Annotated in this window: 55 protein-coding genes (2 of these 55 running past the window's edge); 31 read left to right on the top strand and 24 right to left on the bottom strand. The window is 69.4% G+C overall.

Going from position 1 to position 56,179, the window contains the following annotated elements:
* Both AC069I_RS32000 and AC069I_RS32005 read right to left on the bottom strand, forming a co-directional pair.
* Positions 1-133, bottom strand: partial view of a cytochrome P450 family protein gene (locus tag AC069I_RS32000; protein WP_478267082.1) — the 5' portion only. Its footprint begins 1,076 nt before the window's first position; the window shows 133 of its 1,209 coding nt (coding positions 1-133); its start codon is at positions 131-133; its stop codon lies off the left edge, out of view.
* 24 nt (positions 134-157) lie between these two features.
* On the bottom strand, positions 158-511 hold the full coding sequence (locus tag AC069I_RS32005; protein ID WP_478227237.1) for an SRPBCC domain-containing protein: 354 nt from the start codon (positions 509-511) through the stop codon (positions 158-160).
* A 124-nt stretch (positions 512-635) separates the two neighbouring features.
* On the opposite strand from AC069I_RS32005, the gene AC069I_RS32010 reads away from it, so the two are divergent.
* A complete protein-coding gene (locus tag AC069I_RS32010; RefSeq protein ID WP_478267083.1) occupies positions 636-1,259 on the top strand; it encodes a nucleoside/nucleotide kinase family protein in 624 nt (207 codons plus the stop codon).
* A 4-nt stretch (positions 1,260-1,263) separates the two neighbouring features.
* Here the strand turns inward: AC069I_RS32010 and AC069I_RS32015 are convergent, their stop codons facing one another.
* The 3 genes from AC069I_RS32015 to AC069I_RS32025 form a co-directional block, all read right to left on the bottom strand.
* Positions 1,264-2,421: a glycosyltransferase family 4 protein gene (locus AC069I_RS32015; RefSeq protein ID WP_478234700.1), complete on the bottom strand. Its 1,158-nt coding sequence runs from the start codon at positions 2,419-2,421 to the stop codon at positions 1,264-1,266.
* Positions 2,422-2,499: 78 nt separating this feature from the next.
* Positions 2,500-3,552 carry a C40 family peptidase gene (locus AC069I_RS32020; protein ID WP_478227240.1) on the bottom strand — a complete coding sequence of 351 codons (1,053 nt, stop codon included), beginning with the start codon at positions 3,550-3,552 and terminating at the stop codon, positions 2,500-2,502.
* Between the two features lie 445 nt (positions 3,553-3,997).
* The gene (locus tag AC069I_RS32025; protein WP_340687502.1) at positions 3,998-4,240 is read right to left on the bottom strand and encodes a hypothetical protein; all 243 of its coding nucleotides are present in this window, start codon (positions 4,238-4,240) and stop codon (positions 3,998-4,000) included.
* Between the two features lie 194 nt (positions 4,241-4,434).
* Here AC069I_RS32025 and AC069I_RS32030 point away from each other — a divergent pair, with 194 nt between their 5' ends.
* Positions 4,435-5,427, top strand: a complete 993-nt coding sequence (locus AC069I_RS32030) for a hypothetical protein (protein ID WP_478227241.1) — start codon at positions 4,435-4,437, stop codon at positions 5,425-5,427.
* Positions 5,428-5,690: 263 nt separating this feature from the next.
* Here AC069I_RS32030 and AC069I_RS32035 read toward each other — a convergent pair whose 3' ends face one another.
* Complete coding sequence (locus tag AC069I_RS32035; protein ID WP_478227242.1) at positions 5,691-7,079, bottom strand: NYN domain-containing protein; 1,389 nt, start codon at positions 7,077-7,079, stop codon at positions 5,691-5,693.
* 85 nt (positions 7,080-7,164) lie between these two features.
* Here AC069I_RS32035 and AC069I_RS32040 point away from each other — a divergent pair, with 85 nt between their 5' ends.
* The 8 genes from AC069I_RS32040 to AC069I_RS32075 all read left to right on the top strand — a co-directional run bounded on the left by AC069I_RS32040 (position 7,165) and on the right by AC069I_RS32075 (position 21,198).
* Positions 7,165-8,883 carry a DEDD exonuclease domain-containing protein gene (locus AC069I_RS32040; RefSeq protein ID WP_478227243.1) on the top strand — a complete coding sequence of 573 codons (1,719 nt, stop codon included), beginning with the start codon at positions 7,165-7,167 and terminating at the stop codon, positions 8,881-8,883.
* Between the two features lie 39 nt (positions 8,884-8,922).
* Complete coding sequence (locus AC069I_RS32045) at positions 8,923-9,207, top strand: Lrp/AsnC family transcriptional regulator (RefSeq protein ID WP_340687499.1); 285 nt, start codon at positions 8,923-8,925, stop codon at positions 9,205-9,207.
* 140 nt (positions 9,208-9,347) lie between these two features.
* The gene (locus tag AC069I_RS32050; protein WP_478267084.1) at positions 9,348-11,387 is read left to right on the top strand and encodes an AbfB domain-containing protein; all 2,040 of its coding nucleotides are present in this window, start codon (positions 9,348-9,350) and stop codon (positions 11,385-11,387) included.
* A 54-nt stretch (positions 11,388-11,441) separates the two neighbouring features.
* The gene (locus AC069I_RS32055; RefSeq protein WP_478267085.1) at positions 11,442-12,521 is read left to right on the top strand and encodes a hypothetical protein; all 1,080 of its coding nucleotides are present in this window, start codon (positions 11,442-11,444) and stop codon (positions 12,519-12,521) included.
* A 36-nt stretch (positions 12,522-12,557) separates the two neighbouring features.
* Positions 12,558-14,642, top strand: a complete 2,085-nt coding sequence (locus tag AC069I_RS32060) for an AbfB domain-containing protein (protein ID WP_478267086.1) — start codon at positions 12,558-12,560, stop codon at positions 14,640-14,642.
* Positions 14,643-14,722: 80 nt separating this feature from the next.
* Positions 14,723-16,831, top strand: coding sequence for an AbfB domain-containing protein (locus AC069I_RS32065; RefSeq protein WP_478267087.1), 2,109 nt, complete (start codon positions 14,723-14,725; stop codon positions 16,829-16,831).
* 81 nt (positions 16,832-16,912) lie between these two features.
* The gene (locus tag AC069I_RS32070; protein WP_478227248.1) at positions 16,913-20,809 is read left to right on the top strand and encodes a nucleic acid/nucleotide deaminase domain-containing protein; all 3,897 of its coding nucleotides are present in this window, start codon (positions 16,913-16,915) and stop codon (positions 20,807-20,809) included.
* The gene (locus tag AC069I_RS32075) at positions 20,806-21,198 is read left to right on the top strand and encodes a hypothetical protein (RefSeq protein WP_478267088.1); all 393 of its coding nucleotides are present in this window, start codon (positions 20,806-20,808) and stop codon (positions 21,196-21,198) included. Before AC069I_RS32070 ends, AC069I_RS32075 begins: the two co-directional genes overlap by 4 nt.
* 77 nt (positions 21,199-21,275) lie before the next feature.
* On the opposite strand, the gene qcrB is transcribed toward AC069I_RS32075, so the two are convergent.
* Genes qcrB through ctaE form a run of 4 tightly spaced genes read right to left on the bottom strand, consistent with a single transcriptional unit; the run spans position 21,276 to position 25,567 of the window.
* Positions 21,276-22,943, bottom strand: coding sequence for a cytochrome bc1 complex cytochrome b subunit (gene qcrB / locus AC069I_RS32080; protein ID WP_478267089.1), 1,668 nt, complete (start codon positions 22,941-22,943; stop codon positions 21,276-21,278).
* Positions 22,940-24,073, bottom strand: a complete 1,134-nt coding sequence (gene qcrA / locus AC069I_RS32085; protein WP_340687497.1) for a cytochrome bc1 complex Rieske iron-sulfur subunit — start codon at positions 24,071-24,073, stop codon at positions 22,940-22,942. The genes qcrB and qcrA overlap by 4 nt, the downstream gene beginning before the upstream one ends.
* Positions 24,070-24,888 carry a cytochrome bc1 complex diheme cytochrome c subunit gene (gene qcrC / locus AC069I_RS32090; RefSeq protein ID WP_192741101.1) on the bottom strand — a complete coding sequence of 273 codons (819 nt, stop codon included), beginning with the start codon at positions 24,886-24,888 and terminating at the stop codon, positions 24,070-24,072. Before qcrC ends, qcrA begins: the two co-directional genes overlap by 4 nt.
* A gap of 55 nt (positions 24,889-24,943) precedes the next feature.
* Positions 24,944-25,567, bottom strand: coding sequence for an aa3-type cytochrome oxidase subunit III (ctaE, locus tag AC069I_RS32095; RefSeq protein ID WP_478227250.1), 624 nt, complete (start codon positions 25,565-25,567; stop codon positions 24,944-24,946).
* A 95-nt stretch (positions 25,568-25,662) separates the two neighbouring features.
* Between ctaE and AC069I_RS32100 the strand changes: the two genes are divergently transcribed.
* From AC069I_RS32100 to trpD, 3 genes are all read left to right on the top strand, one after another.
* On the top strand, positions 25,663-26,079 hold the full coding sequence (locus AC069I_RS32100) for a hypothetical protein (protein WP_478227251.1): 417 nt from the start codon (positions 25,663-25,665) through the stop codon (positions 26,077-26,079).
* A gap of 61 nt (positions 26,080-26,140) precedes the next feature.
* Positions 26,141-26,551: a hypothetical protein gene (locus AC069I_RS32105; RefSeq protein ID WP_016336048.1), complete on the top strand. Its 411-nt coding sequence runs from the start codon at positions 26,141-26,143 to the stop codon at positions 26,549-26,551.
* 4 nt (positions 26,552-26,555) lie between these two features.
* The gene (gene trpD, locus AC069I_RS32110; protein WP_478234712.1) at positions 26,556-27,587 is read left to right on the top strand and encodes an anthranilate phosphoribosyltransferase; all 1,032 of its coding nucleotides are present in this window, start codon (positions 26,556-26,558) and stop codon (positions 27,585-27,587) included.
* Between the two features lie 223 nt (positions 27,588-27,810).
* On the opposite strand, the gene AC069I_RS32115 is transcribed toward trpD, so the two are convergent.
* Positions 27,811-28,776, bottom strand: coding sequence for a helix-turn-helix domain-containing protein (locus AC069I_RS32115; RefSeq protein ID WP_478227253.1), 966 nt, complete (start codon positions 28,774-28,776; stop codon positions 27,811-27,813).
* Between the two features lie 52 nt (positions 28,777-28,828).
* Between AC069I_RS32115 and AC069I_RS32120 the strand changes: the two genes are divergently transcribed.
* Positions 28,829-29,224: a cupin domain-containing protein gene (locus AC069I_RS32120; RefSeq protein ID WP_478227254.1), complete on the top strand. Its 396-nt coding sequence runs from the start codon at positions 28,829-28,831 to the stop codon at positions 29,222-29,224.
* Here AC069I_RS32120 and AC069I_RS32125 read toward each other — a convergent pair.
* Entirely contained in the window at positions 29,221-30,183 is a 963-nt protein-coding gene (locus tag AC069I_RS32125; RefSeq protein WP_478227255.1) for a GlxA family transcriptional regulator, read from the bottom strand. The two genes, AC069I_RS32120 and AC069I_RS32125, sit on opposite strands and share 4 nt — an antisense overlap.
* Before the next feature lie 82 nt (positions 30,184-30,265).
* Here AC069I_RS32125 and AC069I_RS32130 point away from each other — a divergent pair, with 82 nt between their 5' ends.
* Positions 30,266-31,153, top strand: a complete 888-nt coding sequence (locus AC069I_RS32130) for a DMT family transporter (RefSeq protein ID WP_478267090.1) — start codon at positions 30,266-30,268, stop codon at positions 31,151-31,153.
* A 66-nt stretch (positions 31,154-31,219) separates the two neighbouring features.
* Here the strand turns inward: AC069I_RS32130 and AC069I_RS32135 are convergent, their stop codons facing one another.
* Both AC069I_RS32135 and ctaC read right to left on the bottom strand, forming a co-directional pair.
* A complete protein-coding gene (locus tag AC069I_RS32135) occupies positions 31,220-31,639 on the bottom strand; it encodes a cytochrome c oxidase subunit 4 (protein ID WP_034321396.1) in 420 nt (139 codons plus the stop codon).
* Between the two features lie 40 nt (positions 31,640-31,679).
* The gene (gene ctaC / locus AC069I_RS32140) at positions 31,680-32,618 is read right to left on the bottom strand and encodes an aa3-type cytochrome oxidase subunit II (protein WP_478267091.1); all 939 of its coding nucleotides are present in this window, start codon (positions 32,616-32,618) and stop codon (positions 31,680-31,682) included.
* Positions 32,619-32,811: 193 nt separating this feature from the next.
* Between ctaC and asnB the strand changes: the two genes are divergently transcribed.
* Both asnB and AC069I_RS32150 read left to right on the top strand, forming a co-directional pair.
* A complete protein-coding gene (asnB, locus tag AC069I_RS32145) occupies positions 32,812-34,746 on the top strand; it encodes an asparagine synthase (glutamine-hydrolyzing) (RefSeq protein ID WP_340687490.1) in 1,935 nt (644 codons plus the stop codon).
* A 54-nt stretch (positions 34,747-34,800) separates the two neighbouring features.
* Positions 34,801-35,454 (top strand): alpha/beta fold hydrolase, encoded by a 654-nt coding sequence (locus tag AC069I_RS32150; protein WP_478227259.1) that lies wholly within the window; start codon positions 34,801-34,803, stop codon positions 35,452-35,454.
* 60 nt (positions 35,455-35,514) lie between these two features.
* Here the strand turns inward: AC069I_RS32150 and AC069I_RS32155 are convergent, their stop codons facing one another.
* Complete coding sequence (locus tag AC069I_RS32155) at positions 35,515-36,504, bottom strand: carbohydrate kinase family protein (protein WP_478267092.1); 990 nt, start codon at positions 36,502-36,504, stop codon at positions 35,515-35,517.
* A 141-nt stretch (positions 36,505-36,645) separates the two neighbouring features.
* Here AC069I_RS32155 and AC069I_RS32160 point away from each other — a divergent pair, with 141 nt between their 5' ends.
* Entirely contained in the window at positions 36,646-36,834 is a 189-nt protein-coding gene (locus tag AC069I_RS32160; RefSeq protein WP_101609500.1) for a hypothetical protein, read from the top strand.
* Between the two features lie 72 nt (positions 36,835-36,906).
* On the opposite strand, the gene AC069I_RS32165 is transcribed toward AC069I_RS32160, so the two are convergent.
* Entirely contained in the window at positions 36,907-37,284 is a 378-nt protein-coding gene (locus AC069I_RS32165; protein ID WP_007029861.1) for a HesB/IscA family protein, read from the bottom strand.
* Positions 37,285-37,427: 143 nt separating this feature from the next.
* Here AC069I_RS32165 and AC069I_RS32170 point away from each other — a divergent pair, with 143 nt between their 5' ends.
* Both AC069I_RS32170 and AC069I_RS32175 read left to right on the top strand, forming a co-directional pair.
* Complete coding sequence (locus tag AC069I_RS32170; protein ID WP_340687487.1) at positions 37,428-38,084, top strand: DUF3043 domain-containing protein; 657 nt, start codon at positions 37,428-37,430, stop codon at positions 38,082-38,084.
* Between the two features lie 55 nt (positions 38,085-38,139).
* Positions 38,140-39,129 (top strand): aldo/keto reductase family protein, encoded by a 990-nt coding sequence (locus AC069I_RS32175; RefSeq protein WP_340687486.1) that lies wholly within the window; start codon positions 38,140-38,142, stop codon positions 39,127-39,129.
* A 78-nt stretch (positions 39,130-39,207) separates the two neighbouring features.
* On the opposite strand, the gene AC069I_RS32180 is transcribed toward AC069I_RS32175, so the two are convergent.
* The 3 genes from AC069I_RS32180 to AC069I_RS32190 are packed head-to-tail and all read right to left on the bottom strand — an operon-like array spanning position 39,208 to position 41,025.
* Positions 39,208-39,435: a hypothetical protein gene (locus tag AC069I_RS32180; RefSeq protein ID WP_219150104.1), complete on the bottom strand. Its 228-nt coding sequence runs from the start codon at positions 39,433-39,435 to the stop codon at positions 39,208-39,210.
* Entirely contained in the window at positions 39,428-40,279 is an 852-nt protein-coding gene (locus AC069I_RS32185; RefSeq protein ID WP_340687485.1) for a phosphoribosylaminoimidazolesuccinocarboxamide synthase, read from the bottom strand. Before AC069I_RS32185 ends, AC069I_RS32180 begins: the two co-directional genes overlap by 8 nt.
* The gene (locus AC069I_RS32190) at positions 40,276-41,025 is read right to left on the bottom strand and encodes a GntR family transcriptional regulator (RefSeq protein WP_478227261.1); all 750 of its coding nucleotides are present in this window, start codon (positions 41,023-41,025) and stop codon (positions 40,276-40,278) included. Before AC069I_RS32190 ends, AC069I_RS32185 begins: the two co-directional genes overlap by 4 nt.
* 170 nt (positions 41,026-41,195) lie before the next feature.
* On the opposite strand from AC069I_RS32190, the gene AC069I_RS32195 reads away from it, so the two are divergent.
* A complete protein-coding gene (locus AC069I_RS32195; RefSeq protein WP_478227262.1) occupies positions 41,196-41,600 on the top strand; it encodes a hypothetical protein in 405 nt (134 codons plus the stop codon).
* Here AC069I_RS32195 and AC069I_RS32200 read toward each other — a convergent pair.
* Positions 41,597-42,265 carry an IspD/TarI family cytidylyltransferase gene (locus AC069I_RS32200; protein WP_478227292.1) on the bottom strand — a complete coding sequence of 223 codons (669 nt, stop codon included), beginning with the start codon at positions 42,263-42,265 and terminating at the stop codon, positions 41,597-41,599. The genes AC069I_RS32195 and AC069I_RS32200 overlap by 4 nt on opposite strands.
* A 93-nt stretch (positions 42,266-42,358) precedes the next feature.
* Between AC069I_RS32200 and cobT the strand changes: the two genes are divergently transcribed.
* Complete coding sequence (cobT, locus tag AC069I_RS32205) at positions 42,359-43,435, top strand: nicotinate-nucleotide--dimethylbenzimidazole phosphoribosyltransferase (protein ID WP_478267093.1); 1,077 nt, start codon at positions 42,359-42,361, stop codon at positions 43,433-43,435.
* 175 nt (positions 43,436-43,610) lie between these two features.
* Here the strand turns inward: cobT and AC069I_RS32210 are convergent, their stop codons facing one another.
* A complete protein-coding gene (locus AC069I_RS32210; protein ID WP_378443085.1) occupies positions 43,611-44,714 on the bottom strand; it encodes a branched-chain amino acid aminotransferase in 1,104 nt (367 codons plus the stop codon).
* Positions 44,715-44,830: 116 nt separating this feature from the next.
* Between AC069I_RS32210 and AC069I_RS32215 the strand changes: the two genes are divergently transcribed.
* Positions 44,831-45,142, top strand: coding sequence for a hypothetical protein (locus AC069I_RS32215; RefSeq protein ID WP_478227263.1), 312 nt, complete (start codon positions 44,831-44,833; stop codon positions 45,140-45,142).
* Here the strand turns inward: AC069I_RS32215 and AC069I_RS32220 are convergent.
* Positions 45,139-45,765 (bottom strand): DUF402 domain-containing protein, encoded by a 627-nt coding sequence (locus tag AC069I_RS32220; protein ID WP_478227264.1) that lies wholly within the window; start codon positions 45,763-45,765, stop codon positions 45,139-45,141. The genes AC069I_RS32215 and AC069I_RS32220 overlap by 4 nt on opposite strands.
* Positions 45,758-46,633, bottom strand: a complete 876-nt coding sequence (locus AC069I_RS32225) for a hypothetical protein (RefSeq protein ID WP_478227265.1) — start codon at positions 46,631-46,633, stop codon at positions 45,758-45,760. The genes AC069I_RS32220 and AC069I_RS32225 overlap by 8 nt, the downstream gene beginning before the upstream one ends.
* Positions 46,634-46,744: 111 nt before the next feature.
* Between AC069I_RS32225 and AC069I_RS32230 the strand changes: the two genes are divergently transcribed.
* Both AC069I_RS32230 and AC069I_RS32235 read left to right on the top strand, forming a co-directional pair.
* On the top strand, positions 46,745-48,247 hold the full coding sequence (locus AC069I_RS32230; RefSeq protein ID WP_478267094.1) for a leucyl aminopeptidase: 1,503 nt from the start codon (positions 46,745-46,747) through the stop codon (positions 48,245-48,247).
* Positions 48,248-48,351: 104 nt separating this feature from the next.
* Positions 48,352-49,335, top strand: coding sequence for an SMI1/KNR4 family protein (locus AC069I_RS32235; RefSeq protein WP_478267095.1), 984 nt, complete (start codon positions 48,352-48,354; stop codon positions 49,333-49,335).
* Between the two features lie 17 nt (positions 49,336-49,352).
* On the opposite strand, the gene AC069I_RS32240 is transcribed toward AC069I_RS32235, so the two are convergent.
* Positions 49,353-49,697: a hypothetical protein gene (locus AC069I_RS32240; RefSeq protein WP_020630431.1), complete on the bottom strand. Its 345-nt coding sequence runs from the start codon at positions 49,695-49,697 to the stop codon at positions 49,353-49,355.
* Between the two features lie 214 nt (positions 49,698-49,911).
* Here AC069I_RS32240 and lpdA point away from each other — a divergent pair, with 214 nt between their 5' ends.
* From lpdA to AC069I_RS32270, 6 genes are all read left to right on the top strand, one after another.
* Positions 49,912-51,285 (top strand): dihydrolipoyl dehydrogenase, encoded by a 1,374-nt coding sequence (gene lpdA / locus AC069I_RS32245; protein ID WP_478227268.1) that lies wholly within the window; start codon positions 49,912-49,914, stop codon positions 51,283-51,285.
* Positions 51,286-51,341: 56 nt separating this feature from the next.
* A complete protein-coding gene (gene sucB, locus AC069I_RS32250) occupies positions 51,342-53,111 on the top strand; it encodes a 2-oxoglutarate dehydrogenase, E2 component, dihydrolipoamide succinyltransferase (RefSeq protein ID WP_478227269.1) in 1,770 nt (589 codons plus the stop codon).
* Between the two features lie 198 nt (positions 53,112-53,309).
* Positions 53,310-54,392, top strand: a complete 1,083-nt coding sequence (locus tag AC069I_RS32255) for a serine hydrolase (RefSeq protein WP_478267096.1) — start codon at positions 53,310-53,312, stop codon at positions 54,390-54,392.
* A 21-nt stretch (positions 54,393-54,413) separates the two neighbouring features.
* Positions 54,414-54,905: an ArsR/SmtB family transcription factor gene (locus AC069I_RS32260; RefSeq protein WP_478234723.1), complete on the top strand. Its 492-nt coding sequence runs from the start codon at positions 54,414-54,416 to the stop codon at positions 54,903-54,905.
* Positions 54,906-54,919: 14 nt separating this feature from the next.
* Positions 54,920-55,804, top strand: coding sequence for a TIGR01777 family oxidoreductase (locus AC069I_RS32265; protein ID WP_478267097.1), 885 nt, complete (start codon positions 54,920-54,922; stop codon positions 55,802-55,804).
* On the top strand, positions 55,801-56,179 hold the 5' portion of the coding sequence (locus AC069I_RS32270) for a phosphatase PAP2 family protein (RefSeq protein WP_478227273.1). It continues 236 nt past the right edge of the window; 379 of the gene's 615 nt are visible here — the first part of the coding sequence; it begins with the start codon at positions 55,801-55,803; the stop codon falls past the right edge of the window. The genes AC069I_RS32265 and AC069I_RS32270 overlap by 4 nt, the downstream gene beginning before the upstream one ends.

Genomic DNA, 56,179 nt, shown 5'->3' on the forward strand with positions numbered 1-56,179 from the left:
CGATCCAGACGTCCAGACCGCGCGGCATCCGCACCTTGCGGGCCGGGCCTTCCGCTCGCAACAGCTCGGAGACCCGGTGTGGTTCCTGGACGAGATCGTCGGCCAGGTTCCGCACGCTTTCGGCTGCCCCCATCGGTACGCCTCCCCGGCGCGCGGGTCAGCGTTCGGCCAGCGCGGCCACCACTCGCTCGGTCACTTCCGTCCAGTATGCCCGCTGTTCCTCGCGCTCGTCGGCGCCCGCGAGCCATTCCTGGTGGAACCGGAGCGTGGTCTTCTGCTCGGTGCCGCTCACCGTGATCTGCAGGGTCGAGTCGTGGTCCCAGTCCTTCGGTCGCCAGGTCAGCCGGAGCTTGTCGCCCTCGGACCGGCCGCGGATCTCGCCGGTCGTCCCGTTCGCCGTCTCGTACGCCGCGCCCAGCTCGGTGCCGAGCTCGGCGCCCGGGCCGAGCCAGATCCCCACGCCCTCGCGTCCGACCAGGAAGTCCCAGACCTGGGTGCTGGTGAACGGCACCGTCTGGGAAACGCCTACCTGCCAACCACTTCCGGCTGTTTTGGCCGTTGCTTTTGCCACCGGGCCATCATCCCATCGGGTGTACCGTGCGACAGTCACCGGTCCGGGTGGAGGATCTCTGTCTGTGCGCTACCGTCCGATTTCTCCCACTCTGCTGGTCTCCGAATTGACCCAGCGCATCACGGCGATCACGGGCCGCCGCCGGATCGCGGTCGCGATCGACGGCGCGGCCGGTGCGACCAACACCACAGAACTCGCCGACGCCCTGGTCGATCCCCTGCGGATCGCCGGTCACGCGGCGTTGCGGGTCTCGGCGAACGACTTCCTCAGGCCGGCCTCGCTGCGCTTCGAACGCGGCAAGGAGGACCCGGATTCTCGCTACAGCGACTGGCTCGACCTCGGCGCCCTGCGTCGCGAGGTGCTGGACCCGCTCGCCGAAGACGGCAGCGGCCTGGTTCTCCCGTCGCTGTGGGACCCGGTCCGTGATCGTGCCACGCGTGCCGAACGCGTCACACTGCCCGAGGGCGGCGTCGTCCTGCTGGACGGTGAGTTTCTCTTCGGCGCCGGGCTCCCTTTCGACCTGAGCGTGCACCTGTGGCTCTCGCCCGCGGCACTCAAGCGGCGGGTGCCCGAGGAATGGGCGCTCCCCGCCTACGAACGCTACGAACGGGAAGTCGGCCCGTCAGCGTTGTCCGACGTGGTGATCCGCGTCGACGATCCGAAGCATCCGGCGCGCTACGAACCTTGACTCCTCAGCGCACCGCCGCGACGGGGTCGCCGTCGAGCAGCCCGGAAAGCCTGCCCGCCATGGTGTCCCAGCGCCAGTTCTCGCCGACCCATTCGCGGCCCGCGGCACCCATCCGCCGCGCCCGCACCGGATCCGCCAGCAACGCGGCCAGCGTCTCCCGCAGCTGCTGCCCGTCACGCCCGTCGACCACGTGCCCTGTGACCTCGTCAAGCACCGTTTCCGGCGCGCCACCGGAATTCCCGGCGACGACCGGCAGCCCGGTCGCCGAGGCCTCCAGGTACACGATGCCCAGGCCTTCGACGTCGAGCCCCTTCCCGCGCGTCCGCGCCGGCATCGCGAAGACGTCACCCGCGTTGTAGTGCGCGGGCAGCTCCTTCCACGGCACCGAGCCGGTGATGACGACGCTGTCTTCGACGCCCAGCGCCTCGACGAGCCCGGTGAGCGTCTTGCGGTACGGGCCGCCGCCGACGAGCAGCAGCGCCACGTCCGGGATCCGTTTGCGGAGTTCGGGCAGGATCTTGATCAGCATGTCCTGGCCCTTGCGCGGGACCAGCCGCGAAACGCATACGATCGTCGGACGGTCGCCGAGCCCGTGCCGCTCGCGGATCTCCTTGCCCGCGGCCGGATCCGGGCGGTAGAGCGCGGTGTCGACACCGCACGGGAGCATCTCCAGCCCCGCCATCGGGCCGAAGGCGGCCGAGAACCGGGAGCGCGTGTACTTGCTGACGTAGGTGATCACGTCGACGGTGTCGCCGATCCGCCGCAACGCCTGCCGGGAGCCCGGCAGCATCGACCAGCCGACCTCGTGGCCGTGCGTCGACGCCAGCACCCGGCGGGCGCCCGCCGACCGCAGCGGATGCCCCAGCAGCGCCAGCGGCGCCGCGGCGCCGAACCAGACGGCCTCGCAGTCGCGGGCACGCATGATCTCCTTGGCCCGTTTGAGGACGTCCGGGGTCGGCAGCATCAGTGACGTCGGATGGCGCACCACCTCGAAGGGGGCGGCGGCGTCGAACTCACCGTGCGAGCCGGTGCTCGATTCCCAGGACGGCGCGTAGACGACCAGGTCGTCCGCGGGCAGGCGGGTGGCCAGCGAGTTCAGGTAGTTCTGGATACCGCCTGGCCGGGGCGGGAAGTCGTTGGTCACCAGCAGGGTCCTCAGCACCCCTGCAGGCTACTTGGCCCCTGGCACGCGAAAGGGGCGGCACCGCCTGCGCGGTACCGCCCCGTTTTCGGTCGTTCGTCAGGCCGTCGGGCGACGGGCGCCGACGTAGTTGTTCTGCAGCGGCGACACCTTGACGACGTCACCGGTGGTCGGCGCGTGCACCATCATGCCGTTGCCGACGTACATGCCGACGTGCGAAACCGGCGAGTTGTAGAACACCAGGTCGCCCGGCTGGAGCTGCGAACGCTGCACCGCGGCGCCGAAGGTCGACTGCTGGCGGCTGGACCGCGGAAGGGTGAGCCCAGCCTGCTTGTACGCCCAGAGCATCAGGCCGGAGCAGTCGAAGGACGACGGGCCGGTGTCGCCCCAGCCGTACGGGCTGCCGAGCTTGCTCTTCGCGGCCGAGAGGGCGGTCGCCGCGGCGGGACCCGGAGCGGGCACGTTGGGGAACGCGCCGCCCTTGTCCTTCTGGGCGTTGCGGTCCGAAGCGCTGAGGTTGTTGCTGGCCCGCTGGATCTCCGCGAGCTGGTCGTTCAGCGTCTTCTGCCGCGCCTCGATGTCCGTGGTCAGCTTGGCGGCCGTGTCACGGGCGGCGGTGGCCGCGTTCTGCGCGTCCGCCGCCTGCTTGGCCGCGGCCGCGGCCTGGGCGACGGCACCGCTCAGGTTGTTCAGGGCGGTGTTCTTGTTCGCGGCGAGGACCTCGAGCGCCGAGGAGCGCTCCAGGAAGTCCTGGGTCGAGGCGCCCGACAGCAGCGACGACAGCTTGTTCAGCTGCACACCGCTGGTGAAGGACGCACCGGCGAACCGGTTCACCTCGGCCTGGAACGTCTTCTCGTCACCGGCCGCCTTGACGCCGAGTTCCTTGGCGGCGGCGGCGTCGGCGGTCGCCTTGTCGAGCTCGCTCTGCTTCGCGGCGAGGTCGTCCTTCGCCTTGAGGAGGTCTTCGTTCGCCTTCTCCGCCTGTGCCGCGAGGTCGCGGTACTTGGCGAGCGCGTCCGAGCCGGACGGGGGTTGTTGGAGGGCGGGGCCTGGGGCGGCAGTGGCGGGGGCCTGGACGACGGTCACCGCGGTGATCACCGCGGCCGCGGCCAAAGCTCCTGACACCACGCGCTTCACTGGATGCGACTGCACGGTCGCGCGTGTCTCCTTTGCTGTCGGCCACCGACTCGGAACCCGGAACGAAGAGGTCGGGGGCCCTCTTCCGCGGAGCCGCGACGCCGGCCGTGAGGCCCGCGCGGTTCCCCGCGTTCCCGCCTTGCGCCTGGCCGAGAGCTATCGCAACAGGTTTGACGCACGGCTGGTTCTGCTGCAACTCCCCGACAAAGCTGCCTCGGTGGCGATCCCGTGTCGTCGTCTGGCGACGACTTCCGGCCACGAGATCTCGGACAGGTTACGAAACCGCGGGCACGACGTCCACCATGGCGGGCGCAAAAACTCTCCGTGATGCGCCGAAACACCTTCGGACCAGCATGAGCGGAAAGATGTGACGGGCGTTACATCCTGGGACCTGTCGCGACTACCTACCGTTCACCCGATCGGATCGACCACTCGTCGAATGTCCCGGTAGTGGCGTGTCTCAGGCCGACTTCCGGCGCTCCTGCTCCACGATCGCGACCATCCGGAGGCGCGGGATCATCCCCGCCTCCGCGAGCGCGTCGACCGCTTTCCGTTCGTCGGCGTCCCATTCGAGCGCCGGCGGCGCGCCGAGGAGGACGCTGACGACACAGTCATGACATGCGTCACCGCGGACCGCGCACCGGTCGCAATCGATGACGAGCGTCTCTATGTCCGCTATGTCGGCGATGGCCTTGTCATGCATCTCGGACTCCTCACTTTCAGTGGTGAGGTGCACATTAAGAGCGACCACCGACAGTTTCGGGCCTCGTGAGTGGTAAAGACGGTTAGAACCGTCTTTACCACTCACGAGGCCCGAGTTGTCCACAACCTCTCCCACCATCCACAACTTTCGCCCGTACCTCCTTTTCGGCCTCCCTCCCCAGCCACCGTGGACGTGTGCCCCTACACAAACGCTGGTCGGAAGAAGCCATCCCGGCCGAACAACGACCGAGCTGGCCGGTCCTCCTGCAGGAACAGCACGGCATCGTGACCAGGGCCCAGCTTCTGGCCTATGGACACAGCAAGGCCGACATCGTCGCGAACTTGCAGGCAGGGCGCTGGCAGCGTGTTCTGCCGCGGGTCTACGCGACTTTCACAGGCCTTCTCCTGAGGTCGGCCAGGATTCATGCCGCGCTCCGCTACGGAGGCGGGCACGCGGTGCTGAGCCATCGCACCGCGGCTGAGGAATGGCGCCTCCTGCCGGTCCAGGAGGGGCCGATCGAGATCACCGTGCCCTATTCCAGTTCCGCGATTTCCCAGCCTTCACTGGTGAAAGTGCACCGGTCGCGAGCGCTCCCGTACTCCGCCGCCGAGGCATGGCCGCCGCGTACCAAACCCACGGACACGATCGTCGATCTGGCGGCCTCCCAGGCCAACGCACGAGACGCGGTGAACGTCGTCGTCGACCTTGTCAGCCGGAGCAAAGTCCCGGTCTCCGCGATGCGGGACTGCGTCTCGATGCGTCCGCCTTTCCGCTTCCGCGCCGAGATCCAGCGAGGTCTCGAACTGGTGGCCGGAGGTCTCATGTCAGCACTCGAAGTGGAGTTCAAGGAGCAGGTCGAGGAAAGACACGGCCTGCCGCCGGGGGACCGGCAGACAGCGGTCGAAGTCGACGGAAAGACGTTGTGGGAGGACGTCACCTACGACTCGCGAGGCGCGGCGCTGACCGTCCGTCTGGACGGGCGAGCCACCCACGCGATGGCCGCCGTCGCGTTCCGGGACCGTCGGCGGGACAACGCGGCCGAACTCGCCGGCCGGGCACGCCTGGTCTACGGCTGGCAGGACGTCCGGAATTCGCCGTGCCAGGTCGCGGCCGAGGTGCGGATGGTCCTCATGCGGGAGGGGTGGCGACCGACGGCCGAACGCGTCACCTGCCCGACCTGCTCGTGAGTGGTAAGGACGGTTCTAACCGTCCTTACCACTCACGAGGGGACCTGGGCCAGCCTTAACGTGCCGTTGCCGGCGTTCTGGGGTCCGTGAAGGCCTCCTTCCCTACCTTGAGCGTAGGGAAGGAGGCCTTCACGGACCCGCGACCGACCGGCAGCCACCTCCGGTAGGTACGCAAGACACCGTTGGCTCTAACCGTCATTACCACTCACGAGACGCGCCCCAACGCCCACTCGACGCGCGATCGCTCAAGTGGCGATCACACCTCACACTCGGCTGAGCCGCGACACCAGCACCGCGGAAGGCACCGGGTGCGCGCCCTTGCGCCGCACCGAGTCCGCCACCGCCCGGTCCGTGCTCGCGACCACCATCGGCCGCCCGGGCGGCTCCGCCGCGACCAGGGACCGGATGACGTCGTCCGCGAGGACACCGCGTTCGGAGAACAGCACCCGCACCCCTCGCGGCACCGCCGCGGGCACGGAGAGCACACCGGCGCCGTCGAACACCACGGTGACCTCGGCCGAAGTCCGCGCGGCGAGCGCGGAGAGCTGGTGGATCAGCCGGTCGCGCTGGTCGGACAGCGCCAGCTCCGGATATCCGGTCTTCGTGACGTTGTAGCCGTCGACGATCAGGTGCACGTTGGGCAGCGCGAGATGCCGGTCGAGCCCGGTGACGTCCTGGATCTTGCCGCCCGCCCCGATACCCGACGTCGCGCCGCGGACCATGTCCGCCGGTCGCTGCCCCCGCGCGCTCACCGAAAGTTCCCGGCGCAGCCCGCCGACCGCGCCTTCGATCGTGTCCAGCAGCAGCCCGAGCCTGACCTCGTCGGCCTGACGCGCCTCGCGGGCGGACTGCCGGGCGATCTCGGCGTCCGTGACGGCCTTCTCGGCCCGCGCCCGCTCCGCCGCGACACGCTGCCTCTCACGGTCCAGCTGGGCCTTCAGCGCCTTGATCTCCTCCGCGCTCTCAGCGCCTCCGCTCTCCATCCGAGCGTGAGCCTCGGCGACGGCGTCCTTCGCCTGGCGCAGCTGGACACCTTGTTCCCGCAAACGCTTCAGCAGCTTCTCGACCTCGGCGTCGCGTTCTCCCCGCGCACCACTGGCGATTTCCTTGGCCTCGCGCAACTCTTCGCGCAGCTGGGCCAGTTCGGTCTCCAGCCGCTGGTTGCGGGCCAGCGCGGCGTCGCGTTCGGCGCGCAACGCCGTCTCCTCGGCGTTCTTCGCCACCAGCCGGACCCGTCCGGCCGCGCCGGCCTCGCCGAGGAGCACGGCGGCGGCCGCGGCGGCGACGGAATCGGGGGCGTTCGGGTCGAGGGCGTCCTTGCGGTGGTCGCGCAGCCATTCGGTGACCGCGACCCGGAACTGCGACGACTCCCCCAACGCGGCGAGCAACGCCGTCCCGCCGAGTTTCGCGCGTTTCGCCGGGGCGAACTTCGCGACCGGGCGCAGTTGCCTCGGCACGTCGGCGACCGGCAGCTTGCCGACGGCGGCGGCCGCCAGCTCGGCGATCCGCTCGCGTACGGTCTCCGGCAAGGACGTCCAGCCTTCGGCGGGCACCTCTTCGGACGGCTCCTGCGCGCCCGCGGACGCCACGACACCCGAGAGGCCGCCGATGGCGTCCTCGGGCGATTCGGGCACTGCGGGCTGCGGTTGCATCGCTCCAGCGTAGGCCCCATACCCTCGGGGCGCGCTCGATGGGACACCCCGGGATTGTCGGTGCCCGCCCCTACTGTGCCCGACCATGGACACCGGACGGCGGCCCGGCGCGGCGCAACTCGCCTTCGACGAGCTGGGAACTCCCTTGCGGGACATCACTTTCGTCGTATTCGACCTGGAGACCACGGGGACGAAACCCGGTCCGGACGGGATCACCGAGATCGGGGCGGTCAAGATCCGCGCCGGCGAGGTCGTCGGCGAATTCGCCACCTTCGTCAATCCGGGGATGCCGATCCCGCCGCAGATCGTCGAGCTCACCGGCATCACCGGCGCGATGGTCTACGACGCTCCCCGCATCGAGCGCGTGCTGCCCGCGTTCCTCGAGTTCATCTCCGGTGCCGTGCTCGTCGCGCACAACGCCGCCTTCGACACCGGCTTCATGCGCGCGGCCTGCGAAGGCCACGGCTACCACTGGCCGAAGACGGCCGTCGTCTGCACGGTCCGGCTCGCCCGCCGGGTCATCTCCCGCGACGAGACGCCCAGCTACCGGCTTTCCGCGCTGGCCGCGTTGTTCGGCGCGCGCACGACGCCCAACCACCGCGCGCTCGCGGACGCGCGCGCCACCGTCGACGTCCTGCACGCCCTGCTGGAACGGGTGGGCAACCTCGGCGTCCACACTCTCGAGGAACTGCTGGACTACCTGCCCGAGGTGACCGCCGCCCAGCGCCGCAAACGCTCGCTGGCCGAGCATCTGCCATCGAGGCCCGGCGTCTACCTGTTCCGCGGCCCGAGCGACGAGGTCCTCTACGTCGGGACGTCGTCCGATCTGCGCCGCCGGGTCCGGCAGTACTTCACCGGTTCGGAGAGCCGCGGCCGGATCCGGGAGATGGTCGCGCTGGCCGAACGGGTCGACGCGGTGGAATGCGCGCACGCGCTGGAGGCCGCCGTCCGGGAGCTGCGGCTGATCGCCGCCCACCGCCCGATGTACAACCGCCGTTCCAAGAACCCACGGCACGCGTGGTGGGTCGCGCTGACCGAGGAGGCGTTCCCCCGCCTGTCGGTGGTCCGCATGCCGCGAGACGGGATGCTGGGGCCCTTTCGCACCCAGATCGACGCCCGGACCGCCGCGGACACCCTCGCCGGTGCCTCGGGCCTGCGGACGTGCACCCAGCGCATCTCGGCCACCGCGCCGAACGGGACGCCTTGTGTCCTCGCCGAGCTCGGGCGCTGCGGGGCGCCGTGCGCCGGCAAACAGACGGTCGAGGCGTACCGGCCGAGTGTGCTGGCGGTGTCCGGGCTCATCGCCGGGACGGACGGACGTCCGCTGCGGGCCGCCGCCGATCACCTGGCCCGGCTGTCCGCGGCGGAACACTACGAACAGGCCGCCCAGCATCGCGATCACCTGGCCGGGCTGATCCGCGCGGTCGGCCGCGCGCACCGGCAGTCGGCGCTGGCGGGCATCCCGGAGCTGATCGCCGCCGGGCCGGACGGGAACGGCGGCTGGGAACTGGCGGTGATCCGGCACGGCAGGCTCGCGTCGGCGGGTGTCGCGCGGCGCGGGGTGCCGCCGATGCCGGTCGTCGAGATGCTCGTGGCCTCGGCGGAGACGGTGATCCCGGGACCCGGCCCGCTCTTCGGCGCGATCCCCGAGGAGATCGGCATCCTCCTGCGCTGGCTGACCCGCCCGGGTGTCCGGCTCGTGCGCACGACGCATCCGTGGGCGGAGCCCGCCGCCGCGGGCGGCTGGCAGGAGTGGCTCGACCTGGCGGCGAGCGCGACGGCACTGGAACGGGTGGCGGGCTAGGATTCCGGCACCGGATTCATTGACGTAGGAGGCGCTGTAGTGATCACCGCGATCGTGCTGGTCCAGGTCGAGGCCGATGCCATCCCCGAGGCGGCACAGGCGATCGCGGACATCGAGGGCGTCCGCGAGGTCTACTCCTGCGCGGGCGACGTCGACCTGATCGCTTCGGTCCGCGTCGCGGCCCACGAAGACCTCGCGGATCTGATCCCGGCGAAGATCGGCAAGGTCCCCGGCGTGCTGAACACGGTCACGCATATCGCGTTCCGCTCGTACTCGAAGGCCGACAGCGAGTCCGCGTTCGACATCGGCGTCGAAGGCGCCTGAGAATTCCTGTCCGGACACTCGCCACAAGAGTGATTTCCTGACTCGTCCAAGCGGATCTTGCGCGAATCGGACATCAGCGGTTAGGTGAACCTCGACCGGGATTTCACTGGGGGAATCTCGGAAACTGGGGATAACCGAAAATGTATCGAAGATCGATCCCGTTGGGGATCGCGGCGATGGCCGCTGCCGTTTTCCTGTCCGCAAACCTCGCGATCGTGTCACCGACGGCCGCCGAAGGTGCGACCGGCGCCACCGCGTCGGAGGTCCCGCCCGCCGGCCTTCTCGAAAAGGCCAGGGCCGTCACGGCCATCGGTGAGGAGATCACCGCCGACTGGACCTCACTGGACGACAAGGCGTTCGTGTTCCGCGTGTACGACCGGGCCGACCCGGCGCAGTACCCGCTGACCAGGACCGAGGCGTACCGCGTCTACAAACTAGAAGTCGCCGACGCGTCGGCGTTCATCCGCACCGGGATCCACGAATTCGTCGAACGCGACCACGACGAGAAGATCAGGCGTGACCGCGCGCTCGCGCTGGCCAGGAAGGCCAGGGAGGACGCGGCGCGCTGGGTCGGGATCACCGCGGACGCCGCGATGCTCGACGGTACCGACCAGAACTTCGTCTATCAGGTCTGGAAGCGCGCCGCCGGTCCGAAGGTGAAGAACGGCGCGCTCGAAGCCTGGGGCGGGGACGAAGCCGGCTGGAAGACGTTCATCACCACCGCGGTCTACGACCTGCACACACAGGATCAGCTCGACGCCATCGCCCGCGAACGCGAGCGGGACGAAGAAGCCGCGAAGAAGCTGGAGTCCGACTTCGCGCGGACCAACGCGGTCAACGCCGTCCCGATCACGCTGAACCCGGCGTGGCTCGGCGTCACCGACGACGACTTCATCCGCGAGCTGCTCAAGACCGTCCAGCTCGCCGATCCGGTCCACGCGGAGGTCAGGGCCGCGGCGCTGGCCGCGCTGCAGAGCAGCGACAGGCTCGTGTGGCGGGCGTACATCGACCGCGGCGTCCACGACGCGGTCAAACGGGACAACGCCCGTGACCAGGCCGCGCGCGACGAGGCCGATCGCCAGAAGGTACGGGACATCAGGGCGAAGGCCGAGACCTCCCGGCTGCGGCCGCGGCTGGTCCAAGCCGCCGACGCGGCACTGCGGGGCACGCCCGCCGAAGTCACCGCGTTCCTGCGGGACGGGCAGTTCCTGCCGCTGGCACAGTCGCTCATGGCCACCGGCCAAGGGCGGCGTGGCTTCTACGTGACCGGCAACGTCGTCGGCGACGGGACCATCAGCACCGGGGACAACCCGAACCGGCCGACGGGGACCAGGCCGTTCCCCGCGGCGAACTGGCGGGTGGTGACCGGACTGGCCGACGCGGGCTGCTACTCGCTGGAATCCACCCGTCAGGTGGGCACCTACCTCCGGCAGCAGAACCTCGCGGTGAAGGTGCAGGGTCATGACGGCACGGACCAGTTCAAACTCGACGCGACCTGGTGCCCGAAACCCGTCTCGGCTCACGTCGCGCTGGAATCGAAGGCCCAGCCGGGCCGGTTCCTCCGCCATTTCCAGAACAAGCTCTGGGTGGCGGCACGGACCGGGCCCAACGCCTTCGACGGCGGCCCGTCCTTCATGGACGACACCGCGTGGACGGCACGGGAACCGGATCCCGAGGTCACCACGGTCCTCATGCTCCGGTGGTACAACGACGCCGCGGCCGCCTCGGCGGTGGGCGCTCCCGTCGCCCCCGAGGTGTTCGAAGGCTATGACGGCAACGGGTTCCGGTACCGCGACTTCGAAAAGGGCCGGATGTACTACCACGATCGGCTCGGTGCGGCCACGAGGTGGATGGGCTCGCCGTTCGTCGCGAGGTACGTCGCCTTCGGCAGTCTCCAGTTCTCGTTCCCGGAGGCCGACCAGGAGACCCTCCCCGACGGCGCGCAACGCGTGAAGTTCCGGAACGGGGCGAGCCTCTACCGGGGCGACAGGTCGATCGAACCGAAACTCGTCTACGGCGCCATCCAGGACAAGTGGATCGCCGAAGGCGGCGGGACGGGCTATCTCGGCTACCCGACCAGTGACGAGTACGCCATCGACAACGGCAGGCGCAGCGACTTCCAGGGCGGCTGGATCGTCCACTATCCGGCGACCGGGCAAACGCTCGCCTATCGCCGCTGACCATTCCACACACAACCGAATATCCATTCTGCACCGAAGTTATTGGGGGCTTCCGTGTATCAACGAATGCTGTCCTGTGCCTTGTGCGCGGCCGTCCTGTTCACCGGGACGGTCTCCGTCCCGGTGGCGGTCGCGGCCGTGCCGGGCGTCGTCTCGGTCGCGGCCTCGACGCCGGGTGAGGTCGCCCGGAGGGAAGTGCTGTACCACGCGAAATACGGCGTGTACGCGACGGTGAAGACCGACGCGTGGGTGGCGCTGCTGAGCGAGGATCCGGACGCGGCGGCCATCGAGTTCCTGCGGCTTCCCGATGGCGGGCTCGTCTTCGCGAAGGAAAGGGCGCAGAACCTCGACAAACGCAACATCGATTTCCTGAACAGGCTGCTGGAAACGCATACCAGGCAGTATTCGCCGGAGGTCCACAAAGCTGCCTCGTACTACCTGACCCAGACGCCGTCGAAACGGGAAGAGTTCTGCCACGGCGGCGGCTACGAGGCCGCCAAGGCCCGCGACCTGAAGTTCCGCGCCGACCTCGGTGAGCAGAAACGGGCGCTGGTCGAAGAGGATCGCCGCTACATCCGGATGCTGGCGCAGAACGACCCCGGGGCGCAGGTGCGGTTCGCCGCCTCCTACGCCGTGCGGACGGGGTCGACCGACGACGATCTGACCGACTTCTTCGCCTGGGGCTGGGCGCACGCGGCACGGCTGGACATCGAGTCGTTCCGTGAGCGGGTGCTCGACCAGAACCAGCAGTGGCTGCACACCATCGCAAGGCTGATCACCGACGCGGAAGCCGCGGAGAAGGCCGCCAGGGAGACCGAGGGCGAAGCCGGCAAGGAAGCAAGGGACAAGGCCGCGGTGGCCTGGCGGACCGTCGGCACGCAGGCCTCGCCCGCGCAGTCCAAATGGGAGGAGGCGCGCGATTTCTCGCGGCAGCAGGCCGAAACGTGGCGCGCCATCCTGCTCGCGGCCCAGCAGGCGCAGAACCCGAACTGGAACGCGATCATCGACCCGGCGAAGACGACCGAGGCCGATTGGGAGAACAACCGCTCGATGGCCGTCGACCAGGCCGCGTACTGGGAATCGCTGCTGCGGCAGGCACTCGAAGGCGAACAGCGGATCAAGAACCCGAGCTGATCACGACCGTCTCACTCGAGAAAAGGTGACTAGGGTATGCGAAGAACGACTATGTCCACGTCACGGTTGAGCCGTGGCCTGGCGGTGGCCGCCGTCGCCGCCGCTTTTTCCGGACTGCTGGGCTCTCCCGCCCACGCGGTCGAACCACCGCCAGGGCAGGCCGTGCCGCCGGCGATCCCGACGGCCGAACCCGATGTCGGCTCTACGGTCATTCCCGCCGCCACGCAACGGGAGAAGGTCGACGCCGTCAACGCCATCCAGGTCGGGGAACCGACCGACGACTGGCTCCGGCTGTCCGACAAGAACTTCGTCTTCCGGATCTACGACAAGATCAGCATCGACACGTTCCCCCGCACCAAGGCCGAGGCCTCCCGGGTCTACGGGCTCACCGTGCCCGACGCCTCGGTGTTCATCCGCACCGGCGTCCACGAATTCGTCCAGCGCGACCAGGACGAACAGGTGCTGCGCGACGCCGAAAAGCAGCATCGCGTCACCACGCGGATGAAGGCGATGGAGAACGCGCACATCGCCCCGGACCCGGCGATGCTCGACCTGACCGACCGCAACTTCGTGTTCCAGGTCTTCAGCCGGGCCGCCACCGGCAGCAAGGTCAAGGCGGGCGCCGCCACCGCGTACCAGGGTGACGCCGCCGCGTGGAAGACCTTCATCGAGGTCACCGTCCTCGAACTCGCCGAGCAGGACGACCTCGCGGCCATCGAAAAGGCGCGTCAGCAGGGTGAGGAAGAGGCCCAGCGGGTCGAGCGGGAACTCAAGCGGCGTTCGGCGGTGGCCGCCATCCCCGCCACCTTCCAGACCGTCTGGCTGCAGGCCCCCGACGACGTCTTCATCCGTGAGCTGCTGCGCCTGCCCGAGCTCGCGATCCCGGCGAACGTCGAGATCAAGGACGCCGCCGATCTCGCTTCGCGCAGCATCGACCCGGCCGTGTGGCGGACGTTCGTCAACACCGGCCTCAAGGAGGCGGCCGACCGCGGCAAGGCACGCCGTGAGCGCGAGGAGGACGAGGCGAACCGCCGCGTCGTCCGCGAGATCAAGACCAGGGCGGAGAACGGCGGTGTCCGGCCCCGGCTGGTCGCGGCCGCCGACACCGCGCTCACCGGTTCGCGCGCCGACGTCGTCGCGTTCCTGCGCGAGGGCCAGTACCAGGTGCTGAACCAGTCCCTCCAGACCGTGACGCCCGGGGTGCGGGGCTGGTACGTGCACGGCGGCGGTGGCGACGCCTGGATCACGCCCGGGCAGGCGGGCACCGACGGCACCAAACCGCTGCCGTACGCGACGTGGAAGGTCGCGAACGGGCTCGCCGACCCGCTCTGCTACTCCTTCGAATCCGTCGATCGCACCGGGAACTACCTGCGGCAGCAGGACTTCCGGGTCAAACTGCACGGCAACGACGGCACGGACGCGTTCAAACGGGACGCGACCTGGTGCCCGAAGCGCACCGGCTGGGGCATCGCGCTGGAGTCGAAGGCGCAGCCGGGCCGGGTCCTGCGGCACATCGACGCGCAGCTGTGGGTCGCCCAGCTCGGCGGCGGCAACTGGTTCGACACCGACCGGCTGTTCAACGAGGACTCGGGCTGGAAGGTCGTCGCCCCCAACCCCGAGGTCTCGACCCCGCTGATGCTCGGCTGGTACAACGACGACCAGCTGCGCGCCCTGGCCGGGAACCCGAAGGCCGCCGAGGTCCACGACGCCGGCGTCCGCTACCGGGACTTCCAGAACGGCCGCGTCTACTGGGGTCCCGACATCGGGTCCAGGTTCGTCACCGGCGAGGTCCACGCGCGGTACCTGGCGATGGGCGGGCACAAATGGCTGCTGCCGCTGACCCATCAGGTGACCGGGAACGGTTCGGCGAAGATCTCGCTGCAGCAAGGCGTCGCGATCTACTGGACCCCGGCGACCGGGGCCAAGCTCGTGATGGGCGCCATCCGCGGCAAATGGGACTCGCTCGGCGCGGAGACCGGTCAGCTCGGTTTCCCGACCAGCGACGAGTACGACATCCCGGGCGGGCGCCGCAGTGATTTCCAGAACGGCTGGTACATCACCTGGAACGCGGCCGACGGCGAAATGAAGGTGCTTCGCCGCGTCGTCGTCCCCATCGGCTGAGTCCAGCCCGAATCCGGCCGGGGATCGGGCGATCCCGATCCCCGGCCGGTCTTCTTTCACCTCGACGAAGGTATTCCGAAATGCGAAGAACACTGGGGAACACCGGAAGACTTACCCGAACCCTCGCGATCCTGACCGTCGCCACCGCGCTGACCGGACTGCTCGCCCCGGCCGGCGCGAGCGCCGCACCGCCACCGCCCTCACCCGAGGCACCGCTGGAGAGCCCGGACGCGGCGGCGGCCGAACTCCCCGCCGCGACCGAACTGGAAAAGGTCAGGGCGGTCCACGAAATCGAGGTCGGCGACGCGACGGCCGAATGGCGCAACGCCACCGACATGAACTTCGTCTTCAAGGTCTACGACCGGATCAACGGCACCGACTTCCCGCTCACCAGGGAGGAGTCGTACCGCGTCTACCGGATCATGGTGCAGACGCCCACGGCGCCGGACGCGACGGCGTTCATCCGCACCGGGGTCTTCGACTTCGCCGCGCGGGACCGGATCGAACGGCAGCGCCGCCAGGACGCGTGGAACGAGACCGTCCGCATCCGGCGGGAGGTGCTGATCGACGCCGAACTCCCTTACGACGACGTCATCCTCAACGACAACGACCAGAACTTCGTCTACAAGGTCTACCAACGGGCCCCGGCCGGCACCAAGCTCAAGCTCGGCGCCCTCGATGCCTTCGGTGGCGACGCGGCGGTCTGGAAGGACTTCATCGAGAACAAGATCCGGGAGCTGCATCACCAGGACCAGCTCGACTACATCGAGCGGGAGAAACAGAAGGGCGAGGAAGAAGGCCGCCGCGCCGAGGCCGTCGCGGCCAAGAAGGACGCCTGCCACAAGATCCCGGTCGTCGCCGTCGCGAGCTGGCTCGTGATGACCGACGACGACTTCATCCGCGAACTGCTGAAGACCCCGGAGCTGGCCGATCCCGCGCACCGCGAGATCAAGAACGCGGCGAACGCCGCCTTGATCGCCGGAGCGGCCGATTGGGCGCGGTTCATCACCACCGGCATCGGCGAGGCCCGCGCCCGCGACGACGCCCGGATCCTGCGCGAGCGCGAGGAAGCCGACCGTCAGAAGGTGCGGGACATCAAGGCGAAGGCCGACGCGAGCAGGCTGCGTCCTCGGCTCTCGGCCGCGGCGGCTTCGGTCGCGGCGACCGGGACCTGGGACCAGGTCAAGGACTTCCTCGCCAAGGGCCAGTACGTTCCGCTGGACCAGGGCTTCCAGGGGGTCACCGTGAACACCCGCGGCTGGCACGTGCGCAGCGGTGGAGGTGACGCGTGGGCGACCCCGGGGACGCAGCCGGCGAACACCGTCACCGCTCCGCTCGGCGAGGCCAGCTGGAAGGTCGTCACCGGGCTGGCGGACCCGAACTGCTTCTCGCTCGAATCGGCCACCCGGGTCGGCAGTTACCTGCGGGTCGGGGCGAACCTGCGGGTCCAGCTCGCGGGCAACGACGGCACCGACGGGTTCAAACTCAACGCGACCTGGTGCGCGCGGCCGGGCCTGGACAACAGTGCCGGCAACGTGAGCCTGCAGTCGAAGGCGCACCCCGGCCGGTACCTGCGGCAGTTCTGGGGCGAGCTGTGGGCCGCGCACGGCCAGAGCAACGAGAACAACTTCGACACCACGGGCAATTTCGCGACCGACGCGTCGTGGAAGACCGTCGACCCGAACCCGAACATCTCCACGAAGATCGACCTCCGCCTGCTCAACGAGGACTGGTGGCGTGAGTACTTCGGGCCGGCGACCACGCCGGAGTACATCGAAAACGGAGTACGGCTGCGGAAGTTCCAGAACGGCGCGGCTTTCTGGAACCCGACGCAGGGGCCGAAGAACATCCTGTACCCGATCCTGACCAAGTACTGGTCCATGGGCGGGCACAAGCTCCCGGCCAACCTGCCCGTCGTCGACAATCTCTTCCTCCCGGACGGGATCGGCCGGGCGACCCATCTCGAAAGCGGCCGCTCCATCTATTGGAGTCCCAACACCGATTCGCGGCTGATCTACGGCGCCATCCGCGATCTCTACGAAAAGATGGGCTGGGAACGAAGCTGGCTCGGCTATCCGATCTCCGACGAGATGGACGTCCCGGGTGAACCGGGCAAGCGCCGGAGCATGTTCCAGTTCGGGAACATCGACCACACCGCGCAGCAAGGAGCATGGGCGTACCGCAGGTGACGCCGGTGGCCTCGCCGGGAATCGGCGAGGCCGCCTTTTCTCCCGCCCTTTCCAGGAATCGAATTTTCCGGGGGTTTTCTGATGTCCAGAACGAAACACGCGCTGAGAGCGCTCGTTCTCTTCTTGGTTTTGACCGTTTTCGCCGGGCTGATCCAGCCCGGTTCCGCCTCGGCCGACGATCCACCGCCGGTCACCCCGCCGCCGACGTCACCCGCGCGGCCGATGCCGGAGGACCCGTACCGCAACTGGGACGGGCAAGCGGGTGTCCCCCCGCTCGCGGGCGAACCCTTCGTCCGTCAGATCGTCGCCGACCACGCGGAACTGGCGGAGGAGCCGGAAGTCCGCGAGGCGGCCGCGGCCGCGTTGGCCGCGGGCACCGCCGCCGCGCTGGAGGAATTCCTCGAACGCGGTCTCGACGCGGCCAGAGCCCGCGCCGCGGCACGCGTGACCGAGACGGCGAGACAGAACCGGGCCACGATCCAGGCGATGACGGGCACCGGCGGCCCGATCTTCCGGGCCGAGGTCCAGCGGGTGCTGGCGGGCACCGACACCGATCGCGAGCAGTTCCTCGCCTATGGCAAGGAGATCGCGGAGGAACGGGACGCGCAGATGGCCGCCGGGACGCAGGCCAGGGCCGACCAGCTGCGCGCGCGGGTCACCGCCCTGCTCGGCGTCGCCGGGCACCACGTGAAGACCGCGGCGCAGGCCGCGCTCGACGCCGGTGACGCGGCGATCGCCGAATTCCTCGCCACCGGTTATCTGGCGGCCGCGAAACGCGACGCCGAAGATCGCGAGAAACAGATCCGCGACCAGGAAGCCGCCGAACGCGCGGCCGACCAGCTGAGCGATCTCGCCCGGCGGTCCGCCAGGGCGATGACCGCACGCGGACAGCTGGTGGTGGCACACGGAGACGCGCTGCGGGCGCTGCAGCGGGTGGCCAACGCGATGGTGCTGGCGGGCAACGAAGCCCGTAAGGCCAAGCAGATCCTCGACGCCAACGACGCGGCGGGGAACCACCCGGCGGATTCGTTCACCCTCGTCAAGGCCGAAGCCGCGCGTCAGGTGGCCAACGCCCGGACCGCGGCGACCGACGCCGTCAGTGCCGCCGAGCGGGCGGGCGTCCAGGCGGCCGAACTCATCGCCGCCGGCCTGCCCTACGGCACGCAGTGGGGCGACATGGCCCGGGGAATGGCCGCGGCCGCCCAGGGCGCCGTGCACGCTTCGGAGACCGCGCAGCACGCGATCGACGCCACCGAGGCGACCGATCAGGCCCGCAACGCCCAGGAGCGCGCGGAGCGGCACGCGGAACAGGCACGTCAGTGGGGCCTGCACGCCGAACAGCACGCGCAGGCGGCCAAGGCGGTCGCCGATGCCGCCGCCGCGCAGGCCGCGGCGGCCAAGGACGCCGCCGTCCGCGCCAAGTCCGCTCGCGAACAGGCGGAAGCCGCGGCCGAGGCGGCCAGGGCCGCCGCGGATCGCACCCGAGGGCACCGGGAGGAGGCGCAGCGTCAGCGAGACCGGGCGAAGAGCGCCCGGCAGGTCGCCGAGGCGGAACGCGTCAACGCGGCCAACGCCCGGCAGCGCGCCGACCAGGCCGCGGCGGAAGCGCGGCGGCAACGCGGCGAGGCCCAGCGTCAGGCCGGGATCGCGGAGGACGCCAACCAGCGGGCGCAGCACCAGGAGCGGCTCGCGAGTGACGCCGAACAGCGGGCGGTCACCGAGGAAGGCAACGCGCGGACGGCCCGTGACAACGCCTACGCTGCCGAGCAGCGGAAGCAGACGGCCCAGGCCAAGGCGGACGCGCTCACGGCGGCCGAGGCGGCGGCCCGCGGGACGACGGCCGAGGGCGACGCGCGCAGGGCGGCCGACGCGGCCCGTGCGGAGGCGGGCCAGGCCGCGTCGGCCGCCACCGCGGCACGGAACGCGGCCAACCTGGCGACCGGGGCGGCCGTGGTCGCCCGGGAGGCGGCGACCGAGTCGACCCGGGCCGCGGCCCGGGCGCGCGCGGCCGCACAGGAGGCCAAGGCAGCCGCCTCGGCCGCGAACAGGGCGGCGGGTCAGGCCGAGTCGTCGGCGGCGGAAACCCACCAGCACGCGACCCAGGCCAACGTCAAAGCCAGCGAAGCGACCGCGGAGGAGGCCAAGGCGGCCGAGGCCGCGCGTTCGGCCGTCCAGCTGGCCGAACAGGCCTCCCAGGAGGCGATGCGGTCCCTGATGGCGGCGGAACGGACCCGCGCCGAGGCCGACGCGGCCTTCAACGAGTCGGTTTCGGCGGCCACGCAGGCCTCCGTCGCACTTCGGGCGTCCACGGCGGCGAGCTCTTCGTCGGCGGCCATCACCGATCCGGCGAACACCGCGATCCGCGTCGTCGCGCCCTACGCGGGCACGGACATCGACGCGGACTTCGTCATGCTGGTCGCGGCCCAGGCCAGGGCCGTCGGCGACGAGCAGGCGAGGGCGGCCCGGGACCGGGCCCGCGAGGCCCAGTTGGCCGCCGAGCGCGCCGCGGAGGCCGCCAGGCAAGCGGCGGACACGGTGAAACCGGCCTTCGAGGCCGCCGCACGCGCGGCGTCGTCGGCCGCGGCGGCGGCGAATTCCGCCGCCGAGGCACAGGAAGCGGCGGCACGCGCGGCGAGCGAAGGCGCACTCGCCCGAGCGGCGGGTGAGCGCGCCAACGCGTCCGACGCGGCCGCCAGGGCCGACGCGCAGACCGCCAGGGCCGCCGCCAACGAGGCGAACGCCGACGCGGCCATCGCGGGCCGGAGCGCGGCCGCCGCCGAGCGGGAGGCCCAGGCCGCCCGTGACGCCGCGAGCCGGGCCGAGAACGACGCGCGGCTGGCCAGGGAAGCGGCGACGAACGCCGAAAGGTCGGCGGCCGAGGCCAGGGACGCCGCCGACCGCGCGGAAGAACACGCCCGTAACGCCGCCGCCGCGGCCGAGAGGGCCAGGCAGAGCGCGACCGAGGCCCAGCAGGCCGCGGACCGCGCCGAAGAACGGCAACGTCAGGAAGAGGAGGAGGAAAGGCGCAAGGCGGCCGAGGCGTCCGGGCAGCTCCCGGACCTGACGCCGGAAGAGGCCGCGATGCTCTCGACGTCCGACTTCGGGCGTCTGCTCCTGGACGAATACCGGCAGGCTAGGGACAAGGCCCAGAACGGCGGCGGGGTCCTCGAATTCCTCGTCGAGATCGGCGCCGAAGTGCTGCTGGAGGTCATCGGCTGGCGCGACGCGGAACGGTGCTTCGGCGACGGCAACATCGAGGCCTGCATCTGGACAGTGCTCAACGTCGCGTCGGTGGTCGCGGTGTTCCTGAAGCTGCCGAAGGTGGCTTCGGCGGTCGTGAAGATCGTCGAGAACATCAAGAAGTTCGTGAGCAAATCCGCGCTCTTCCGCAAGGTCGTGGAGAAGGTCACGCCGGTCTTCAAGACCATCCGCAAATGGTGCAAGCGGCTCTCCGAAGTCCCGGTGGCCGCGGCGAGAACCGCGGACTTGCCGGACTTCACCTGCGGACTCGTCGACTACGACAGCGGCGGGATGTCGTCCATCGCGATGGACGCGCGGGTCGGGTCCGGCTTCGGGCTCGGGCACAACATCGCGGTCGCCTATCTGGAAGGCTGGACCAACCCCGACGGCAAGTACCCGAACTACGTGATCGGTTACAGCGACGGCGACGACCGGCACTCCGAGCGGGACATCGTCCAGAAGGTGCGGGCCAAGGGGAAGAACCCGAAGGACATCAAGGCCCTGTACTCCGAACGAGAGCCGTGCCCGAACTGTGACCGGGATTGGTTGCCCGAAATGGGGGACGATCTCAAGGTTTCCTTCTCGGTGGCCTGGACCGACGACAAACTGCTCAATTCGGCGTACAAGCAGATGTTGCAGGGCTACATGCGAAAGGCGTACAAGAACCGTGGCATCAACTTCCCCGGCGCGCTGATCGCCGAGACCAAGGAGGAACGCGTGCTCGTGGGTGCCGGATGACGTCGCCGCGACGGGTCTCCCCCGCCGAACAGGAACGGCTGCTCGCATTGGGCGGCCGGACCGCGGCCGTGCTGCGGGAGGCGGGCTTCCGGGTGATCGCCGAACCGGACCTGTCCGGCCTCAGCGACGAGGGCGGCGCGGCGATCGACGTGGACCTCTTCGAAGGAGCCGGCGGCGTCTACGTGAACTGGCTGATGAACGTCGCCTGGCAGGAGGAGGTCTACCGGCACCTGACGGCCGGGGAGACCGAGCACCCAAGGGCGCGGCAACTGAACGCGGCACACGCGGCGGTGAGGGCGGCGCTCACCGCGGTCCTCACCGCCGCGGGCCTCACCGTGGTGCCGAGCGAGGACAGTATGCGACCGCTGGAGCTGCACGTCCTCGGCTGACGGTCGCGTGACGGAACGGAAAAGGCCCCCGCTCCCCGGCAGTGCCGGGGAGCGGGGGCCTTTTCGTGTGACCGAGGCTAGTGCCCGGAGGTGATCTCCTTGCGCTCCGCGGACGGCTCGCCACCGATGTCGTCGATCTTGCCGTTGCCGTGCCCGTTGGACCGGGCGCGCTCCAGCGCGATCGTCTCCTCGACCGGGTCCGGGGACCAGGTCGAACCGGCGACGGCGTGTCCGGCCGAGCCGAGCTTGTTCATCTTCTTCGGCACCGACGCGCCCTGGTACTCGAGCGGGATCGGGTGGCCGTGGTCGTCCACCGGGCCGAGCGGCTGGTGGATCTCGATGAACTCACCGTGCGGCAGGCGCTTGATGATGCCGGTCTCGACACCGTGCTCCAGCACCTCGCGGTCGGCCCGCTGGAGACCGAGGCAGATCCGGTAGGTGATGTAGTACGCGATCGGCGGCAGCAGCAGGACACCGATCCGGCCCGCCCACGTCGTCGCGTTCAGCGAGATGTCGAAGGCGAACGCGATGATGTCGTTGAAGCCCGAGAGCATGATGACCGCGAAGAACGTCAGGGCCATGATGCCCAGCGATGTCCGCACCGGGACGTCGCGCGGACGCTGCAGCAGGTTGTGGTGCGCGGTGTCCTTGGACAGCTTTCGCTCGATCCAGGGGTACATCACCAGCAACCCGATCAGCAGCGGCATCCCGACCGCGCCGGGGAAGAACACGGCCGGGACCGTGTAGTTCCCGAGGTAGAGCTCCCACGCGGGCCAGATCCGCAGCATGCCGTCGGCCCAGGCCATGTACCAGTCCGGCTGCGAACCCGCCGAGACCTGCGCCGCGTTGTACGGGCCGATGTTCCAGATCGGGTTGATCTGGAAGAGGCCCGACATCAGCGCGATGATGCCGGTGACCAGCGCGAAGAACGCACCGCCCTTGAGCGCGAAGACCGGCATGATGCGGACGCCGACGACGTTGGTCTCCTTGCGGCGCACGCCCGGGAACTGCGTGTGCTTCTGGTACCAGACGAGCGCGAGGTGCGCGGCCACCAGGCCGAGCATGATGCCCGGCAGCAGCAGGATGTGGATCGTGTACAGGCGCGGGATGATCTCGTTGCCGGGGAACTCCCCGCCGAACAGCGCCCAGTGGATCCACGTGCCCATGACCGGCACGGAGAGCACGATGCCAGAGAGGGTCGCGCGGATACCGGTACCGGAGAGCAGGTCGTCCGGGAGCGAGTAGCCGAAGAAGCCCTCGAACATGCCCAGGACCAGCAGCAGCGCGCCGATGACCCAGTTCGCCTCACGCGGGCGCCGGAACGCGCCGGTGAAGAAGATCCGGAACATGTGCACCATCATCGAGGCCACGAAGATCAGTGCGGCCCAGTGGTGCAGCTGGCGGACGAACAGACCGCCGCGGACGTCGAACGAGATGTCCAGCGTGGTCGCGAAGGCCCGCGACATCTCGACGCCCTGCAGGCCGGTGTAGCTGCCGTTGTAGACGACCTCCTCCATGGAGGGGTCGAAGAACAGCGTGAGATAGACACCCGACAGCAACAGGATGATGAAGCTGTAGAGCGCGATCTCGCCGAGCAGGAACGACCAGTGCGTCGGGAACACCTTGTTGAGCTGGTGCCGCATGCCCTTGGCCAGGTGATACCGGTCGTCGGCCCACTTCGCACCAGCGCCCGCGGCCTTCTCGACCGGGTTCGTCCCCTTCGTCGGGGTGGTGAGTGAACTCATGACTTACGCTCCCAAAAGGCCGGTCCGACGGCCTCGTTGAAGTCTCCGCGCGCGATCAGGTAGCCCTCAGAGTCCACTGTAATCGGAAGCTGGGCCAAGGGCCGGGTCGCCGGCCCGAAAATCGGCTTGGCGTAGTGGAGCGCGTCGAACTGGGACTGGTGACAGGGGCAGAGGATGCGGTTGGTCCGCTGCTCGTACAGGGAGGTCGGGCAGCCCACGTGGCTGCAGATCTTCGTGTACGCGTAGTAGTCGCCGAAGTTGTAGTCCTCCTGGCCCTGACGCTTGACGACCTTGGCGGCGTCGGTCGGGCGGAGACGGATCAGCATGACCGGGTTGTCGACGCGTTTGAAGGCGGCCGACAGCGCGTGCTCGTCGTCCTTCTCGGACTCGCGGTACGGGAACACCGTCTCCATCGCGCCCGCGTCGAGGTCCTCGGCCTTGACCAGGGAGATCTCGTGCGGACGGCCGGTGTTGCGGCGCAGGTAGACCTTCTCTTCCGGGAAGTTCTTCTTCCAGCCCGAGTGCCACAGCGAGTCGCGGTTCTCGGTGTCCTTCCACGGGTCCTTGATGAAGGAAGCGACCGGCAGCGCCGCGACGGCGAGGCCGAGCACACCGGCACCGGCGCCCGCGGACCGTTTGATCATCGAACGGCGCGCGATGGTGCTGCGGCTGCCCGAGTCGGCGAGCTGGGCGATGATGGTGGCCTTGTCGACCTCCTTGGAACCGCCGTCCCCGCGCTCCTGGACCGAGACCTCGGCCGGGATGAACTTCTTGGTGTAGAGGATCACACCGATACCGAGGCTGAGCACGGCCAGCCCGAGGGTGATCCCGAGCAGCGGCGTGTACAGCGTGTACTGGGTGTAGCCGTGCGTGCCCGGCTCCTTGTACTCGAACCAGTGCGGCCACGCGATGAGGACCACGAACGCGAGGCCGGACAGCGCGGCCAGCACGAACCAAAGGGCGACGGCGCGCTCGGCGCGCTTCTCCGCCTTCGTCCCCTCGACCGGCCAGGGCGTCGGGTATTCGACGATCTCGACCCCGTCGAGCGCGGTACCCAGCTTGACCAGCTGGTCGCGATCCATGTCCGCCAACTCCGCCTCTGTCGGCGGCTTCGGCCCTTCGGCGCTCATGCCTTCGATCCAATCCACAACGTCACGCCGATCAGCGCGGCGATCCCGACGATCCACGCGATCGCGCCCTCCGAGGCCGGGCCAAGACCGCCGAGCGAGTTACCGCCGGGTGAGTTGTTCCCGTTGCTCACGGACTTCACGAACGCGATGATGTCCTTCTTCTCCTCCGGCGACAGCTGCCGGTCGGAGAACTTGGGCATGTTCTGCGGCCCGGTGAGCATCGCGGTGTAGATCTGCTCTTCCGTGGCCGGGTCCAGGTTCGGGGCGAACTTGCCCGAGGACAGCGCGCCGCCGCGGCCGGTGAAGCCATGGCAGGAGGCGCAGTTGAGACGGAAGAGCTCGCTGCCGCGCGCGACGTCCTCGCCGCGCAGCGCGTCACCCTTCTCGGCGGGACGCTGTGCGCCACCGCCGTTGGCCTGGATGTAGGCACCCAGCGCGTTGATCTCGGCCTCGGTCAGCTTCGGCGGCTTCCGCTGCGCCTGGGCTTCCTGCCGCACCGCGGGCATGCGGCCGGTGGAGGTCTGGAAGTACACGGCCGCGTCGCCGATGCCGATGAGGCTCGGGCCACGGTCGGTGACACCTTCGAGCTTCGGCCCGTGACATTCGATACACGTGTTGTTGTAGAGCTTCTCGCCCTCACGCAGGAGGGCGGACTCGCCCTGCGCCTGCGCGGTCTGCGGCTCCGGGGCGAAAACGGCGTACAACCCGCCCACGCTCAGCAGCGCGATCCCGAGCGCCAGCGCGCCGGCGAACCGCCTGCGAGCCTTCGACCGCTTGCGGAAGCGGCGCTCCGTGTTGTTCTTGCTGGAGGTCATCTTGCGGCAACCCTTGCTGTCAGTTCAGGCCGATAGGTCGTGGTGGCGGCTTCGTTCACGGAAGGATGTAGATCACCGCGAACAGGCCCACCCACACGATGTCGACGAAGTGCCAGTAGTACGACACGACGATCGCCGAGGTGGCCTGAGCCGGGGTGAACTTGCTCAGCTTGGTGCGGATGAGCAAGTACACGAACGCGATGAGCCCGCCGATGACGTGCAGGCCGTGGAACCCGGTCGCGAGGTAGAAGACCGTGCCGTACGCGCCGGACGGGATGGTCAGCCCCTCGTGGATCAGGTTCAGGTACTCGTAAGCCTGGCCACCCACGAAGATCGTGCCCATGATCAACGTGATGATGTACCAGCGGCGGAGGCCGAACACGTCACCCTTTTCGGCGGCGAACACGCCGAACTGGCAGGTGAACGACGACGCCACGAGGATCACGGTGAACGGGATCGCCAGCGCGATGTTCAGGTGGAAGGGCTCACCGTGCAGCGGCGGCGGCCATTGGCCGGACGCGTTCTGCGCCTTCACGGTGAAGAACATGGCGAACAGTCCGGCGAAGAACATCAGTTCGCTGGACAGCCACACGATGGTGCCGACACTGACCATGTTCGGCCGGTTCAGCGAGTGGACCCGCTGGCTGATGGTGGGAGCTGCCGTTGTCACGCGTCGCATTATGTCCTCTCACGCACGGGGCCCGCCGGGTGGGTCCACGGCAAGTCGCGTGCGTGTCGGGTCACATCTGAACGAAAGTGGGAACAGGGCTACTCATGGGTTTACTAGATCGGCTTCGTGACCTGGTCAAGAAGCCGAAGCTCCCAGGCCTGACGGTCGACACGCCCGGCGTGGAGATCGTCGTGGAGGCCTTCGATCCCGCCGAGGCGGATTCTTCGGCGTTGGCGAGATCACCCGCTTGGGTCGCCGAAGCGCCCGCGATCCTGCGCCATCACTTGAAACTGCCGCCCGAAAAGGTGGAAGAGGCGGCCTCGATCCTCGCCCAGGACGGCTGGGAGCTGCGAGAACAGGGTCCCGACGGGGATTTCGCCCTCACGCACGCGGTGCGGGTCCAGACCCTCGACGCGCTGCACTGCGCGCAGGAACGGTCACGGATGGCGGGCCTCGCGCAGCGGCTCGGCGGGGATTCGCTGGGCTGGGACGCGCTCCAGCCGTCGGGTGCGTCCACGTGATGTCGGTCATGGCGGATAACATCGCGGGGTCGACATGACTAGACGAGGCGGAGGCGCGCTCATGGGCGAGCAGGCGATGCGGATCCTGGTGTTCAGCCACAAGGCGGAGGTGCGCGAGGCGATCATCAACGCCGTCGGCCGCAGGCCCGCCGCCGACCTCGGCCGGGTGGACTACACCGAGGCGTCCGGCATCTCCGAGGTCCTCGTCGAGATGGACGCGGGCAACGTGGACCTGGCCATCCTCGACGGCGAGGCGCAGCCGACCGGGGGCATCGGGCTGACCCGTCAGCTGAAGAACGAGATCGAGGATTGCCCGCCGATCGTGGTCTCGGTCCGGCGCAAGGACGACCGCTGGCTCGCGACCTGGTCGCAGGCCGACGCGGTGCTGGTCCACCCGCTCGACCCGCTGACCGCCGCCGAAACCGTCGCCGACGTGCTGCGCGCCCGGCGGGTGCCGGCCGTGCACGGCTGAGCCGATGAGCTCGGCCGCCAAGACCTGGCCGTCCCTGCTCAACCAGCTCATCGCGCGCGCGGACCTGTCCGAGGAGGACACCGCGTGGGCGATGGACCAGATCATGAGCGGGGCGGCGACACCCTCCCAGATCGCCGGGTTCGCCGTCGCGCTGCGCGCGAAGGGTGAGACACCGGCGGAGATCTCCGGCATGGCCGACGCCATGCTGGCGCACGCCAGGCGGGTGACGATCGACAGGCCGTCGGTGGACATCGTCGGCACCGGCGGCGACCGGTCCAACTCGGTCAACATCTCCACCATGGCCACGGTGGTGACGGCCGCGGCAGGTGCCCCGGTGGCCAAGCACGGCAACCGGAGCGCGTCGTCGAAGTCCGGCGCGGCCGACGTGCTGGAGGAGCTGGGCGTCACCATCGACCTGCCGCCCGAGACGGTCCAGCGCAGCGTGAACGAACTGGGCATCGGCTTCTGCTTCGCGCCGAAGTTCCACCCCGCCCTGCGTCACGCCGGCCCGACCCGCGGCGAACTCGGCGTGCCGACGACGTTCAACCTGCTCGGCCCGCTGACCAACCCGGCGCAGCCGCGCAGTTCGCTGATCGGCTGCGCCTACGAGGACAAGACCCGCGTGCTGGCCGAGGTGTTCGCGCGGCGCGGCATGACCGTGCTGCTCGTGCGCGGCGACGACGGGCTGGACGAGATCACGACCACGACCACGAGTTCGGTGTGGGTGGTCTCCGGCGGCGAGATCACCGAGCGCAGCTTCGATCCCGCGTCGCTGGACATCCCCCGGGTGACCGCGGAGGACCTGCGTGGCGGCGACGCGGCGCACAACGCCGAGGTGTTCCGTCAGGTGATGGCCGGGAAGACCGGGCCGGTACGGGACGCGGTACTGCTCAACTCGGCGGCCGCGCTGGCGGCTTTCACCGGGTTCTCGGGATCGCTGGAAGACGACCTGGCCGCCGGGCTCGCGCGGGCGGCCTCGGCCATCGACTCGGGTGCGGCGGCCGACCTGCTGAACCGGTGGATCGCCTTCGCCTGACCCCTGGGTCTCGCAAGTGTCCGCTCTCCTGGCAATGCTATGAAAGGTCCTTTCCTTGCAAATTTTGCAAGGAAAGGACCTTTCATAGCATCGGCGCTCTCTTGCTCCAGGAGCCCGTGGTCAACGAAGAATTCCTTCGCGCGTACCACTCACGACGTGCAATGAAAGGTCCCTTCCTAGCAAAATTTGCCAGGAAGGGACCTTTCATTGCACGGGTGAGCGGCTACGAAGCGGTGCTGAACCGCGCCCGGTAAGCCGTAGGCGTCAGTCCCGTAGCCCGCCGAAGCTGCGTACGCAGGTTCGCGGCGGTACCGAACCCCGAAGCCCGCGCCACCCTGTCCAGCCGTTGCTCCCCGCGCTCGATCAGCCGGCACGCCAGCGCGATCCGTTCCGTGGTGAGCCACGCGAGCGGCGTCGTCCCCAGTTCCGCGCGGAACCGCCGGTGCAGCGTCGCCTGGCTGGCCGCCGCTCGCGAGGCGAGGTCGGCGACGGTGAGCGGGCGGTCCAGCCGTTCACGCGCCCAGGCGAGCACAGGCGCCAGCGAGGTGTCCGGCACCGGCGGCAGTGGACGCTCGACGAACTGCCGTTGGCCGCCGTCGCGGTGTCCGGCGAACACCAGCCGTCTGCTCACCGCGTTGGCGATCTCGGCGCCGTGGTCACGGCTGATCAGGTGCAGCCCCAGATCGAGCGCGGCCGCACTGCCCGCCGCGGTCAGGACGTCGCCGTCGTCGACGAAGAGGACGTCCGGCTCCAGCAGTACTTCGGGATACAGCTCGCGGAAGAGTCCCGCCCACTTCCAGTGGGTCGTCGCGCGCCGCCCGTCCAGGACGCCCGCCTGCGCGAGGGTGAAGGCGCCGGTGCAGAAGCTCACCAGCCGGGCACCCCGCCCGGCCGCGGCGCGGATGGCGCTCAGTACCGGCTCCCTGGCCGGGCTCTCCGGATCGGGCCGGTTGGGCACGATCACCGTGTCCGCGGTCTCGACGGCGTCGAGCCCGGCGACCCCGGTGAGCGTGAACATGCCCAGGTGCATGCGCACGGACGGCTCGGCGGCGCACAGGGTGAAGCCGTACCAGGGCCTGCCCAGTTCCGGCCGCCGAAGGCCGAACAGCTCGGTCGCGACGCCCATTTCGAAGGGATTGGACCCTTCGTCGACCAGGACGGCGACCTCGTGCGAGGAATCATGCGACATATGCGATTCCTAGCACTCACTCCTCCGGCGGTCCAGTGACGAGGATCGGGACATGAGCAAGCAACCGATCGATCTGGGCACCGCGCTGGCCGGCTTCGACGAGATCTGGAGCCCGCGCATCGTCGCCCACGTCAACGACTACGACGTCCGCCTCGCCAAGGTCGCGGGCGAGCACGTCTGGCACGTCCACGAGAACACCGACGAGTTCTTCCTCGTCCTCGACGGCACCGTGGACATCGCGTTGCGCGAGGAGGGCGGCGAACGGGTCGTCACGCTCCCCCGCGGCTCCGTGTTCGTCGTCCCGCGCGGCACTTTCCACAAACCGTCCTCAGTGGACGGTGCGTCGCTGATGCTGTTCGAGCCGACCGGGACGCTGTCCGTCGGCGACCGGCACGACGAGGTCCCCGACCATGTCCACGTCACCGTGGGGCAGGAAATCTCCTTCTAGCCGGCGGAAAACGTCCTGCGATAAGCACTCGGGCTGGTCCCGCGAAGCTTGCCGAACTGATGCCGCAGCGCCGCGGCGGAGGCGTATCCACAGGCGACCGCTATGTCCTCAATGGACAGACGGCCTTCTTCGAGCAGGGACTGTGCGCGGTCGAGGCGGCGTTCGGTGAGCCACCGGTGCGGCGTCGTCCCGGTGGCCGCCGAGAACCGGCGCAGGAACGTGCGCTCCCCCAATCCACTGCGCCGGGCGAGTTCCGCGACGGTGAACGGCCGGTCCAAGCGCCGCTCGATCCATTCGAGCGCTTCGGCGAGCACGGTGTCGTCCGGCGCGGCGGTCTCGGGCACCGGCGCCTGCACGAACTGCGCCTGCCCGCCGGCCCGGTGCGGCGCCGCGACCATCCGCCTGGCCAGCGTGGTGGCCGCGGCGACGCCGCGCAGTTCGCGCACCAGATGCAGGCAGAGGTCGACGGCGGCGACGGTTCCCGCGCTGGTGAGGACGCCGCCGTCGTCGACGTACAACGCCTTCGGATCGACCTTCGCCGTCGGGAAGCGCGACCGGAACTCCTGCTCGTACACCCAGTGCACGGTGCAGTTGCGCCCGTCGAGCAGCCCCGCGTACCCGAGCGAGAAGACACCCGCGCAGAAGCCCGCGACCCAGGCACCCCGGCTCGCCGCGTCACGCAGGACTTCGAGCACCGGCTCCGGCGGGCTCGCGCTGCGCGGCGCGCAGGTCGGGACGATCAGCAGGTCCGCCGACGCCGCGAAGTCCAGGCTCTCCAGGCCATCGAGCCCGAAGCCGGACCAGCTCAGGACGTTCGCGCCGCCGGGCGAGCACACCGCGAAATCCCAGCCTTCGATGCCGTCTGCGCTGCGATCGGTGCCGAAGACCTCGCACGCGACGCCGAGTTCGAACGGCGACACCTGGTCGGCGAGCACGACCGCGACCTTCTTCACATCCATCGAGGCAGTGTGTCACAAGTTTTGCGGTCGATGTCATCTCTGACACTGGTTGAACGCGGACGCGAGGGCGAAAGTGGTCGCCATGAACAAGAACAACCCCGTGTTGCAGTGGACCGCCGCGATGGCACTCTCCGGCACGATCGGTGCCGTCGTTCTCGAAAGCGGCGCCGACGCCCCCGCCGTGGCGTTCGCGAGGAGCCTTGTCGGCGGCCTGCTGCTCCTGGTGTGGAGCGCCGCCCGAAGCTGGCTCCACCCGTGGACACTCAGCCGCCGCGACCTGCTGCTCGCCATCCTCGGCGGGCTGTTCCTGGTCGGGAACTGGGTCCTGCTGTTCGCCTCGTACACGCTGTCGTCGATCGGGGTCAGCACCGTCGTGTACCACACCCAGCCGCTGATGCTGGTCGGTCTCGCGGCGGCGTTCCTCGGCGAGAAAATGGCGAAGAGCCAGCTGGTCCGGGCACTGATCGCGTTCGGCGGAGTGACGCTCATCTCGCTGTCCGCGCACGGCATCGACGGGAAACCCGTGCGGCTGGAGGGGATCGCGCTCGCCCTCGGCGCGGCCGCGCTGTACGCCGGCGCTTCCTTCGTCGCGAAGCAGCTCAAACACGTTCGCCCGCACGTCCTGGCGGCCGTCCAGCTGGTGACCGGCACGATCGTGCTCGCACCCGCCCTGCTCGTCACGCCGCTGCCCACGGACACCTCGGGCCTGCTGTGGCTGGTCCTACTCGGGACCGTGCACACCGCGCTGATGTACGTCCTGATGTACGCGAGCATCGGGAAACTGCCGACCACGACGGTGGCGCTGCTGTCCTACGTCTATCCGGTGGTCGCGGTGGTGGTGGACGTCCTCGCCTACGGGCACCGGCCTACGTGGCCGGAGGTCGTCGGGATGCTGGCCGTCCTGGCCGCGGCGCTGGCCCCGAAACGCACGCCGGCCCCTGAACCCGAGCCCCGGCCTGCCCGCGTTTAGTCCTCTGAATGCGAAAACGGCGCCCAGCTCCACCGGGGAGCGGGGCGCCGTTTCGGCGTCAAGACGTCACTCGTGGTTCGGGCCCGTGTGGTACTCGAACACCAGCCCGCCGATGGCGACGATGACCAGGCCCAGCGCGATGATCAGCAGCCAGATGTGGAAGAACGCGAGCGCGACACCGGTCAGAGCGGCGGCCGCCGCGAGACCGACCGGCCAGTAGCTGCCAGGGCTGAAGAAGCCCAGCTCACCGGCGCCGTCGCTGATCTCGGCGTCTTCCCGGTCCTCCGGGCGCGGCTCGATGCGCCGCGCCACGAACTGCAGGTAGCTCCCGGCCAGGAAGGCCAGGCCACCGGTCAGGATCAGGGCCACCACACCGACCGGCTCGACGCCGTCCCGGGTCATCGTTCCGGTCATGTACGCGTAGATACCCGCCACGACGACGGAGAAGACCGCGACGAGGAAGAAAATCCGTCCTTCGACCTTCATGGACGTTGCCTCACTCCTGTTTCGGGCTCGAACAGCCGGGTCAGTTGGACGCGACCCGCGCGGTGCGGTCGGTGTTGAACGGGGTGGTGGTGACGGCGTAGGGCGAGCACAGTTCGCCGCAGTTCATCGCCGTCAGCGCCTCGGAGGCCGTGTTCGGCTTGCCGCTCTTCGGGTTCACCGTGCCGCGGAGCTGGATGTACTGCGCGTACTTGTCCGGCGAGAGCGCCCTGACCTCGAAGTTCATCCCCGAGTGGTAGGTGCCGCACAGTTCGGCGCAGCGGCCGACGAACGAACCTTCCTTGTCGATCGAGTTCTGGAAGGTGAAGTCCTGGTTGTTCTTCTCCGGGTCCGGCATGACGTCCCGCTTGAAGTGGAACTCCGGCACCCAGAACGAGTGGATGACGTCGGCCGACCGCAGGTTGTACTGGATCGTCTTGTTCGTCGGCAGGACCAGCAGCGGGATCTCGGTCGAGCTGCCGACCGTGATGATCTCGGGGTCGTCGTGGTTCTTGGAGTCGCTCTTGTACTTGAACTCCCAGTTCCACTGGAACGCGACGATGTCGACCGTGACGTCCGGGTTCTCCGTTTCGGCGAGCACGCGGTTCTCGGTGGTCGCGGTGAAGAAGAACAGTACGCAGACCATGATCGTCGGGACGACGACCGTGAAGATCTCCAGCGGGATGTTGTACTGGAACTGACGGGGCAGTTCCTCCTCCGCGCCGTCGGCGGTCTTCTTCTTGCGGTGGAAGATCGCGGTCCAGAAGATCAGCGCCCAGACGATCACACCGACGACCAGCGCGGCGATGACGGTCCACGTCCACAGGGTGCGCATGTCGTGCGCCTGCGGGGTCACCCCGACCGGCCAGCCGAAGCGGAGGATCTCGTCCCCGGAACAGCCCGTCGCCGTCAGCATCACCAGCGCGGCGAGCGCTGCGACGCGACCAGCCCGCTTAACTGGGATGCGCTCTGGATTTCCCACTGCGCCTTGCCCTTTCACCCAGAGCCTCCTCGACCGATCTTCGTGACAGGCGGAGCCTAGCCGAGTTGCGGCGCCGCGCTGACTAAGGGGTGACCCCAACACGCGTATCCCCCACCACATCCGGGTGTACACACCCACCGGCATACTGGGCCCTTCTCCCCCGCTCGGCCAACAAGAGGTGTGTGAACTAGACGTGTGCGGCCTGCTTGGACTGATCTGTTCGACCGAAGCCGACGCGGCGAGCGCCCGTGACGCCGTCGACGCGGCCATGCGCTGCCAGCGGCACCGGGGCCCCGACGAGCACGACACCTGGGCCGACGCCGAGGTCGTCTACGGCTTCAACCGGCTGGCCTTCATCGACGTCGACCACGCCCACCAGCCGCTGATCTGGGGTCCGCCGGAGGCACCCGAGCGCTACACGCTGAACTTCAACGGCGAGATCTACAACTACAAAGAGCTGCGCGACGAGCTGGCCGCCGAGCACGGTGCGAAATTCGCCACAGAGGGTGACGGCGAGGCGATCGTCGCGGCGTACCACTACCTCGGCGACGACGCGGTGAAGAAGCTGCGCGGGATGTTCGCCTTCATGATCTGGGACTCCCAGGAGAAGGTCGTCTTCGGCGCGCGTGACCCGTTCGGCATCAAGCCGCTGTTCTACTCCGCCGGCCCCGGCAAGGTCGCCTTCTCCAGCGAGAAGAAGAGCCTGCTGGAGCTCTCGGGCGTGCTCGGGGTCGAGGACAAGCTGGACAAGACGGCCCTGCAGCACTACCTGGTGCTGCAGTACGTGCCGGAGCCCGAATCGATGCACACCGGGATCCGCCGCGTCGAGTCCGGCACGTCGTTCCGGGTGGTTCCCGGTGGTGAGGTCGAGTTCACCCGCTACTTCCACCCGCAGTTCAACGCGAAGCCGGTCAACAACCAGGCCGAGGCCGACGAGCTGTACGAGCGCATCGCCGATGTGATGCGCGACTCGGTCGGCAAGCACATGATCTCCGACCCGGACGTCACGGTCGGCGCGTTCCTGTCCGGCGGCATCGACTCCACCGCGACCGCGACGCTGGCCAAGGAGCACAACCCGAACCTGATCGCGTTCACCACCGGTTTCGAACGCGAGGGCTACTCCGAGGTCGACGTCGCCGCCGAATCGGCCGCCGCGATCGGCGTGAAGCACGTGGTCCGCACGGTGTCGGCGGACGAGATGATGGAGGCGCTGCCGCTCATCGTCTGGTACCTCGACGACCCGGTGGCAGACCCGGCGCTCGTGCCGCTGTGGTTCATCGCCCGCGAAGCACGTAAGCACGTCAAGGCGGTGCTGTCCGGCGAAGGCGCCGACGAGCTCTTCTGCGGCTACACGATCTACAACGAGCCGATTTCGCTGGCTCCGTTCGAGAAGATCCCGGGCGGGATGCGGAAGATCATCGGCAAGGTCTCCACGAAGATCCCGGAAGGCACCCGCGGCAAGGACCTGCTGCGGCGCGGGGCGCTGCCGCTGGAAGACCGCTACTACGGCAACGCGCGCAACTTCCGCGACGACCAGCTCCGCAAGGTACTGCGCACGTATGAGGACGGGATCGGCTTCAAGGACGTCACCGCGCCTTGGTACAAGATCTCCGAGAACTGGGACCCGGTCGCGCGGATGCAACACGTCGACCTCTACACCTGGCTGCGCGGCGACATCCTGGTCAAGGCCGACAAGGTGACCATGGCGAACTCGCTGGAACTGCGCGTGCCGTTCCTCGATGCCGAGGTGTTCAAGGTCGCCTCGACCATCCCGCTCGACCAGAAGCTCGCGCACGGCACCACGAAGTACGCGCTGCGCCAGGCGCTGGCGAAGATCATCCCGGGACACGTGCTGAACCGGCGCAAGCTGGGCTTCCCGGTGCCGATCCGGCTGTGGCTGCGCAACGAGATGTACGACTGGGCGAAGGGCATCATCTCGGACTCGCGGACCGACGCGCTGCTCGACAAGAAGGCCGTCCTGGCGCTGCTCGAAGAGCACAAGGCCGGGCAGCTCGACCGCAGCCGTCAGCTGTGGGCGCTGCTGGTGTTCATGCTGTGGCACGGCATCTTCGTCGAGAACCGCATCAAGCCCGAGGTGCCGGAACCCGTCTACCCGGTGAAGCTCTAGTCACGACTCCGTGCTGGCCTTCACCGGTCACCTGGTGAAGGCCAGCATGGAGGGATGGACTTCGTCCTCGTGCACGGCACGACGCAGAGCCCGGCGGGCTGGGACCGCGTGGCCAAGCTGCTCACCGCCGCCGGGCACCGCGCGATCGCCGTGGACCTGCTGACCCCGGTGGACCTGCCGATCGAGGGCTACGCGCAGCACGCGCGGGACCAGTACGACGGCGGACGGCCGGTCGTCGTGGCCCATTCCGGATCCGGGGTGCTGCTTCCCGCGATCGCCGAAGCGCTCGACGCGCGGGCCATGGTGTGGGTCGCCGCCTACATCCCCGACTTCGCCGGCGGCCGGAGCCCGCGCGACGAGGCACCGGCCGTGCTCGAACCCGACTGGATCGGCGTGGACCCGACTGCGGATCCCGCGAAAGCGTCGGAATTCCTCTTCCACGACTGCGACCCCGAGACCGAACGGTTGGCGGTGGACAGTCTGCGGCTGTTCAACCCCGCGGTGCTTGCATCGCATCCGGCAGGAGCCGCGCCGGAGATCCCGTCGACGGTGATCGTCCCCACCCGCGACCGCACGCTCCGGCCGGAGTGGATGCGCCGGGCCGCGCGGGAGCGGCTCGGCGTCACCGCGATCGAGATCGACGCCGGGCACTGCCCGCACATGTCCCGGCCGGCCGAGGTCGCCGCCATCCTGACCCGCCGCGCGTGAAGGCCCCCTTCCCCTTGGGCTGAGCCGAGGGAAGGGGGCCTTCACGCGCTAGGACTCAGCTCAAGCGGGCAGGATCGCCGCGATCTCCTCGGCGGACTCCGGTCCGAAGGCCTCCTTGAGGCGGCCCAGGACGTCGGCCCGGTCGAAGGACCATTCCTGCGTGCCCACGGTCTCCAGCACCAGCACGGCGATCAGCGAGCCCAGCTGCGCCGAACGCTCCAGGCCGAGCCCGCCGTCGATACCGGCGATGAACCCGGCGCGGAAGCCGTCGCCGACACCGGTCGGGTCGACCTTGCCGCGTTCCGGGACGGCGCCGATCTGCAGCGCGAGGCCGTCCTTGCCGATGATCTCGACGCCCTTCTCCCCGAGCGTGGTGATCCGCATGCCGACGCGGCCGAGGATCTCGGCCTCCGACCAGCCGGTCTTCTGCAGCAGCAGTTCCCATTCGTAGTCGTTGCTGAACAGATACTTCGCGCCCTCGATGAAGGCGCGCACCTGCGCGCCGTCCATCCGTGCCAGCTGCTGTGAGGGGTCGACGGCGAAGGTGTAGCCACGCTGGCGGCACTCCTCGGCGTGCCGGAGCATGCCTGCGGGGTCGTCCGGGCTGATCAGCACGAGCGACAGCTCACCGGCGTGCGCGGCGACCGGCGCCAGTTCGATGTTGCGGGACTCGGCCATCGCGCCGGCGTAGAAGGTGGCGATCTGGCAGAGGTCTTCGTCGGTGGTACAGACGAAGCGGGCGGTGTGCGCGATCTCGGAGACCAGCACACCGGCGGTGTCGACGCCGTGCCGCTCGAGCCATGAGCGGTAGTCGGCGAAGTCCGAGCCCACCGCGCCGACCAGGATCGGGCGCTTGCCCAGCACACCGAGGCCGAAGGCGATGTTCGCGCCGATCCCGCCCCGCCGGACGACGAGGTCGTCGGCCAGGAAGCTCAGGGACACCCGGTGCAGCTGCTCGGCGATGAGCTGCTCGGCGAACCTGCCCGGGAAGTGCATGAGGTGGTCGGTTGCGATACTGCCGGATACTGCGATCCTGGCGCTGTCTGCCACCGGTTCTCCTTGATCGGTCGGCCCCGCCGAGGCGAGGACGGCTAAGTTACCCGCAGGTCATGCCCCATACGGGTTGCTTCGGGCACGGCCATCAACACTACCGGTTGGTAGTGGTGTCCTACTCCAACCTGAGTCATTAACTTGTCGTTCGTGACCACTTCCGCGTATCACCTCGAACCGGAATCGATCGGCGAGCTCATCGCCGACTGTGCCGGTATCCCGTCGTCCCTCCAGGCCGAGAACCTGCCCCTGCCCCGGCAGATCGCTCCGCCTTGGACCGTGGACGAGCGCTGTCTCGCACAGGTCGCCGATCTGGACGCCTACGTCTGATCCCGTTCCGGGCATGAAGAAGGGCCGCGAACCGAGCGAGGTTCGCGGCCCTTCTTCATGCCTCGACGCGAGTCAGTGGAAGCTGTCGCCGCAGGCGCAGCTGCCGGTCGCGTTGGGGTTGTCGATCGTGAAGCCCTGCTTCTCGATCGAGTCGACGAAGTCGATCACGGCGCTCGACACGTACGGCGCGCTCATCCGGTCGACGGCCACGCGGAGCCCGTCGAAGTCACGGAACAGGTCGCCGTCGAGCGTGCGCTCGTCGAAGAACAGCTGGTAGCGCAGGCCCGCGCACCCACCGGGCTGGACGGCGATGCGCAGGTGCATGTCGTCGCGGCCCTCCTGCTCGAGCAGGGCCTTCGCCTTGGCGGCGGCGGCGTCGGTCAACGTGACGCCGTGGGTCTCCTCGGCGGTTTCGGCCTGAGCTGCGGCTGCCTGCTCAGCGGTCGTCATGGTTCTCCCTCTGGTCGAACTCGCTGCGGGTACTCGTCTTGCACATGGTCCAACACGTCGGAGTCCCGATCTGTTCCCCTCCATGGTGACATATCGCTCGGCCTGGTGCGTGGCACCGTGACGCCCGCGACTACCCTGGAGGGGTGAGGTTCCTGCGCCGTAGCACCACAGACTCCGCCACGACGGACACCGAGACCCCCGGCGACGAGGCCGTCGAGGTCCAGGCCAAGTCGTACACGCCCGGAAAGGGCAAGGCCACGCCCAAGCGGCGTGAGGCCGAGGCCAAGCGCCGCGGCCCGGTGGCGCCCCCGCCGACCACCATGCGGGAGGCGATGAAGCGCAACAAGGAGCTCCGGAAGTCCGCGAAGGCCGACCCGGAGTACAAGCTCAAGCAGCGCAACGCCGCCAAGGAACGCCGTGAGCGGATGATGGCGGGCGAGGACAAGTACCTGCTCCCCCGTGACCGCGGCCCGGTCAAGGCGTACATCCGTGACCTGGTCGACTCGCGGCGCAACCTGCTCGGCCTGTTCATGCCGCTGGCGATCCTGGTGTTCGTCGCGCTGATCCTGCCGTACCCCGAGGTCCAGCGGTACGCGACGCTCCTGTGCACCGTGATGCTGCTCGGCATGATCGTCGAGGGTTTCCTCAGCGGGCGCCGGATCGCGAAGATGGTCCGCCTGAAGTTCCCGAACGAGACGATCAAGGGCACCTCCGTCGGCTGGTACTCCTTCATCCGGGCGAGCCAGATCCGCAAACTGCGGGTCCCCAAGCCGCGGGTCAGCCCCGGCGACAAGGTCTGAGCAGGGGAAACCCAGGTCGTTAGCCAGCCTAACGGCCTGGGGTAGAGTCGCGCCCATGGAGTTTCGACGACTGGGCCGCAGCGGCCTCAATGTCAGTGAGATCTCGTACGGCAACTGGCTCACCCACGGGTCCCAGGTGGAAGAGGACCAGGCCCAGGCCTGCATCAAGGCGGCGCTCGACGTCGGCATCACCACGTTCGACACCGCTGACGTCTACGCCAACACGGCCGCCGAATCGGTACTCGGCCGCGGCCTGAAGGGCCTGCGCCGCGAAAGCCTGGAGATCTTCACCAAGGTCTACTGGCCGACCGGCCCCAAGGGCCCGAACGACCAGGGTCTCGGCCGCAAGCACATCATGGAGTCGGCGAACGCTTCGCTGAAGCGGCTCGGCACCGACTACGTCGACCTCTACCAGGCGCACCGGTTCGACCGGACCGTCCCGCTCGAAGAGACGTTCCTCGCCTTCGCCGACCTCGTGCGCCAGGGCAAGGTGCTCTACGTCGGCGTCTCCGAGTGGACCGCCGAGCAGATCACCCAGGGCGCGGCGATCGCACGCGAACTGAAGGTGCCCCTCATCTCGAACCAGCCGCAGTACAACGCCCTGTGGCGGGTGATCGAGGCGCAGGTCATCCCGGCCTCCGAACGCGAAGGGCTCAGCCAGATCGTCTGGTCGCCGATTGCGCAGGGCGTGCTCACCGGGAAGTACAAGCCCGGTCAGCCGCTGCCCGAGGGCTCCCGTGCGACCGACGAGAAGGGCGGCGCCAACATGGTCGCCCGCTTCCTCAACGACGACGTCCTCGAGCGCGTCCAGCGGCTTCAGCCGATCGCGGACAAGGCGGGACTGACGATGGCCCAGCTGTCCGTGGCGTGGGTGCTGCAGAACCCGAACGTCGCCTCGGCGATCATCGGCGCTTCGCGACCGGAGCAGGTGCACGAGAACGTGAAGGCGGCAGGCGTGAAGCTGGACGCGGATCTGCTCGCCGCGATCGACGAGGCCCTCGACGGCGTCGCCGAGACCGACCCGACGCTGACCCGCTCCCCCTGATCCCCGCAACGCGGTTAGCCGGCTGAATGCGGACGCTTCTCCCGCATTTAGCCGGCTAACCGCGACGGTCGCCGTGCGTCAGTCGCCGTGCACGCGCGAGTGATACGCGACCTGACCGTCGAGGTCGAGGGCGTCACCGGGAGCGCGCAAGGGATCGATGCCCAAGCCCCGCAGCAACCTGCTCGCGCCGGCGACCCGGTCGCCGGTCCGGCCGTCGAGCCGCTCCGGCCGGTGACCCCGCTGGATCAGCAGGCCCTCGACGTCGTCGATCAACCGGTACGGGTCGTAGACCTGCTGCTCAGGCATGAGCACCACCGGGAGCCCAGGTCTTCCCGGTGATCCGCTCGTAGACCTCGGTGTAGCGCTTGCGGGTCGCCTCGACGATCTCGTCCGGGATGGCCGGGCCGGGCGGCGTCTTGTCCCAACCGGTGGTCGTGGACCAGTCGCGGACGAACTGCTTGTCGAACGCGTGCTGCGTGCGGCCCGGCTCGTACTCGTCGGCGGGCCAGAAACGCGACGAGTCCGACGTGAGCACCTCGTCCCCGAGTGTCAGCACACCGTCGGCGTCGAAACCGAATTCGATCTTGGTGTCGGCGATGATGATGCCGTTCTTCGCCGCGTGCTCCGCACCCTTGGTATAGACCTCGAGCGTCAGGTCACGGATGCGGTCCGCGGTCTCCTGGCCGATCTCGTTCACGACGTCGGCGAAGGTCATGAACTCGTCGTGGCCGGTGTCGGAGATCTTCGTGGTGGGCGTGAAGATCGGCTCGGGCAGCTTGTCCGCCTCGACGAGACCGGCGGGCAGTTCGACGCCGGAAACCTTGCCGTCGCGCCGGTATTCACGCATTCCGAGACCGGTGAGGTAGCCGCGCGCGATGCACTCGACCTGGATCATCTTCAGCGGCTTGCACCGCATGGCGCGGCCGGCGAATTCGGCGGGGACGTCGGTCGTGGAGATGACGTGGTTCGGCACCACGTCGGCCATCTTTTCGAACCACCAGGCGGAAAGCTGGTTCAGCAGCGCGCCCTTGTCCGGAATCGGGGTCGGCAGCGAGACGTCGTAGACCGAAACGCGATCCGAGGCGACGAGCAGAATGTCGCCGTCGATTTCGTAAAGGTCCCGGACCTTACCCGCGTGAATGTGCTTCATGCCCCGTCCTCGATGTTGTATTCGTAAAAAATCCAGTGGTCCGGCAAGGCCGCCGATTCGCCGTACTCGAGTACGTCACCCTCGGCGGACAGAAACCTGTTGCGACTCAACAGAATCGCCGAACCTTCGGCCACGCCGAGTTCCGCCGCCTCCTCGGCACCCGCCAGCCCCGCGGCGTGCTGAGAATGAGTCGACGCCAGAACACGGCCTGTCCGGTCCGCCACGTATTTGACCGTGCCTTCGACGATCCGCACCGGCTCGAAGAGCAACGGGGCCTTCGACGCGACAGCGCCGTCGAACCACGAGACCGACGTCGACACCGGCCGGCCTTCGCCCGCATACGTGGTCCGTCGCCGACGGATCACCGGAGTACCTTCATCGATTCCGAGCGCGCCCGCCACCCGGTCCGGTGCGGACAGGAGGCCTGCTTCGCGGATTTTCGCGTAGTGGCCCGGTGGATAGACCTTGCCGGTTCGCGCGATCGAGATCGTCCGATCGTGCGCGGAGCGGTGCAGTGCCTTGGTCTGCACCACTGTCCCGACCCCGCGTACCGCGCGGACCAGACCTTCGGCGCGGAGCGTCGAGAGCACCTTCATCGCCGTCGCCATCGCGACGTTCCAGTTCCTGGCGATCTCCCGCGCGGACGGGACCGTGTCGCCTTCCTTGAGCCTGCCCGAAACGATGTCGTCGCGAATGCTTCCCGCGATCTGGAGATACGGCGGTTCGGGTCGATCGACGGCGGGCAAGGTGACTCCTCACAAGGTCGCGCGGTGCGCACAAGCGTTCTAGCACACCAATGGGCGAGCACCAAGGATCCTGCTCACACCCCATTATTACGTACTAGTACACATTCTGGACGGTGCTCTAGCACACCTGTTACTCTCCGAGAAGTTCCCGAAACCCGTTAGGGGGCTCGATGAACCACCTGAGCATCGACGAACTGCTCGAAGAGCTTCGAAGACGCCGGTGGGTCGTCTACATCTTCGGCCCCCGGGAGGAACCGGAGGTCTGGGCCGCCGTGTTCCAGTGGGACACCTGCGCCGACGTCCTCATCCTCCGCGGTGAGGAACGGGCGAGCGCCTTCCGCGTCACCACGGTCGCCGACACGGATGTCTTCCGGCCGGCACTCGTCTCATGGCAGTACCACTCCACGGCCGACTGGACCCTGCGCGCCGTGCTCACCATCCCGGCTCCCGGCGAGTCCGCCGCGCCGATCCAGCTGCTGCAACCACATCCGGACTGCGTGATCCCGATGGAAGCGCGCCGGCCGGTCACCATCCTGCCCGCCATACCGGCCAAGGCCGACCAGGGAGATCCCTAACCTCGGCCGATCACCTGCTCGGCGACAACGAGGTCGTGCGGGTAGGTGATCTTGAGGTTCTCCGCGCTGCCCGGAACCCACCGCACCGGCAGCGCGGAGAACCTTTCCATGCACGAAGACGTGTCCGTGCCGACGAAACCCTCTCGCTCGGCCGTTTCGTAGGCTTCGAGCAACGGGGCGGCGCGGAAGCCTTGTGGCGTCTGCACCCTGATCGCCCCGGGCAGCGCGCCGGAAACGGTGTCGCCGTCGACGCGCACGATGTCGTCGGCCGCGACGCCGGGCACCGCTCCCCCGTGGCGCCGCGTGCCGGCGAGGACGTCCGCGATCAGTTCCGGGGTGACGAGCGGACGGGCCGCGTCGTGCAGCAGTACGGCGTCGATCTCTCCGCTCTCGATACGGGAAGCCAAGTGGCGCAAGGCGTTCAGCTCCGAGCCCTGGCGCGTCGCGCCGCCGTGGACGAGTTCGACCTCGCCCGGATGCGCGGCGAGCACCTCGTGCGCGAGTTCGGTGTCCTGCGGCCGGATGACCAGCACGAGCACGTCGATCCCTGGCACGCGGGCGAAGGCACCGAGCGACCACGCGACGACCCGTTTGCCCGCCACCGGCAGGTAGACCTTGTTGAGTTTGGCGCCGACCCGGGTGCCCGCTCCGCTCGCGAGCACCACCCCGGCGGCCTTCGTCTGAGCCACAGGCAACTCTGGCACAGGCGGGTGGGTAGGTTGGGCCCGGCCACCGAAGCGATCCGAAGGGGCAGGGCGTTGGACGACGAAATCCTCGAGTTCGCCGAAGTCGAGCAGCCTGATGAACACGCGCGCTCGGCGGCGATCGCCCTGCACTCGAAACTGATCAAACCGGCGGGTTCGCTGGGCAGGCTCGAAGAACTGGGCGTGTGGGTCGCGGCCTGCCAGGGCCAGTCGCCGCCACGGCCGTTCACGCGGCCCCGGGTCGTGGTGTTCGCCGGGGACCACGGCATCGCCGCGAAGGGCGTCTCGGCCTATCCGGGTGAGGTCACCGCGCAACTCGTCGGCAGCATGCTGACCGGCGGCGCGGCCATCAACGTCCTGGCGGCCTCGGCGGGCGCGAGCGTCCGGGTCGTCGACATGGCCGTCGACAGCGACGCTCCCGCGACGCGGTCGATCGGCGAGTTCAAGGTGCGGCGCGGCTCCGGCTCGATCGACGTCGAGGACGCGCTGACCGACGAGGAGGCGCGTGCCGCCGTCCGCGCGGGCCGGGCGATCGCCGACGCCGAGGTCGACGGCGGGGCCGACCTGCTCATCACGGGCGACCTCGGGATCGGGAACAGCACCCCGGCCTCGGTGCTGGTCGCGGCGCTGACCGGCAGCGAACCGGTGGCCGTCGTCGGCCGCGGTTCCGGGATCGACGACAACGCCTGGATGCGCAAGGCCGCGGCGGTCCGGGACGCGCTGCGGCGCGCGCGGACCGTACTGGCCGACCCGGTCGCGCTGCTGCGCACCGCCGCGGGCGCGGACATCGCCGCGATGGCGGGTTTCCTCGCGCAGGCCTCGCTCCGGAAGACGCCGGTGATCCTGGACGGCCTGGTCGCCTCCGCGGCCGCGCTGGTCGCCGAGGAACTCGTTCCCGGCGCGCGGCAGTGGTGGGCCGCGGGCCAGCGTGGCGGCGAACCCGCGCACGCGCTGGCGCTGGAGCACCTCGACCTGGACCCGATCCTGGACCTGGACGTGCGCCTCGGCGAGGGGACGGGCGCGGTCGCGGCGCTGCCGCTGGTGTTCATGGCGACGCGGGTGCTCGCGGAGATGGCCACGCACGAGCAGGCCGGGGTGAGCGGGCCGCTGATCGAGGCCCCCGCTTCCTGACGCGCTGTTCGCTCCGCCTCAGGGATGCGATGAAAGGCTCCTTCCTTGCAAATTTTGCAAGGAAGGAGCCTTTCATCGCATCCCGAGCACCTCCGGCCACCGAAGTGGTGAAGGCCTCCTTCCCTACGCTCAAGGTAGGGAAGGAGGCCTTCACGGACTTGCCGGCGCCGAAACCTCAGCCCAGCGGGTACATCCAGCCTTCCGGCGCGGGCCGGGTGCCCTCCTGGATCCCGGTCAGCGCGCCGCGCAGCTTCATCGTCAGCTCGCCGGGCTGCCCGCCCGCGACGGAGAACTCGCCGCCCGCGTGCTTCACGTGCCCGACCGGCGTGATGACCGCCGCGGTCCCGCAGGCGAACACCTCGGTCAGCTCGCCCGAGGCCGCCGCCTTCTCCCACTCGTCGGTGGAGACGCGCCGCTCCTCGACCTGGTGCCCGAACGACTTCGCCAGCTCCAGCAGCGACTTGCGGGTCACGCCCGGCAGGAGCGAGCCGGTCAGTTCCGGGGTCACGACGCGGGCCTCGTCACCGGAGCCGAAGACGAAGAACAGGTTCATCCCGCCCATTTCCTCGACCCAGCGCCGCTCGACCGCGTCGAGCCACACGACCTGGTCGCAGCCCTTCTCGACGGCCTGCGCCTGCGCGACGAAGGACGCCGCGTAGTTGCCCGCGCACTTCGCCTCGCCGGTGCCGCCGGGGACGGCGCGCACGTACTCGGTCGAGAGCCACACGCTCACCGGCTTCACGCCGCCGGCGAAGTACGAGCCGGCGGGCGAGCCGATCAGCGCGTAGAGGTACTCGTTCGCGGGCCGGTTGACGCCGAGCCCGGCTTCGGTGGAGATCATGAACGGCCGCAGGTACAGCGACTCGCCCGGCTTCGTCGGGACCCAGCGGGCGTCGACCGCGATGAGCTCGCGGATCGAGTCGAGGAAGGTCTCCACCGGCAGCTGCGGCATGGCGAGGCGCTCGGCCGAGTTGCGGAACCGGATCGCGTTCGCGTCGGGACGGAACGCCGCGATCGTGCCGTCCGGCTGGCGGTACGCTTTGAGGCCTTCGAAGATCGCCTGGCCGTAGTGCAGCACGGAGGTCGCCGGGTCGAGCGTGAGTGGCGCGTACGGCCCGACGGTGGCGTCGTGCCAGCCCTGCTCGGCACTCCATTTCACGGTCACCATGTGGTCGGTGAAGTGCAGGCCGAAGCCGGGTGCGGCCAATACGTCCGCGACGCGTTCCGGGCTCGCGGGGCTCGGGTGCGGGAGGTGGGTGAACTGCGTCGAGGTCGTCATGGCTAAGACGATAACGCTTGGTCGGACCCACGTTAGTCGGACGTCCGCATATCTTTACCTCCCGCGATCTGTCCGTCACGACGAACACGGGAGGGCCTTCGCCCTAGGATGGCGGCGTGACGTACAACCAGATGCAGCCCGCCCAACCGGCCCAGCCCGCCGCCCCCGGCGCGGGGGCAGACGTCAAGACCTTCGCGACGGCCGTGCTGCTCACCTTCGGCACCGGCGTGCTGATGATGGACGGCTGGGCCCTGCTCGACAGCGGCTTCGGTGCGTTCCTCGGCCTGGTCGCCGGCGGTTTCGGCATCTTCTGGTGGAAGAGCATCCACGGCAAGGTGTTCCCGCGCGAGCTGTCCACCAAATCGGTGGTCATCCTGACGGTGATCAACGTGGTGCTGGTGCTGCTCCTGCTGCTGCAGGTGAGCTAGAGCAACCCGTCGGGAAGGCCGGGCGCGGGCCAGTCCGGGTCGGGCCGGAAGTCGGTCCACGTCCCGTCGAAGGGGAACCGCCCGGCGTCCGCGAGTGCCCCGATCCGCTCGCCCTCGGCGCGCAGGCGTTCGAGCTGCCCCGCGGTGATGCGGCCGGCGAGGACGGCCTCCTCGGCCTCGTCCTCGTCCTTCCACTGCCATCGCCCGCCGGGCTCGACGGCGACGTCGAGGATGCCGTCGATGCGGTCGGGTCCCGACGCCGTGCGCCCCAGCGGGACCTCGAGGTTGACGTACCAGTTCAGGAAGCGGCCGCCGCCGTCGAAGAACCACCAGACCGACGACCATTCGTCGTCGGCGATGCGGCGCAGCGTCGAGGTGTCGCGCCAGAGGTCCGCCACGCGCACCCTCGGCACCCGGAACCGCTCCTCCAGCGGCGCCTCGCGGAAGAGGCGCCCGTCGGCGAGCCTGCTGCCGACGATCGGGGTGTCCGCGGGCAGCCAGCCGAGCAGCACGGTGCCGTCGTCGGAGATGACGCGAAGCGGGTGATGCTGGCCGATCGAGCCGTCCGGTCGCAGGAAGCGTTCGACGACCGTGTCGCCCGGGGTCCAGTGAGGATCACGCACGCCTTGAACGGTACCGACGGGCGCGGACCCGCAGAACCAGTTCGGCGAGCGTTCCCACTCCCGCGAGCCCGAGGGCCACGACCGGCCCAGCGAAGGCCGCGGCGACGGCCACGATCAGTCCACAAGCGAGTGTCGCCTTCGGACGTTCCGGGGAAAGCCGCTCGCGGCCGTCGGTGAAGGCGTCCACCGCGACGGGGACGGTCGCCACGGCGGCCACGACGGTCAGCACCGGCAGCAGCGAAACCGCGTCGGCCGCGGCGAGGAGCTCACGGAACGACGTCGCCGAAAGCCCCAGCCGGATCGGGCCCAGCTGATAGAGGGCGACGGCGGTGATCGCGACGGCCACGGCGCCCACCGCGGCGGCGCGGCCCGCGCCGGGACGGCGGGGCAGCAGGAACGGCAGCAGCACCAGCACGGCGAGGCCGAGCCCGGGCACGGACGGCGGGTCCGGCGCGATGAACTGCGCCAGCGGCGGGATCCCTACGCAGATCGCGATCAGGGACACGGCCGCGGCCAGCAGCAGGCCGGTGACCCAGCGGGCGGCGTAGTCGCCGAGGCGGACCCCGGCCAGGTCGGCGACGGTCACCACGGCGGCGAACACCGCGGCGGCGGCTCCCGGCGCGGACGGGAAGAGGTACTGGCCGAACGTCGTCGCGAAGACCAGGACCAGGCCCAGCCGCGAAACGGAGCCCGCGATCCGATCGGGCCGGGTGTCGCCCACCGGCGGCAGCAGCGCCTCCGCCGCGACGGCGAGCACAGCCGCGACCACGGCGGCGGCGAGTACCCAGTAATCCGCTCCGGAGGTGCCCGCCGCCAGTGCGATGAGCAGACCGCCCGCCAGCCGCACGCCGTCTCCCTTCCTGTACACCGAGTGACCCGATCGGCCCCGCTGTTACCCCAGGTCCCGCTGTCATTAGCATGGCTCACGATCCAACCGGGCGGCCGCCCGGTACCACCGCGAACGCGCGAGGAGCCAGAAGTGACCGTGCCGAAGCTTGCCCTGACCGAGAACGCAGAAGCGGCGCTCGCCAAGACGCGCGCCGACGTCGTCGTCATCGGAACCCTGCAGGGCGAGGACGGCCTGGCGCTCGCCGCCGGCTCCTCCGTCGCCGACGCCGCCTTCGACGGCAAGCTCGCCGACGTCCTCGGCACCCTCGGCGCGTCCGGCAAGGCCGACGAGATCGTCAAGGTACCGACGCTGGGCAAGCTGTCCGCCGGTGTCGTGCTGGCCGTCGGCCTCGGCAAGGCGGGCACGGACGGCGTCACCGCCGAGCAGGTCCGCCGGGGCGCCGGGGCCGCCGCGCGGGCGCTGAGCGGGACCGACCGCGCGTTCGTCACGCTGTCGGCGCTCGACCTCCAGGCCGCCGTCGAGGGCACCGTGCTCGGCGCGTACTCCTTCACCGAGTACCGCTCCGAGAAGGGTGACGCCCCGGTCGCCAAGGTCGACTTCGTGAGCCCCGAAGAGGGCACCGCCAAGGACCACAAGGCGACGCTGAAGGCCGCCGGCCTGATCGCCGAATCGGTCATCATCGCCCGCGACCTGATCAACACCCCGCCGAACGACCTGTTCCCGGCCTCCTTCGCCGACCGCGCGAAGACGCTGGCCGAGGCGAACAACCTCGACTTCGAGGTCCTCGACGAGAAGGCCCTCAAGCGCAAGGGCTTCGGCGGCATCCTCGGCGTCGGTGGCGGTTCGTCGCGGCAGCCGCGCCTGCTGCGCATCGCCTACAAGCCCGCGAAGGCCTCGAAGAAGGTCGCGCTGGTCGGCAAGGGCATCACCTTCGACTCGGGCGGCATCTCGATCAAGCCCGCCGCGAACATGGACCACATGACCTCGGACATGTCGGGCGCGGCCGCCGTGCTCGCTTCCGTGGTGCTGGCCGCGAAGCTGAAGTACCCGCTCGAGGTCGTCGCGCACATCCCGCTGGCGGAGAACCTGCCCTCGGCCACCTCGTACCGGCCGGGCGACGTGCTCAGCATGTACGGCGGCAAGACCGTCGAGGTGCTCAACACCGACGCCGAAGGCCGTCTCGTGCTGGCCGACGCCATCGTGCGCGCGGGCGAGGAGAACCCCGACTACCTGATCGAGACCTCGACCCTGACCGGCGCGCAGGTCGTCGCGCTGGGCAACCGGACCGCGGGCGTCATGGGTTCGGACGAGTTCCGCGACCGCGTCGCCTCGATCGCGCAGGCCACCGGCGAGGGCGGCTGGGCCATGCCGCTGCCGGAGGAGTTGCGCGCCGACCTCGACTCGCGCCTCGCCGACCTGGCCAACGTCACCGGGCACCGCTGGGGCGGCATGCTCGCCGCGGGCATCTTCCTGCGCGAGTTCGTCACCGAGGGCCTGCCCTGGGCGCATATCGACATCGCGGGCCCGTCGTTCAACACCTCCGGGTCGTGGGGTTACACCGGCAAGGGCGGCACCGGCGTCCCGGTCCGCACCATCGCCGCGGTCCTCGCGGACATCGCCGCGAACGGCTGACCCTTTCGCGCGTGAAGGCCCCTTTCCCTCGGCTGAGCCGAGGGAAAGGGGCCTTCACGCGCTTCACGGCCACCGCGGTCCGGTGGTGTGGCAAGGTCGTTTCCGTGGACAGGGACGCCTACCTCGAAGGCGCGATCAGGGACGTGCTGAGCGGTGACGACGCGGCGCTCGACGATCGGATCGCGCACGCGGCCCTGCTGTTCGCCGCGTCCGGGACGATGGCGGAGGCCGACAGGCTGATCACGCATTGGCACGCGCTCACCGAACGGCCCGTCACCGCACTCGTGCCCGGCGGGCTGCAGGCCCGCGCGTGGGCGATGCTCTTCGAGGCACAAGGGACGCGGCCGGAGTGGGCCGAGGCGCTGACTCCGCTCGATCTCGACGCCGAGGAACGCGCGCACGACGAGCACCTCGCCCGGCGGGCGTCCGATTTCGACGGTCTGTTCGGCGGCTCTCCGATCGGCGAGGCCGTCACGCGTCTCGGGCCGTCGCGCCCGGACCGATTGCGCGAAGCCGTCGCGCGAGGCGATCTGGACGCCTGGGCGGAGATCGCGTCGCGCCAGGGCCGCCCGGACGTCGCCATGGCGGCCGCGACACGACGGCTCGCACCACGTCTGGTCGCGGGAGCCGACCCGCTCGGGCTCGGCGAGTGGCCGGAAGTCTGCGCCGGGGCACTGGTCGCGGCGCTGTACGAACGCTACCCGCCGGACACCGGCTCCTGGCGCGAGATGATCGCGGGCATCCTGCGGCTGCGCGGCGGAGGCACCGCTCCCCCTGCCGCTTCCCTTCGCACCATCGGCGCCGTCGAGGCGCGGCTCGGCCTCCGGCTGCCCGGCGACTACCGCGAGTTCCTCCAGACCTGCGACGGCCTGCCCGCCGACGTCGTCTTCCCGCGGCTGCTCGGGACCGCGGAACTCCGCGCCGAAGGCGGTGTCGTCGTGATCGCGGAGCCGGCCGTCGTGCTGCTGACGGCCGCCGGCGAAGAGTGGCGGACGGTCGAAATCGACCCGGCGCTGGGCACGACGGTGCATCCGACGTTCCGGGCGCTGCTGGAGCGGCACCTACTCCTTCTGGCGCAATCCGCGTGAACTCCGCCGGGCCCGCCTCAGGCTTCGCCGCGCTTCTTCCGCTCGGTGTACTCCCGCATCCTCTTCGGGTAGCCGACCCGCGCCACCTCGTACACCGGGATCGACCGTTTGTGACCGAACTGCTGCGCCGCGTCCAGGCTCTCGATCCGGCGCCGGGTCCACTCACCATCGTGGGCGATGAGGACGACGGTGGTCTCCGTGACGTTGGTCTTCGGCTCGACATAGGCCTCGACGCCGGTCCGTGAAGAGGCCCACTCCTCTAGATGCTTGAAGTCGTTTGAAGAGGCTTTCCGCAGCGTGCCGGGCTTTTGCCCACCTTTAGAGCGCCGGCGCAGCGAGTCGAACAGACCCACTCCGACCACCTCACTTCCCAGTCGCGTCCAGTGTCCATTATCCCGACTCGGGTGTGTGCTCACCGTGGCGACCCTGGCGGGTCGTGTCCCGTGGGTCACAGGACGCGGCCTAGGTCGCAGCCTCTCCGCACGTAGTGACAAGATGGCGAGTGTCCGCGCGCGCGTATACCGCGCGAAGCGGCGCCAGAGCACCACCCCTACCGCTTGCCGAGGAGTTACTGAAGTGACCGACACCTCCGCCGACCTTGTGATCCTGGGTGGCGGATCGGGCGGCTACGCCGCCGCGTTCCGCGCGGCCGAGCTGGGCCTTTCCGTCACCCTGATCGAAAAGGACAAGCTTGGCGGGACGTGCCTCCACCGAGGCTGCATCCCGACCAAGGCCCTCCTGCACGCGGCGGAGGTCGCCGACGAGACCCGCGACGCCGAGACCTTCGGTGTCAAGGCCGTGCTGGAAGGCATCGACATCGCCGGCGTCAACAAGTACAAGGACGGGATCATCTCGCGCCTGTACAAGGGCCTCCAGGGTCTGGCCAAGGCGCACAAGGTGAACCTCGTCGAGGGCACCGGGACGTTCGTCGGCGGCACGACCGTCGAGGTCGAAGGCACCCGCTACACCGGCAAGAACGTCATCCTCGCCACCGGCTCGTACTCGAAGACGCTGCCCGGCCTGGAGCTGGGCGGCCGCATCATCGCGAGCGAGCAGGCGCTTTCGCTGGACTACATCCCGAAGAAGGCCATCGTCCTCGGCGGTGGTGTCATCGGTGTCGAATTCGCGTCCGTCTGGGCGTCCTTCGGCGTCGACGTCACCATCGTGGAGGCGCTGCCCCGCCTGGTCCCGAACGAGGACGAGTACGCGTCCAAGCAGCTCGAGCGCGCTTTCCGCCGCCGCAAGATCGCCTTCAAGACCGGCGTCCGGTTCACCGGCGCCAAGCAGGACGACAACGGCGTCAGCGTGTCGCTGGAGTCCGGCGAGACGCTCGAAGCCGACCTGCTGCTGGTCGCCGTGGGCCGTGGCCCGAACTCGGCCGGGCACGGCTACGAGGAGGCGGGCGTCAAGATGGAGCGCGGCTTCGTCCTCACCGACGACCGCCTGCGCACCAACCTGCCGAACGTCTACGCCGTCGGTGACATCGTCCCCGGCCTGCAGCTCGCGCACCGCGGGTTCCAGCAGGGCATCTTCGTCGCGGAGGAGATCGCCGGCCAGGAGCCGCGCATGATCGACGAGAGCGGCATCCCGCGCGTCACCTACTCGCACCCCGAGGTCGCTTCGGTCGGCCTCACCGAGTCGCAGGCGAAGGAGAAGTACGGCTCCGGCGTCACCACCTTCACCTACGACCTCGGTGGCAACGGAAAGAGCCAGATCCTCAAGACCTCCGGTGGGGTCAAGCTGATCAAGGCTCCGGAAGGACCGGTCGTGGGCGTGCACATGGTGGGCGACCGCGTCGGCGAGCTGATCGGCGAAGCGCAGCTGATCTACAGCTGGGAGGCGTTCCCCGAGGACGTGGCTCCCCTCATCCACGCGCACCCCACCCAGACCGAGGCCCTCGGTGAAGCGTTCCTCGCCCTCGCGGGCAAGCCGCTGCACGTCCACAGCTGACGTCTCACCGTCGAAGAACCAGACCAAGCAAGACATATCAAGGGAGTCAGCGAACGATGGCCTACTCCGTCACGTTGCCGGAGCTCGGTGAGAGCGTCACCGAGGGCACCGTCACCCGGTGGTTGAAGCAGGAGGGCGACACCGTCGAGGTCGACGAGCCGTTGCTCGAGATCTCCACGGACAAGGTCGACACCGAGGTCCCGTCCCCGGTCGCCGGCAAGGTCGTGAAGATCAGCGCTCAGGAGGACGAGACCGTCGAGGTCGGCGGTGTGCTCGCCGTCATCGACGACGGGACCGGCGGGGTGCCGGAGTCCTCCGGTTCCGCCGAGCCGGCCGCCGAAGAGGCGCAGCCCGAGCCGGAGCCGGAGCCCGCGAAGGAGGAGGCCTCCGCGCCGTCCCAGCCGGACACCGCGCCGGCTTCGGGCGGCGAAGGCACCGAGGTGAAGCTGCCCGAGCTGGGCGAGAGCGTCACCGAGGGCACGGTCACCCGGTGGCTCAAGCAGGTCGGCGAGAGCGTCGAGGTCGACGAGCCGTTGCTCGAGATCTCCACGGACAAGGTCGACACCGAGGTCCCGTCCCCGGTCGCCGGCACCGTGCTGGAGATCCGCGCCGGTGAGGACGAGACCGTCGAGGTCGGCGGTGTGCTCGCGGTGATCGGGGCCGCCGGTTCCGCCCCGGCCCCGAAGGCCGAGCCCAAGCCGGAACCCAAGCCCGAGCCGAAGCCGGAACCCAAGCCGGAACCGAAGCCCGAGCCCAAGGCCGAAGCGGCTCCCGCGCCGAAGCCCGCCCCGTCTCCTCAGGCCGCCCCGGCTCCCAAGGCCGAGGCCCCGAAGCCGGCGGCGAGCAGCGACAACGGCTCGGACAACGCGCCGTACGTGACGCCGCTGGTCCGCAAGCTCGCTTCGGAGCACGGCATCGACCTGTCGTCGCTGACCGGCAGCGGTGTCGGTGGCCGCATCCGCAAGCAGGACGTGCTCGCGGCCGCCGAGGCCAAGCAGAAGGCCGCCCCGGCTCCCGCCACGCAGCCCGCTGCCGCCGCCCCGGCTCCCGCCGCCGCCCCGTCGGCTCCGCGCAAGGCCGCGGTTTCGCCGGAGCTCGCGGCCCTGCGCGGCACCGTCCAGAAGGCCAGCCGGATCCGCCAGATCACCGCCACGAAGACCCGCGAGTCGCTGCAGGTTTCCGCGCAGCTCACGCAGGTCCACGAGGTGGACGTCACGAAGATCGCCAAGCTCCGCCAGCGGGCGAAGGCGGCCTTCAAGGAGCGCGAGGGCGTCAACCTGACGTTCCTGCCGTTCTTCGCGAAGGCCACCGTCGAGGCGCTCAAGCAGCACCCGAACGTCAACGCGTCCTACAACGAGGACACGAAGGAGATCACTTACCACGGTGCGGTGCACCTGGGGATCGCGGTGGACACCGAAAAGGGTCTGCTGTCGGTGGTCATCCACGACGCGGGTGAGCTCAGCCTCGCCGGTCTCGCGCACCGCATCGCCGACCTGGCGGGCCGCGCGCGTTCGGGCCAGATCAAGCCGGACGAGCTGTCGGGCGGCACCTTCACGATCACGAACATCGGCTCCAACGGCGCCCTGTTCGACACGCCGATCATCGTGCAGCCGCAGTCCGGCATGCTCGGGACCGGCGCGGTCGTGAAGCGCCCGGTCGTGATCGCGGACGCCGACGGCAACGACACGATCGCCGTCCGGTCGATGGCGTTCCTGCCGCTGACCTACGACCACCGCCTGGTGGACGGGGCCGACGCGGGCCGCTTCGTCACCACGATCAAGCAGCGTCTGGAAGAGGGCAACTTCGAGGACGAGCTCGGTCTCTGATCCTCCGGTAGTCCGTGAAAGGCCCTCGCTCCGCTTCGGCGGGGCGGGGGCCTTCCTCTTTTCTCCCGCATTTAGTCCTCTCGATGCGGTAGTTGGCATCGCGAACCACCGCATTCAGAGGACTGAACGCGAGGGTTTGACAGGCAGCCGGAACTCTAGTATTCCGGAATTACGGAAAACAAGAGGAGGGAGCCGCCCATGCTGACCAGACGCCATCTGCTGGCCGGTGCCGCCGCGGGATCGGCCGCGTTGCTGCTACCGGGAACCGCGACCGCGGCCCAGCCGGACACGAAGACCGAACAGGGTTGGCTCGACTGGATCGCCACCCATCGAAGCGATGTCTCCGTCCTGATCGACGACGGCGCGGGCCGCCGCGCCGCGCGCGACGCCGACGTCCGGCGCGTTCTGGCCTCGTCGGTCAAGGTCGTGCATCTCAGCGCGTACGCCGTCGCGGTCGCCGAGGGCAGGCTCGACCCGAAGGAACAGATCCGGGTGGGCGACTGGGACGCCCACCATCCCTTCGTCGCCGACGGCCGCGCGCATTTCCAGGCGCTCAACTGGCTGGGCGTCCCTTGCGACGAGTACGGCATCGCCAAGGATCCCGAGCAGCGTGTCCCCCTGGCGAGGCTCGCCGAAGCGATGATCCTTTTCAGCGACAACGCCGCCACTGATTATCTCCGTGTCCGCCTCGGCGACCCCGCCCTCCAGCGGGCGGCGGCGCGGGGCGGCTGGTTCCGGCCGGACACCCGATCTCTCGGCGGCGAGGTCCTGATGCTGATGATGCCGGAGTACGGGCCCCCACCCGGCAGCCCGGTCGCCGTCCGGCGGGCGATGGGTGACGCGGTCGCGCGCCGGTTCGTGCGCGATCCGGGGTTCCGCGCCGAAGCCTTCAAACGCTGGCCCGACATGCCGGGCACCTCCGACGCTCAATGGCCGTGGATCAAGGGGCACGGCCAGGGCTCGGCGTCGGATCTGTTCACGCTTCACCGCAGCATCGCGAAGGGCATGTACGCACCCGCGCGCGAGATCCTCGCGAAGCCGCTCGCGGACCGCGTACCGCCCGGAGCGAACGAAGTGCTCTTCAAGGGCGGAAGCCTGCCGCGTTCACTGACCCTCGGGCTTTCCGTCCGCTGGCCGGGCGGGCGTTCGGGCACGGCGGCCGTCCTGCTCACCGGCGTGAGCGACCAGGACATGCAGAACGCCCTGCCGCTCATCGAACTCGTACTCGCGGCACTGTCCGACCCGGCCCGGTTCACCGCCCTGGAACGAGCGCTCCGCTGATCGACGGTATAGATAACCGGTATGGACGCTGAGCTCGCCGACCGGATCGCCGCACTCGAAGCACGGGTCGCCGCGCTTGAAGGCGAGCAGCAGGCCGAACCGGTGACAGGCCCTGGCGGGCTGGTCGGCTATCAGGGCGAGCTGACCGAGCCGTTCGAACTGAGCTGGGCGATCAACGTCACGCCCGGCCCGATGCTGGCGCTCGCGGACGGGCCGCGGGTCGAAGTGCTCGCGGCCCTGTCCAGCACCGCACGGGTGGCACTGGTGCGGACGCTGGCCGAAAAGGGCGCGCAGACCGCGCCCACCCTTCAAGAGGCCGCCGAACTCGGATCGCCGGGCCAGCTGTACCACCACCTCAAAGCGCTGACCGGCGCCGGAATCGTCGAGCAGGACAAACGCGGCAGTTACCGGCTCCGGCCCGCCGCGACGATCCCGGTGCTGGTGCTGCTCACCGCCGCGTCCGACGTCGCCGGGCAACTGAAGAACCTGAGCGTGCGCCCGGATCGCGGATAGGACACGATCGGATCATGCGAGTTCTGATCGCGGGCGCGAGCGGACTGATCGGCGCCTCCCTCACGACACGGTTACGCCGTTCCGGGCACGAAGTGGTCCGTCTCGTCCGCCGGGAGGAGCGGGCGGCCGACGAACGCCGCTGGGATCCCCCCGCCGGCGAGATCGCGGACGGCGCGCTCGACGGGGTCGACGCCGTCGTGAACCTCGCGGGAGCGCCCTTGCTCCCGGGGCGCTGGAGCGCGGCCCGCAAACAGGTCCTCCTCGACAGCCGGGTCGAACCGACGGAGGTCCTCGCGGAAGCCGTCGCCGAACACGGGATCCCCGTGCTGGTCAACGCTTCCGCCGTCGGCTACTACGGCGACGCCGGTCCGTCCCTTGTGGACGAAACGAGCCCGGTCGGACGCGGTTTCCTCGCCGGGCTCTGCACCGCGTGGGAAGGCGCCACCGAGACCGCGGCCACCGCCGGTGCCCGGGTCGTGCGTATCCGCACCGGGCTGGTGCTCGCGCGCGAAGGCGGGCTCCTGGATGTCCTGCGACCGCTGTTCCGCCTGGGGCTCGGCGGAAAACTCGGTGACGGCAAGCAATACATGCCGTGGATCTCGCTCGACGACGAGGTCGGCGCGATCGTTTTCGCGCTGGAGAACGAATCGCTGTCCGGCCCGGTCAACCTCTCCGGACCGCAGCCCGCCACGAACGCCGCCTTCACGAAGGCCTTGGGCCGCGCCGTGCACCGGCCGGCGATCTGGCAGGTACCCGGTTTCGCCATGAAGTTCGCCCTCGGGCAGGCGGCCGAGGAGATGGCGCTGTTCGGGCAGCGCGCCCTGCCGCGTGTACTGGAGGAGGCGGGCTACGCGTTCCGCCATCCGACCCTCGAGGACGCGCTGGCCGCCGCGACATGACCGTGCGGCGCGGTCTGTACACCCTCGCCGGGTCCGTCCTGCTGATCGGTTTCGTCCTCCTCGGGCTGTCCGTCGACGAGCGTCCGCCGCCGGTGGACGTCGCGCTCGCCGACGCGTTCCGCGGTCAGCACACCCGGCCCGCCGGTCAGGTGGCGGGCCTGGTCACGAACGTCCTCGGCCCGGTCCTGCCGTTCGTGCTGGGCGCGGTGCTGGTGGTACTCGCCTGGCGCCGCCGGGACCTGACCGCGTTGTGCGTCAAACTCGCCGTCGTCCTGCTGCTGTGCCGGATGACCAGCCTGATCGCGAAACCGGCCTTCTACCGGGAGCGGCCGCGCGAATTCCCCGATCTGAGCTATCCGAGCGGGCACGTGGTCG

This window comes from Amycolatopsis sp. NPDC043885 (genome assembly GCF_056435685.1).

Excerpts from the sequence above, each read along its gene's own strand:
- AC069I_RS32025 (WP_340687502.1), bottom strand. The coding sequence starts at position 4,240 with ATGCATGACAAGGCCATCGCCGACATAGCGGACATAGAGACGCTCGTC.
- AC069I_RS32035 (WP_478227242.1), bottom strand. The coding sequence starts at position 7,079 with ATGCAACCGCAGCCCGCAGTGCCCGAATCGCCCGAGGACGCCATCGGC.
- AC069I_RS32040 (WP_478227243.1), top strand. The coding sequence starts at position 7,165 with ATGGACACCGGACGGCGGCCCGGCGCGGCGCAACTCGCCTTCGACGAG.
- AC069I_RS32050 (WP_478267084.1), top strand. The coding sequence starts at position 9,348 with ATGTATCGAAGATCGATCCCGTTGGGGATCGCGGCGATGGCCGCTGCC.
- AC069I_RS32060 (WP_478267086.1), top strand. The coding sequence starts at position 12,558 with ATGCGAAGAACGACTATGTCCACGTCACGGTTGAGCCGTGGCCTGGCG.
- AC069I_RS32065 (WP_478267087.1), top strand. The coding sequence starts at position 14,723 with ATGCGAAGAACACTGGGGAACACCGGAAGACTTACCCGAACCCTCGCG.
- AC069I_RS32070 (WP_478227248.1), top strand. The coding sequence starts at position 16,913 with ATGTCCAGAACGAAACACGCGCTGAGAGCGCTCGTTCTCTTCTTGGTT.
- AC069I_RS32075 (WP_478267088.1), top strand. The coding sequence starts at position 20,806 with ATGACGTCGCCGCGACGGGTCTCCCCCGCCGAACAGGAACGGCTGCTC.
- qcrB (WP_478267089.1), bottom strand. The coding sequence starts at position 22,943 with ATGAGTTCACTCACCACCCCGACGAAGGGGACGAACCCGGTCGAGAAG.
- qcrA (WP_340687497.1), bottom strand. The coding sequence starts at position 24,073 with ATGAGCGCCGAAGGGCCGAAGCCGCCGACAGAGGCGGAGTTGGCGGAC.
- qcrC (WP_192741101.1), bottom strand. The coding sequence starts at position 24,888 with ATGACCTCCAGCAAGAACAACACGGAGCGCCGCTTCCGCAAGCGGTCG.
- ctaE (WP_478227250.1), bottom strand. The coding sequence starts at position 25,567 with ATGCGACGCGTGACAACGGCAGCTCCCACCATCAGCCAGCGGGTCCAC.
- AC069I_RS32100 (WP_478227251.1), top strand. The coding sequence starts at position 25,663 with ATGGGTTTACTAGATCGGCTTCGTGACCTGGTCAAGAAGCCGAAGCTC.
- AC069I_RS32105 (WP_016336048.1), top strand. The coding sequence starts at position 26,141 with ATGGGCGAGCAGGCGATGCGGATCCTGGTGTTCAGCCACAAGGCGGAG.
- trpD (WP_478234712.1), top strand. The coding sequence starts at position 26,556 with ATGAGCTCGGCCGCCAAGACCTGGCCGTCCCTGCTCAACCAGCTCATC.
- AC069I_RS32115 (WP_478227253.1), bottom strand. The coding sequence starts at position 28,776 with ATGTCGCATGATTCCTCGCACGAGGTCGCCGTCCTGGTCGACGAAGGG.
- AC069I_RS32120 (WP_478227254.1), top strand. The coding sequence starts at position 28,829 with ATGAGCAAGCAACCGATCGATCTGGGCACCGCGCTGGCCGGCTTCGAC.
- AC069I_RS32125 (WP_478227255.1), bottom strand. The coding sequence starts at position 30,183 with ATGGATGTGAAGAAGGTCGCGGTCGTGCTCGCCGACCAGGTGTCGCCG.
- AC069I_RS32130 (WP_478267090.1), top strand. The coding sequence starts at position 30,266 with ATGAACAAGAACAACCCCGTGTTGCAGTGGACCGCCGCGATGGCACTC.
- AC069I_RS32135 (WP_034321396.1), bottom strand. The coding sequence starts at position 31,639 with ATGAAGGTCGAAGGACGGATTTTCTTCCTCGTCGCGGTCTTCTCCGTC.
- AC069I_RS32150 (WP_478227259.1), top strand. The coding sequence starts at position 34,801 with ATGGACTTCGTCCTCGTGCACGGCACGACGCAGAGCCCGGCGGGCTGG.
- AC069I_RS32165 (WP_007029861.1), bottom strand. The coding sequence starts at position 37,284 with ATGACGACCGCTGAGCAGGCAGCCGCAGCTCAGGCCGAAACCGCCGAG.
- AC069I_RS32175 (WP_340687486.1), top strand. The coding sequence starts at position 38,140 with ATGGAGTTTCGACGACTGGGCCGCAGCGGCCTCAATGTCAGTGAGATC.
- AC069I_RS32180 (WP_219150104.1), bottom strand. The coding sequence starts at position 39,435 with ATGCCTGAGCAGCAGGTCTACGACCCGTACCGGTTGATCGACGACGTC.
- AC069I_RS32185 (WP_340687485.1), bottom strand. The coding sequence starts at position 40,279 with ATGAAGCACATTCACGCGGGTAAGGTCCGGGACCTTTACGAAATCGAC.
- AC069I_RS32195 (WP_478227262.1), top strand. The coding sequence starts at position 41,196 with ATGAACCACCTGAGCATCGACGAACTGCTCGAAGAGCTTCGAAGACGC.
- AC069I_RS32210 (WP_378443085.1), bottom strand. The coding sequence starts at position 44,714 with ATGACGACCTCGACGCAGTTCACCCACCTCCCGCACCCGAGCCCCGCG.
- sucB (WP_478227269.1), top strand. The coding sequence starts at position 51,342 with ATGGCCTACTCCGTCACGTTGCCGGAGCTCGGTGAGAGCGTCACCGAG.
- AC069I_RS32255 (WP_478267096.1), top strand. The coding sequence starts at position 53,310 with ATGCTGACCAGACGCCATCTGCTGGCCGGTGCCGCCGCGGGATCGGCC.
- AC069I_RS32260 (WP_478234723.1), top strand. The coding sequence starts at position 54,414 with ATGGACGCTGAGCTCGCCGACCGGATCGCCGCACTCGAAGCACGGGTC.
- AC069I_RS32265 (WP_478267097.1), top strand. The coding sequence starts at position 54,920 with ATGCGAGTTCTGATCGCGGGCGCGAGCGGACTGATCGGCGCCTCCCTC.